Annotated in this window: 53 protein-coding genes (1 of these 53 running past the window's edge); 24 read left to right on the forward strand and 29 right to left on the reverse strand. The window is 72.2% G+C overall.

Annotation, left to right across the window (positions count from 1 at the left end; all coding sequences use genetic code 11):
* From FXF52_RS23760 to FXF52_RS23775, 4 genes are all read right to left on the reverse strand, one after another.
* A partial coding sequence (locus FXF52_RS23760; RefSeq protein ID WP_148800341.1) for an amino acid ABC transporter ATP-binding protein occupies positions 1–749 on the reverse strand: 749 nt, incomplete at its 3' end.
* Positions 750–778: 29 nt separating this feature from the next.
* On the reverse strand, positions 779–1687 hold the full coding sequence (locus FXF52_RS23765) for an amino acid ABC transporter permease (protein WP_222870624.1): 909 nt from the start codon (positions 1685–1687) through the stop codon (positions 779–781).
* A gap of 2 nt (positions 1688–1689) precedes the next feature.
* Positions 1690–2637 (reverse strand): ABC transporter substrate-binding protein, encoded by a 948-nt coding sequence (locus FXF52_RS23770; RefSeq protein WP_148800256.1) that lies wholly within the window; start codon positions 2635–2637, stop codon positions 1690–1692.
* Positions 2638–2649: 12 nt separating this feature from the next.
* On the reverse strand, positions 2650–4218 hold the full coding sequence (locus FXF52_RS23775) for an amidohydrolase (protein WP_148800257.1): 1569 nt from the start codon (positions 4216–4218) through the stop codon (positions 2650–2652).
* A 110-nt stretch (positions 4219–4328) separates the two neighbouring features.
* On the opposite strand from FXF52_RS23775, the gene FXF52_RS23780 reads away from it, so the two are divergent.
* Positions 4329–5207, forward strand: coding sequence for a LysR family transcriptional regulator (locus tag FXF52_RS23780; protein WP_148800258.1), 879 nt, complete (start codon positions 4329–4331; stop codon positions 5205–5207).
* A 160-nt stretch (positions 5208–5367) separates the two neighbouring features.
* A complete protein-coding gene (locus FXF52_RS23785) occupies positions 5368–6549 on the forward strand; it encodes an amidase (RefSeq protein ID WP_187413656.1) in 1182 nt (393 codons plus the stop codon).
* A 27-nt stretch (positions 6550–6576) separates the two neighbouring features.
* Here FXF52_RS23785 and FXF52_RS23790 read toward each other — a convergent pair whose 3' ends face one another.
* Entirely contained in the window at positions 6577–7617 is a 1041-nt protein-coding gene (locus tag FXF52_RS23790) for an Lrp/AsnC family transcriptional regulator (protein WP_148800260.1), read from the reverse strand.
* Between the two features lie 160 nt (positions 7618–7777).
* On the opposite strand from FXF52_RS23790, the gene FXF52_RS23795 reads away from it, so the two are divergent.
* Positions 7778–9271 carry an amidohydrolase family protein gene (locus FXF52_RS23795; RefSeq protein WP_148800261.1) on the forward strand — a complete coding sequence of 498 codons (1494 nt, stop codon included), beginning with the start codon at positions 7778–7780 and terminating at the stop codon, positions 9269–9271.
* Positions 9268–9957, forward strand: coding sequence for an aspartate/glutamate racemase family protein (locus FXF52_RS23800; protein WP_222870625.1), 690 nt, complete (start codon positions 9268–9270; stop codon positions 9955–9957). The genes FXF52_RS23795 and FXF52_RS23800 overlap by 4 nt, the downstream gene beginning before the upstream one ends.
* Before the next feature lie 16 nt (positions 9958–9973).
* Here the strand turns inward: FXF52_RS23800 and FXF52_RS23805 are convergent, their stop codons facing one another.
* Positions 9974–10729: a PIG-L deacetylase family protein gene (locus FXF52_RS23805; RefSeq protein ID WP_148800263.1), complete on the reverse strand. Its 756-nt coding sequence runs from the start codon at positions 10727–10729 to the stop codon at positions 9974–9976.
* A gap of 85 nt (positions 10730–10814) precedes the next feature.
* On the opposite strand from FXF52_RS23805, the gene FXF52_RS23810 reads away from it, so the two are divergent.
* Positions 10815–11714 (forward strand): alpha/beta hydrolase, encoded by a 900-nt coding sequence (locus tag FXF52_RS23810; RefSeq protein ID WP_255472268.1) that lies wholly within the window; start codon positions 10815–10817, stop codon positions 11712–11714.
* A gap of 137 nt (positions 11715–11851) precedes the next feature.
* On the opposite strand, the gene FXF52_RS23815 is transcribed toward FXF52_RS23810, so the two are convergent.
* Positions 11852–13750, reverse strand: a complete 1899-nt coding sequence (locus tag FXF52_RS23815) for a sialidase family protein (RefSeq protein WP_187413657.1) — start codon at positions 13748–13750, stop codon at positions 11852–11854.
* A gap of 383 nt (positions 13751–14133) precedes the next feature.
* Between FXF52_RS23815 and FXF52_RS42520 the strand changes: the two genes are divergently transcribed.
* Positions 14134–16491, forward strand: a complete 2358-nt coding sequence (locus FXF52_RS42520; protein WP_222870626.1) for an SGNH/GDSL hydrolase family protein — start codon at positions 14134–14136, stop codon at positions 16489–16491.
* A 100-nt stretch (positions 16492–16591) separates the two neighbouring features.
* Complete coding sequence (locus FXF52_RS23825; RefSeq protein ID WP_148800265.1) at positions 16592–17644, forward strand: FAD-dependent oxidoreductase; 1053 nt, start codon at positions 16592–16594, stop codon at positions 17642–17644.
* A gap of 37 nt (positions 17645–17681) precedes the next feature.
* On the opposite strand, the gene FXF52_RS23830 is transcribed toward FXF52_RS23825, so the two are convergent.
* A complete protein-coding gene (locus tag FXF52_RS23830) occupies positions 17682–18584 on the reverse strand; it encodes a LysR family transcriptional regulator (protein WP_148800267.1) in 903 nt (300 codons plus the stop codon).
* A 109-nt stretch (positions 18585–18693) separates the two neighbouring features.
* Here FXF52_RS23830 and FXF52_RS23835 point away from each other — a divergent pair, with 109 nt between their 5' ends.
* Positions 18694–19656, forward strand: a complete 963-nt coding sequence (locus FXF52_RS23835) for an FAD-dependent oxidoreductase (RefSeq protein ID WP_148800269.1) — start codon at positions 18694–18696, stop codon at positions 19654–19656.
* Between the two features lie 52 nt (positions 19657–19708).
* Here the strand turns inward: FXF52_RS23835 and FXF52_RS23840 are convergent, their stop codons facing one another.
* Genes FXF52_RS23840 through FXF52_RS23850 form a run of 3 tightly spaced genes read right to left on the reverse strand, consistent with a single transcriptional unit; the run spans position 19709 to position 22896 of the window.
* Complete coding sequence (locus tag FXF52_RS23840) at positions 19709–21448, reverse strand: multicopper oxidase family protein (RefSeq protein WP_148800271.1); 1740 nt, start codon at positions 21446–21448, stop codon at positions 19709–19711.
* Positions 21445–21897, reverse strand: a complete 453-nt coding sequence (locus FXF52_RS23845) for a DUF6220 domain-containing protein (protein ID WP_148800273.1) — start codon at positions 21895–21897, stop codon at positions 21445–21447. Before FXF52_RS23845 ends, FXF52_RS23840 begins: the two co-directional genes overlap by 4 nt.
* Before the next feature lie 9 nt (positions 21898–21906).
* Entirely contained in the window at positions 21907–22896 is a 990-nt protein-coding gene (locus FXF52_RS23850) for a carboxymuconolactone decarboxylase family protein (RefSeq protein ID WP_148800275.1), read from the reverse strand.
* A 142-nt stretch (positions 22897–23038) separates the two neighbouring features.
* Here FXF52_RS23850 and FXF52_RS23855 point away from each other — a divergent pair, with 142 nt between their 5' ends.
* Together FXF52_RS23855 and FXF52_RS23860 are read left to right on the forward strand one after the other, a co-directional pair.
* Positions 23039–24169, forward strand: a complete 1131-nt coding sequence (locus FXF52_RS23855; protein WP_148800277.1) for a sensor histidine kinase — start codon at positions 23039–23041, stop codon at positions 24167–24169.
* Positions 24166–24870 (forward strand): response regulator transcription factor, encoded by a 705-nt coding sequence (locus FXF52_RS23860; RefSeq protein WP_148800279.1) that lies wholly within the window; start codon positions 24166–24168, stop codon positions 24868–24870. The genes FXF52_RS23855 and FXF52_RS23860 overlap by 4 nt, the downstream gene beginning before the upstream one ends.
* A 112-nt stretch (positions 24871–24982) precedes the next feature.
* Here FXF52_RS23860 and FXF52_RS23865 read toward each other — a convergent pair whose 3' ends face one another.
* From FXF52_RS23865 to FXF52_RS23925, 13 genes are all read right to left on the reverse strand, one after another.
* Entirely contained in the window at positions 24983–25834 is an 852-nt protein-coding gene (locus tag FXF52_RS23865; RefSeq protein ID WP_148800281.1) for an SMP-30/gluconolactonase/LRE family protein, read from the reverse strand.
* Positions 25835–25946: 112 nt separating this feature from the next.
* Positions 25947–26885, reverse strand: a complete 939-nt coding sequence (locus FXF52_RS23870) for a GNAT family N-acetyltransferase (protein WP_148800283.1) — start codon at positions 26883–26885, stop codon at positions 25947–25949.
* Positions 26882–27721 (reverse strand): fumarylacetoacetate hydrolase family protein, encoded by an 840-nt coding sequence (locus FXF52_RS23875; protein WP_148800285.1) that lies wholly within the window; start codon positions 27719–27721, stop codon positions 26882–26884. The genes FXF52_RS23870 and FXF52_RS23875 overlap by 4 nt, the downstream gene beginning before the upstream one ends.
* 71 nt (positions 27722–27792) lie before the next feature.
* Complete coding sequence (locus tag FXF52_RS23880) at positions 27793–28818, reverse strand: hydroxyacid dehydrogenase (RefSeq protein ID WP_222870628.1); 1026 nt, start codon at positions 28816–28818, stop codon at positions 27793–27795.
* A 34-nt stretch (positions 28819–28852) separates the two neighbouring features.
* On the reverse strand, positions 28853–29860 hold the full coding sequence (locus FXF52_RS23885) for a dihydrodipicolinate synthase family protein (RefSeq protein WP_148800290.1): 1008 nt from the start codon (positions 29858–29860) through the stop codon (positions 28853–28855).
* A 1-nt stretch (position 29861) separates the two neighbouring features.
* Entirely contained in the window at positions 29862–30884 is a 1023-nt protein-coding gene (locus FXF52_RS23890; RefSeq protein WP_222870629.1) for an NAD(P)-dependent oxidoreductase, read from the reverse strand.
* 5 nt (positions 30885–30889) lie between these two features.
* On the reverse strand, positions 30890–31783 hold the full coding sequence (locus FXF52_RS23895; RefSeq protein WP_148800293.1) for a carbohydrate ABC transporter permease: 894 nt from the start codon (positions 31781–31783) through the stop codon (positions 30890–30892).
* Entirely contained in the window at positions 31780–32682 is a 903-nt protein-coding gene (locus FXF52_RS23900) for a carbohydrate ABC transporter permease (protein ID WP_148800295.1), read from the reverse strand. Before FXF52_RS23900 ends, FXF52_RS23895 begins: the two co-directional genes overlap by 4 nt.
* 94 nt (positions 32683–32776) lie before the next feature.
* Positions 32777–34015, reverse strand: coding sequence for an ABC transporter substrate-binding protein (locus tag FXF52_RS23905; RefSeq protein WP_148800297.1), 1239 nt, complete (start codon positions 34013–34015; stop codon positions 32777–32779).
* Between the two features lie 24 nt (positions 34016–34039).
* The gene (locus FXF52_RS23910; RefSeq protein WP_255472275.1) at positions 34040–35302 is read right to left on the reverse strand and encodes a Gfo/Idh/MocA family protein; all 1263 of its coding nucleotides are present in this window, start codon (positions 35300–35302) and stop codon (positions 34040–34042) included.
* Positions 35303–35340: 38 nt separating this feature from the next.
* Positions 35341–37518: a hypothetical protein gene (locus FXF52_RS23915; protein WP_222870630.1), complete on the reverse strand. Its 2178-nt coding sequence runs from the start codon at positions 37516–37518 to the stop codon at positions 35341–35343.
* Between the two features lie 32 nt (positions 37519–37550).
* Entirely contained in the window at positions 37551–39641 is a 2091-nt protein-coding gene (locus FXF52_RS23920; protein ID WP_222870631.1) for a hypothetical protein, read from the reverse strand.
* A 279-nt stretch (positions 39642–39920) separates the two neighbouring features.
* A complete protein-coding gene (locus FXF52_RS23925; protein WP_148800299.1) occupies positions 39921–40736 on the reverse strand; it encodes an IclR family transcriptional regulator in 816 nt (271 codons plus the stop codon).
* Between the two features lie 238 nt (positions 40737–40974).
* Between FXF52_RS23925 and FXF52_RS23930 the strand changes: the two genes are divergently transcribed.
* From FXF52_RS23930 to FXF52_RS23955, 6 genes are all read left to right on the forward strand, one after another.
* Positions 40975–42357, forward strand: a complete 1383-nt coding sequence (locus FXF52_RS23930; protein WP_222870632.1) for an aspartate aminotransferase family protein — start codon at positions 40975–40977, stop codon at positions 42355–42357.
* A complete protein-coding gene (locus FXF52_RS23935; protein WP_148800301.1) occupies positions 42357–43544 on the forward strand; it encodes a mandelate racemase/muconate lactonizing enzyme family protein in 1188 nt (395 codons plus the stop codon). Before FXF52_RS23930 ends, FXF52_RS23935 begins: the two co-directional genes overlap by 1 nt.
* Complete coding sequence (locus tag FXF52_RS23940) at positions 43541–44383, forward strand: amidohydrolase family protein (RefSeq protein WP_148800303.1); 843 nt, start codon at positions 43541–43543, stop codon at positions 44381–44383. The genes FXF52_RS23935 and FXF52_RS23940 overlap by 4 nt, the downstream gene beginning before the upstream one ends.
* Entirely contained in the window at positions 44380–45201 is an 822-nt protein-coding gene (locus FXF52_RS23945; RefSeq protein WP_148800305.1) for an SDR family NAD(P)-dependent oxidoreductase, read from the forward strand. The genes FXF52_RS23940 and FXF52_RS23945 overlap by 4 nt, the downstream gene beginning before the upstream one ends.
* 612 nt (positions 45202–45813) lie before the next feature.
* Entirely contained in the window at positions 45814–46647 is an 834-nt protein-coding gene (locus FXF52_RS23950; protein WP_148800307.1) for an RICIN domain-containing protein, read from the forward strand.
* 142 nt (positions 46648–46789) lie between these two features.
* Positions 46790–47113, forward strand: a complete 324-nt coding sequence (locus tag FXF52_RS23955) for an STAS domain-containing protein (protein WP_222870633.1) — start codon at positions 46790–46792, stop codon at positions 47111–47113.
* On the opposite strand, the gene FXF52_RS23960 is transcribed toward FXF52_RS23955, so the two are convergent.
* Positions 47024–48001 carry a sigma-70 family RNA polymerase sigma factor gene (locus FXF52_RS23960; protein ID WP_255472276.1) on the reverse strand — a complete coding sequence of 326 codons (978 nt, stop codon included), beginning with the start codon at positions 47999–48001 and terminating at the stop codon, positions 47024–47026. The two genes, FXF52_RS23955 and FXF52_RS23960, sit on opposite strands and share 90 nt — an antisense overlap.
* Positions 48002–48130: 129 nt before the next feature.
* On the opposite strand from FXF52_RS23960, the gene FXF52_RS23965 reads away from it, so the two are divergent.
* From FXF52_RS23965 to FXF52_RS23980, 4 genes are all read left to right on the forward strand, one after another.
* On the forward strand, positions 48131–48955 hold the full coding sequence (locus FXF52_RS23965; RefSeq protein ID WP_148800311.1) for an alpha/beta fold hydrolase: 825 nt from the start codon (positions 48131–48133) through the stop codon (positions 48953–48955).
* A gap of 126 nt (positions 48956–49081) precedes the next feature.
* Positions 49082–49738, forward strand: coding sequence for a maleylpyruvate isomerase N-terminal domain-containing protein (locus tag FXF52_RS23970; protein WP_148800313.1), 657 nt, complete (start codon positions 49082–49084; stop codon positions 49736–49738).
* A 136-nt stretch (positions 49739–49874) separates the two neighbouring features.
* The gene (locus tag FXF52_RS23975) at positions 49875–50024 is read left to right on the forward strand and encodes a hypothetical protein (protein WP_187413658.1); all 150 of its coding nucleotides are present in this window, start codon (positions 49875–49877) and stop codon (positions 50022–50024) included.
* Between the two features lie 183 nt (positions 50025–50207).
* On the forward strand, positions 50208–50585 hold the full coding sequence (locus FXF52_RS23980; RefSeq protein WP_148800315.1) for a hypothetical protein: 378 nt from the start codon (positions 50208–50210) through the stop codon (positions 50583–50585).
* 134 nt (positions 50586–50719) lie between these two features.
* On the opposite strand, the gene FXF52_RS23985 is transcribed toward FXF52_RS23980, so the two are convergent.
* From FXF52_RS23985 to FXF52_RS23995, 3 genes are all read right to left on the reverse strand, one after another.
* Complete coding sequence (locus FXF52_RS23985) at positions 50720–51916, reverse strand: NAD(P)/FAD-dependent oxidoreductase (RefSeq protein WP_148800317.1); 1197 nt, start codon at positions 51914–51916, stop codon at positions 50720–50722.
* Between the two features lie 95 nt (positions 51917–52011).
* A complete protein-coding gene (locus FXF52_RS23990; RefSeq protein ID WP_148800319.1) occupies positions 52012–52956 on the reverse strand; it encodes an RNA polymerase sigma-70 factor in 945 nt (314 codons plus the stop codon).
* 67 nt (positions 52957–53023) lie between these two features.
* Positions 53024–54475 (reverse strand): MFS transporter, encoded by a 1452-nt coding sequence (locus tag FXF52_RS23995; protein ID WP_255472277.1) that lies wholly within the window; start codon positions 54473–54475, stop codon positions 53024–53026.
* A 254-nt stretch (positions 54476–54729) separates the two neighbouring features.
* On the opposite strand from FXF52_RS23995, the gene FXF52_RS24000 reads away from it, so the two are divergent.
* From FXF52_RS24000 to FXF52_RS24015, 4 genes are all read left to right on the forward strand, one after another.
* On the forward strand, positions 54730–55101 hold the full coding sequence (locus FXF52_RS24000) for a YciI family protein (protein ID WP_148800323.1): 372 nt from the start codon (positions 54730–54732) through the stop codon (positions 55099–55101).
* A complete protein-coding gene (locus FXF52_RS24005; protein WP_148800325.1) occupies positions 55098–56309 on the forward strand; it encodes an RNA polymerase sigma factor in 1212 nt (403 codons plus the stop codon). The genes FXF52_RS24000 and FXF52_RS24005 overlap by 4 nt, the downstream gene beginning before the upstream one ends.
* Positions 56310–56414: 105 nt before the next feature.
* Positions 56415–56888, forward strand: coding sequence for a hypothetical protein (locus tag FXF52_RS24010; protein WP_148800327.1), 474 nt, complete (start codon positions 56415–56417; stop codon positions 56886–56888).
* Between the two features lie 11 nt (positions 56889–56899).
* Positions 56900–57469 carry a nucleotidyltransferase family protein gene (locus tag FXF52_RS24015; protein ID WP_148800329.1) on the forward strand — a complete coding sequence of 190 codons (570 nt, stop codon included), beginning with the start codon at positions 56900–56902 and terminating at the stop codon, positions 57467–57469.
* 99 nt (positions 57470–57568) lie between these two features.
* On the opposite strand, the gene FXF52_RS24020 is transcribed toward FXF52_RS24015, so the two are convergent.
* Positions 57569–57671: the 3' end of a DUF5317 family protein gene (locus FXF52_RS24020; protein WP_148800331.1), read on the reverse strand. The gene runs 479 nt beyond the window's last position; the window shows 103 of its 582 coding nt (coding positions 480–582); its start codon lies beyond the right edge, outside the window; its stop codon occupies positions 57569–57571.

Raw genomic sequence — 57671 nt, forward strand, 5'->3', positions numbered from 1 at the left:
AGTTCCTGGTGTTGCTGCTGGCTGAGCACGCTGGAGAGGAACGCCCTGGTCCGTTCGTGAGCCGGGGCGGCCAGGAGTTCGCCGGGCCGGCCCCGCTCGACGACCACGCCGTCGGCGAAGAAGGTCAGCCAGTCGCCGACCTCCCTGGCGAAGGCGATCTCGTGAGTGACCACGACCATCGTCATCCCCTCGGCGGCGAGGCCCTTCATGACCTCCAGCACCTCGTCGACCAGCTCGGGGTCCAGCGCGGAGGTCGGCTCGTCGAACAGCATCAGCGCCGGGTTCATCGCCAGCGCCCTGGCGATGGCCACCCGCTGCTGCTGGCCGCCGGAGAGCTGGTGGGGACGCTTGTGCGCGTGGTCGGCCAGGCCCACGCGATCCAGGTGCTCCATCGCCCTCGTCCGCGCCCGGTCCGGCGGGGTGCCCAGCACGTGGACGGGGCCGCAGGCGACGTTCTCCAGCGCGCTCTGGTGGGCGAACAGGTTGAAGCGCTGGAAAACCATGCCGATGTTCCGGCGGAACGCGGCGAACTCCTTGGGCGTCCAGGGGTGGTACCTGCCGTCGCGCAGGGTGTGGCCGACCTCCTCGTCGAGCACCCGCAGGCTGCCCCCGAGCACCGGTTCGAGGCCGTTGACACAGCGCAGGAACGTGGACTTGCCGGAGCCCGAGGGGCCGATGATGCAGCTCACCTCGCCGGAGGCCACGGTGAAGTCCACACCGTTGAGCACCTGCACGTCGCCGTAGCTCATCCGGACGCCCGAGGCCCGCACGACGGGGTTCACGCGGCCACCTTCGGCAGGATCCTCGCCGCGACACCGCCGCTGCGTACGAGCCGTACGGCCTCGGAGCCGAAGCGGCGTTCCAGCCTGCCCTGCAGGAAGGTCGCCACGGCGGTCATGAGCATGTACCACAGGCTCGCCACGATCAGCAGCTCCATGATCAGGTTGTTTGCCTTGTAGATCTGGCTGGCGTTGGTCATCAGGTCGTGCCCGGCGACCACGTAGACCAGTGAGGTGGTCTTCAGCATGGAGATGAACTCGTTGCCGGTCGGCGGGATGATGATTCGCAGCGCCTGCGGCAGCACGATGACCCGCATCCGCTTGCCCGGAGTCATGCCCAGCGCGTACGCCGCCTCGGTCTGGCCGTGGTCGACGGCCTGGATCCCGGCGCGCACCGTCTCGGCGAAGTAGGCCGCCAGGTTCAGCCCCAGCCCGAGCATGGCCGAGGTGAAGCCGGTCATCACCTGGTTGGTGTCCCACTTGAGGCCGATCATGGTGTACGGGATCTTGAGCACCAGTTCGGGGAACAGGAAGGCGAGGTTGTACCAGAAGATGAGCTGTACCAGCACCGGCGTGCCGCGGAAGAACCAGATGTAGAAGGTGGCCAGCCCGCCCAGCACCGGGTTGTGCGACAGCCGCATGATCGCGACCAGCACGCCGAGCACCAGTCCGAGGACCGTCGCCAGCACCGAGATCTCGATGGTGACCCAGACGCCGTCCAGGATTCGGTCGTTGAACAGGTACTCGACGACCTTGCCCCAGTCCAGGCGTGGGTTGACCACGACCAGGTACGCCAGCCGGCCGGCGACCGCCAACGCGACGGCCGCGGCCAGCCAGCGGCCCCAGTGCCAGGCGCGTGCGACGGGGACCGGCGTGCCCGACGCGTCGGCGATCGGTTCGGTCCGCACGGTCACTTACCGCCGTTGACCACAGCGGACTGGACGGCCAGCTTGTCCAGGTTCCACGCCGCCAGCAGCTTGCCGTACTCGCCGCTCTGGATGAGTGAGTCCAGCGCGCCCTTGATGGAGTCGATCAGCTCCTTGTTGTCCGGCTTCATTCCGATGCCCCACGGGCTCTCGGTGCCCTCGAGCGCGATCGCCTCCATCGCGAGCTTCGGGTCGGCGGACTTGTAGGCGGCCACCACGTAGTCGGTGATGGTGGCCTGCGCGCGACCGTTGCTGACCTGGAGCATGGCCTCCGAGTCGCCCGGGAACTTCAGGATGTTCACCGCGGCCTTGCCGCCCTTCTTGCAGTCGGCGTCGTAGCTCTCGGCCAGTTCCATCGATGAGCCGTTGTCGACGACGGACACCGTCTTGCCGCACAGATCCCCTGGTCCGGCGATGCCGGCCGAGTTGCCCTTCTTGACCAGCATCCCGGCGCCTGCCTGCACGTAGTCGACGAAGGTGACCTGGCCCTGCCGCTCGCGGTTGTCGGTCATCGAGGAGATGACGAAGTCGTAGCGGCCGGTGAGCACGCCGGGGATCTGCGAGTTGAACTCCTCGTCGGTGATGGTCACCTTGACGCCGAGCTTCCTGGCGATCGCCCTGGCCAGCGCGGGGTCGAAGCCGATCGGGGTCTTGCCGTCGCTCGCGAACAGCTCCATTGGCGGGTAACCGATGGAGGAGACGACCTTCAGGCCGCCGGACTTCAGGCTCGCCGGCACCTTGGCCGCGAGGTCCTTGTCGGGGGTGATGGCGTTGATGACGTCGGCCGCCTTCTCCTCGGCGGGAGCCTGGTCGAGGGTGACGGGGGACCCCGCGGCGGCCGCGTCGCCTCCGTCGAGGGACTGGGCGCCGCAGGCCGCGGTGGCGGCGACCAGCGCGCCGGCAGCGAGCATGGTGAGGATTCGGGTGTGCAACGGGGTGCTCCTTCAGGATTGCTGCCAGCGGATTTCGCCGCCGACGACGGTCGTCATGACCTTGGTACGCAGCACCGCGTCCGGTGACTCCCGGTAGGGGTCGGTGTCCACCGCGATGAAGTCGGCGAGCTTGCCGGGCGCGAGGACGCCCTTGCGGTCCTCCTCGCCGGCGGCGTAGGCCGCGCCCAGGGTGTGGGCGGTGACGGCCTCGGCCATGCTCAGCCGCTGCTCGGGCTGCCAGCCCCCGGCCGGGGCGCCGTCGGGGCGGGTACGGGTCACCGCGGCGTACAGCGCGGCGAACGGGTTGGGGTGCTCGACCGGGGCGTCGGAGCCGAAGGCCAGCGCGACGCCGGCGTCCAGCATCCCGCGCCAGGCGTAGGAGGCCAGATCGTGGCCGGTCAGCAGGGAGTCGACCAGATCGATGTCGCTGGTGCAGTGCACCGGCTGCATCGAGGCGACGATGCCCAGCCTGGCCATCCTGGCCAGGTCGGCGGGCTGCAGGTGCTGCGCGTGCTCGATGCGGTGCCGCAGCCCCGGCGTACGACCGACCGCCTCGTAGGCGTCGATGACCAGGTGGTTGGCCTGGTCGCCGATGGCGTGGGTGGCCACCGCGATGCCGGCTTCCGCGGCCTTGGCGAACAGCTTGACCAGGTCCTCGTACGGGGTGACCGCGATGCCCACGTTGCCCTGCTCACCGGCGAAGGACTTGCTCATGTGGCAGCTGTGGGAGCCGAGCGCGCCGTCGCTGAAGATCTTCACGGGCCCGGTGCGGAGCCAGTCGTCGCCCTGCCCGGTGCGGCGGCCCTCGGCGATGGCCGCCTCCAGGTGGAGCATCGGGATCGCCTTGTGGACGCGCAGCTTTAGCTCGCCGGCGTCGCGCAGAGCCAGGTAGGCGGCCCGGCAGTCCTCGCCGTCGATGTCGTGCACGCTGGTCAGGCCGAGCGCGAGCAGCTCCTCCTGCCCGGCGCGCAGCAGGTCGCGCAGGTCGGGGGAGATCATGAGGTCGCGCAGCGGGTACGAGGCCGCCTCGCGCAGGATGCCGGTCGGCTCTCCGCTCGCGTCCCTGACGATCTCCCCGCCCACCGGGTCGGGAGTGCTCGCGTCGATGCCGGCCAGCCGCAGGGCCGCGGAGTTGGCCCACACCGTGTGGCCGTCCACGCTGGGCAACGCGACCGGCAGCTCGGGACAGACCGAGTCCAGCGCGTACCGGTCCGGCTGCGCTGGCGGATCCCAGGTGTTGCTGTTCCACCGGCCGCCGAACAGCCAGGCGCCCGGCCGCAGCCGCGCCGCGTGCGCGGCGATCATGGCGAGGGCTTCGTCCAGGGAGCGCACCTCGCGCAGGTCCACGGCGCCCAGGCTCTGCGCGTACTGCGCGGTGTGGATGTGGGCGTCGTAGAGCCCGGGGAGCACCGCGGCGCCCTCCAGGTCGATCAGCTCTGCCGCTCGGCCTGCGGCCTCGCGCACCTCTGCCTCCCCGCCGACGGCCAGCAGGCGATCGCCGGCCACGGCCATGGCCTCGGCCAACGGGTTGCCGCTGTCTCCCGTGCGGATGGCGGCGTTGCGGTACACGCGGATGCTCATGTGACTCTCACGGTCTCGAGGGGCGGTGGTCCATCACTGTAGGAATGGAGGAAAGAAGAGGGAAGCGCTATAAACACGGTATTTAGCAGCCCTGAGAGCAAGGAAATCTGATGCTCAAGCCGGAACACTTGCGCACCCTCCGCGAGGTGATCCAGCTGGGATCCTTCGCCGCCGCCGCCAACCGGCTCGGCTACACGTCGTCCGCCGTCTCCCAGCAGATCGCGGCGCTGGAGCGGCAACTGGGCGTGAAGCTGTTCGACCGCTCGGCGCACAGCGTGCTGCCGACCAGCGCCGCCGAGGTGCTGGCCAGGCACGCGGAGACCGTGCTCACCGACATGGCGCGCATGGTCGCCACCGTCCAGGCCGTTCACCGCAACAGCGAGCGACAGTTCCACCTGGGCATCTTTCCCAGCTTTGCCGACGTGCTGACCGGCGTGCTGCGGCGGATGGAGCCTCGGGAACGCGCCGGCATCAGGGTCACCGTTGCCGAGTCCTCCCAGCTCATCCCGCGCCTGGGTGCCGGCGGCGAGATGGACGCGGCGATCGTCTACCAGGTGGGGAACTCCGGCCTGTCGTGGCCGTCCGCGTTGGGCCGGCGCTGGATCGCCGTGGACCGCTACAAGCTCGTCCTCCCGCGTGACTGGGCCGACGAACTGGCGCCCTACCGGGCCGAGCAGCTCGTCGACCTGCCGTGGATCATGCATCACCCGGGCAGCAGCGACGCTTCCTTCTTCGACGGAGTGTTCTCCCGCTGGAGCCTGCACCCCCGGGTGGCCGGACACTCCGACGACTTCAAGATCACGATGGCGATGGTCGAGGCGGGGGCCGGCGCGGCGCTCGTCCCCGACCTCGCGCTGCGCGGGCATGGTCCCGGCGTCGTGGTCGCCGACGTGCCGTGGCTGAATACCAGCCGCAACATCTTCACCCTCGTCCGGCCCGACCGTGAAACCACCCGCCTGCTCACCTTGCTGGATGCGCTGGCGGTCTGACCTCGGGCCGGTGCGCCCCTCCGCCTCGACGTCCTTCCGTCGTACTCGACGGCGGACAGCGGATCTGCCAGCATGTGCCGGATCGCGGCGCGGTCGGCGACCCGTCGGGTCACCATGGCCGGCTCGACCACCGCCCGGCAGGCGTCAGGAGGTCCCGATCATGGAACGCGAGGCGGCGATCGCCAGGTCCGCCGAGGCGATACGCCTCCACAGCGGGCACAACATTCTCATCGAGTCCGGCGCCGAGCCGGTCATCGATCGGCTCGCCGGCCGCGACCTGCTGCCGCCCGCCGCACCTGCCGAGCTGTCGGCTTGGACGTTCGTGGTCAAGGACATGATCGATGTCGCCGGGCTCCGCACGACCCGCGGCTCCGTCCTGTACGGAAGCGAGGAGGCGCTGACCACGGCGCCGTGCGTCGAGCGGCTGGAGCGCGCGGGAGCGCTCCTGGTCGGCAAGGCGAACCAGCACGAGTTCGCCTGGGGCGTCACGAGCGAGAACCCCCACTGGGGCGACGTGCGCAACCCGCGCCATGCGCAGCTGACTCCCGGCGGGTCGAGCGGCGGCACGGCCGCGGCGCTCGCCGCCGGGATCGCTCGGTTCGGCCTCGGCACGGACACCGGCGGCTCGGTGCGGATCCCGGCGGCCTGCTGCGGCGTGGTCGGACTGCGCCCGAGGGTCGGTGTCCTGCCGGTCGAGGGGGTCGCGCCCGTCGCCCCCATGTTCGATGTGGTCGGGCCGATGGCCACGTCGGTCGCCGACTGCGCGCGGGTGTGGCGGGCGCTCTCCGGGGCGGCCGTCCCGCCGCTGGACTCGCTGTCGGGGCTGGTGGTCGGCGTGGCCGAGGGGTGCGCGCAGGCCGGGGAGTTCGCCCATCTGGGCGCCGAGCTCCGGGAGATCGCCCTGCCGTACGACATCCTCCTGCCGTACTGGACGATCGTGGGCGCGCAGGCCCGGCGCACCCACGAGGCCACGTACCCGAGGAACGCCGCGAGCTACAGCGCGGGCGTGCGGCGGAAGCTGGACGACGCCGCCGGGATCGGCCATCGGGAGTACCGCCGGGCCGTCGAAGAGCTCGCCGCCGCCCGGGCCAGGTTCTCCGCGGAGATGGCCGGCATCGACATCCTGATCACGCCGACGCTCGGCGGCCCCGCGCCTCGGGTCGGCTGCGACGAGGCCGCCGTGCGCGGCGAGGTCGGCCGGATCACCGCCGTCGTTTCCGCGCTCGGCCTGCCCGCGCTGGCGATCGGCGACCTGCAGGCGGTGGGCCGCAGCGAGGCGGACGTACTGCGGGTCGGCCGGTGCTGGGAGGCCGCCGGCGGCGGGATCCCCGCGCCCTGCTGAACGCCGGACGCCGTCGGACACATGCCGTCAGGCGCGCGACGACAAGCTCCACGGGTCCACTGGGACGACGCCCGTGCAGCGGCCGAAGGGGTCGAGGACCCGCCCGTAGAGCTTCGCCTGCCGCAGCACGATCTGCCGGTCGGCGACGCTCACGTAGGGGAACCGCTCCTCGAGGCGCACCACCAGCGGATGCAGGTCGGAGACCCCGTGCAGGCCGACGGTGAGGAGCATGTTGCGGGCCCCCGCGAGCGCCGCGCACGTGCGCGTCTCCGGCCAGTCGAGCAGCGCCCGGCCCGTCTCCTCCAGGAGTCCGTCCGGCATCCGCAGCCACAGCACCGCAGAGGAGTGCCAGCCCGCGCGCGACCGTGCCAGGTCGCAGCGGAAGTCGATGTCGCCGGTCGCGACGAGGCGTGACAGCCTGCGCTGCACCGTGCGCTCGGACATGCCGATGACGCCCGCGAGCTCGGCGTAGCCGGCGCGGCCATCCGCGAGCAGGGCCTTGAACAGCAGCCGGTCGATCTCGTCCATGCCGCTGGTGGACGCCGGTGGCGTGGGCCGCCTGGCCAGCCCGCCGGCGGATCGAGGCGACAGGACGCGCAGCCGCCAGCGGCGGGAGGCCTCAAAGACGCGCGTGGCGACCTGGGTGCGCACCTTCGCCACGCCGGGCACCCGTGGCAGGTCCGTGAGCAGGTAGTCCGCCAGCGCCGGCATCGACGCGGCGACGGCGATCACGAACAGGTCGTGATCGGCGGCGACGTGCTGGACGGTGATGAGATGTCCCGCCGCCGCGAGCGCGCCCGCGACCTCGACCGCCGTCCCGGCCTCGCAGTCGATCTCCAGGAACGCCATGCTCATCGTGTGCATCTGGCGCTGGCCCAGGGCGACGGTGGTCCACGCCTCCCCGGTGCTGGTCAGCCGCTGCCAGCGCCGCGCCGCCGTCACCGGGTCCGCGCCGATCGCCGCCCCGACGTCCACCCAGCTTGCTCGCGGGTTGATCTGAAGGGCGTCGATGAGTTCGAGGTCGGTCTCCGGCAGCAGCCGCGGAGGCGCGATGTCGGAATCCTGCAAGCTAAGCCTATCAGTGTCGTATTGCTGCGTCTGAAGACGCAGATGACCTTATACCTCGATCCTTTTCTGGGCGGCCGCCCGCGGCGCTGCGTCGGTCAGCCGCCCTTGGCTCGCCGATTGCCCGTCTCCGGCTCGCCGCAGGGGGAGAGGACGCTTCTCGATGACCCGGTTCCGCGACTGCGACCTGGTGCTGGCCGGGGGACGGGTCGTCGACCCCGAATCCGGCCTGGACACGGTCACGGACGTCGCGGTCAGCGGCGGCACGGTCGTGGCGGTCGGCGACTCGTCGGACCTCCGCCCGGCACAGACGCTCGACGTGTCCGGTCACGTCGTCACCGCCGGATTCATCGACCTGCACAGCCACGCGCAGACCATCCCCTCCCTGCGGCTCCAGGCCCTGGACGGGGTCACCACCGCCCTCGAGTTGGAGTCCGGCGCGGGCGATGTGACCCGCGCGCTCGCGAGCGCGGCGGCGGAGGGCCGCCCCGTCAACTACGGCTACTCGACCTCATGGGCACAGGCGAGGATGAGTGTCCTGGACGGCATGACCCCGGGCCACGGACCCCTCGGCTTCGCGGCGGGCATCGGGGAGCGCACCGGCTGGCAGCGGCCCGCGAATCCCGCCGAGCTTGCGCGGATCATCGGCCGCTTGGAGGAGGAGATCGGCGCGGGCGCGCTCGGCGTCGGCGTACTGCTCGGATACGCCCCACGGACCGGACGGCGCGAATACCTGGGGGTGGCGAGCACCGCCGCACGCCTTGGCGTGCCGACCTTCACGCACGCCCGCTTCAAGAACCGAGACGACCCGGAGTCCGCGCTGGAAGGCGTGGCCGAGATCGTCGCGGCGGCAGCCGGGACCGGCGCGCACATGCACCTGTGCCACCTGAACTCCACGGCACTGCGGGCCATCGACGAGGTGGCTGACCTGATCAGCGGCGCACGCGCGCGTGGACTCGCCATCACGACCGAGGCCTATCCGTACGGCGCGGGGATGACCGCCGTCGGGGCACCTTTCCTGAGCCCGGACCACCTTCCCCGCCTCGGCCTCCGCCCTTCGGACCTGGTCGTCGTGGCCACGGGCGAACGTCCCGCCGGCGAGGACCGGCTCCGGCGGATCCGGCGCGACACCCCCGGCGCGTTGGTCCTCGTCCACTATCTCGACGAGGGGTCGGCACCCGACCTGGCCCTGATCCGGCGGGCGTTGCTGCTCGACGACACCGCGGTCGCCTCGGACGCCGTCCCCTTCACCGACGTGGACGGCACGCCCATCGAGGGCGACCGTCCCATGCCGCCCGGCGCTCTCTCACATCCCCGCAGCTCCGGCACCTTCTCGCGGTTCCTGCGCACGATGGTGCGGGAGACCGCGACGTTGTCGCTGAGCGAGGCGCTGCGCCGCTGCTCGCTGCTGCCCGCCACGTTCCTCCAGGCCACCAGCCCGGCCATGGCGCGCAAGGGCCGCGTACGAGCGGGCCACGACGCCGACCTCGTGGTCTTCGACCTCGCCGAGGTCGAAGACCGGTCGACGTACCGGGTCCCGGCGGCGGCGTCGATCGGGTTCAAGCACGTGTTCGTCGGTGGGGAAGCCGTGGTGCGCGACGGCGCCCTGGTGCCCTCCGCGCTGCCCGGCCGCGCCATCGTCGGCGGTGCCCGGTGAGCGCGCCCCGGATGGTCGGCGTCCTCGGCGGCATGGGCCCGGCAGCCACCGTCGACTTCTACGGCAAGCTCGTGGAGGAGACGGCCGCCACCTGCGACCAGGAGCATGTGCCCGTGGTCATCTGGGGCAACCCGCGCGTCCCGGACCGTTCCCTGAGCCTGCTCGGCGGCGAGGACCCGACCCCGTACCTGCGGCGCGGCATTGAGGCGCTGAAGCAGGCGGGGTGCGACCTGCTTGCCGTGCCCTGCAACACCGCCCACGCCTTCGTCCCGCGCCTGGCAGACGAGGCCGGGCTGGAGCTGGTGAGCATCATCGAGGTCACGGCCGACGCCCTCGCCGCCGACGGCGTACGCGCGGCCGGTGTGCTTGCCACCACCGGCACCCTGCGGGCGGGCCTGTACACGGACGCCCTGCTGAAGCGGGACGTGACGGTGATCGAGCCGGACGAGCCCGGTCAGCGGCAGGTCATGGCGGCCATTCGCGCCGTCAAAAGTGGCGTTGTCCGACCAGCGCACAGGCGTGCGCTGGCGGAGGTCGCCCGTTCCCTGGCCGAGCGCGGCGCGCAGCGGGTCGTCACCGCGTGTACCGAGATCGTCCTCGCCCTGGACGGCTCCCGCGTCCCCGTCCCGCTGCTCGACCCCGCCCGCCTGCTGGCCCGCCGGGTCGCCGCCGTGGCGCTTGGCTGAGGGAGACGACGAGGCCTCAGAGCCAGGGTGGTGGGCCCTCGAAGGTGAGGGCGTGCACGTCGAACAGGACCGCCGCCGCCACGCCGAGCGCCGGCCCGCCCTGGCGGGCCGCCCAGGTGAGGAACGGTCCGGGTTCGGGTCCGGCCACGCCCAGGCCCTGGGTGTACTCGGCGTGCGCGGCCAGCGAGGCGATGCCGCGCTGCAACGGCTCACCGGTGACGTCCACGCCGTGCGTGGGGCGCTCGGCGCCGGCGAAGCAGACGTAGCGCACGCCGCCCCAGGCCGGTAGTCCCTCGCCCACCAGTTCGGGGAAGATCCACCGGTTGCCCGCGTCGCGAGCGGCGTCCAGCGTTGCCAGCCCCACCGCCCGGTGGTCGGCCTGGTTGGTGATACCGCCCGTCATGCGGACGGTGAACGCGCCCGAGACGATGACGTCGGGTCGGTGCCGGCGGATCGCCCGCACGATGTCGCGGCGCAGGTCCGGACCGTACTCGACGACCCCGTCGCGGTGGTCGAGGAACTCCACGACGTCCACGCCGACCTCCCGGGCCGCGGCGCGCTGTTCCCGCTCGCGCAACGGCCCGGCCTGCTCCGGGTGCATGGCGTCGATTCCTGCCTCGCCCCGGGTGGCCAGCAGGTAGGTGACGTGCTTGCCCTGGGCGGTCCAGCGGGCGATCGCCGAGGCCGCTCCATATTCGAGGTCGTCAGGGTGCGCGGCCACCGCAAGGCAGCGCTCCCAGTCCTCCGGCAGTGCCGGCAGCAGCCCATCCACGCTCCACACGGTAACCGCCTCGCCGCCGATCCGTCACCGCCGTGTCGGCAACATTGGCCTCCGTTGACCAGGCGATAATGAGCGGGTGGACCCCAGCCGGCTACACCCGCAGGCGCGGGCGGCGATGCAGGTCCAGCAGCGTGTCCCGCTCACCCGGGCGAACCTGCCGGCGGCACGGCTCAGCATGGTCCAGGCGACTCCGGAAGAGGTGGGCAGCGGGCCGGTGATCCGGTCCGTGGTGACCGTCGACGCCGGCGGCGTGCCCGCCCGCCTCTACCGGGACGACGATCACGACGCGATGCCGGTGGTCCTCTACGCGCACGGCGGGGGCTGGGTGATGGGCAGCGTGGACACCCACGACGGGCTGTGCCGGCACCTCGCGGCCGCGTCCGGCTGGGCCGTGCTCTCCGTGGACTACCGGCTCGCCCCCGAGCATCCGTACCCGGCCGCGGTGGACGACATGGCGCGGGCGCTCAGCTGGCTGCGCGGGCCTGGGGCGGCCCGGCACGGCCTCGACCCGGGCCGGATGGCGGTGGCCGGTGACTCGGTAGGAGGGCACCTCGCGGCGGTGACCGCTCGGCGCGCCCGGGACGCGGGGATCCGGCTTGCGGGACAGATCCTCATCTGCCCGGTCATCGACCCCGCGGCCGACTATCCGGCCCTGGACGACTACGGCCTGGACCGGGAGGAGATGCGGTTCTTCTGGGACGCGTTCGCCCCACCCGGCGTGGACCGTACCCAGCCGGATCTGGACCCACTGCGGGCCGACCTCACCGGCCTGCCCCATGCCGTGGTCATCACCGCCGAGCTCGACCTGTTGTCGGCCGAGGCTGAACGGTACGCGGCCCGGCTGCTGGCGGCCGGCGTCCCGGTCACCGCAACCCGGTACCAGGGGCTCATCCACAACTTCCCGCGAAAACTGGCCCTGTTCGACGCGGCCCACGTCGCCCTGGCCCAGGTGGCCGCCGCGCTGAACCGCTGGTGAGAGGGCGTCGTCCCGCCCGGGTGCCGGTCGGACCACACCTTCCTCGCGCCGACGCGGACCCGTCGGATCCGGAGGCCGGCTCTGACGACAGCTCCGGTGCCCCGCCGGACGACGCCGGCGGGGCACCGAAGCTGCGGCTACTGCTGGGGGTTGATGGTGGTGAACGGGAGGCGGAGCCGGAGTTGGCCGGCGATCGGGACGTTGTGCTCCCGGACGTCCCGCAACTCCTCGGCGGTGAGGGCACGGCCGTAGATGCGGAACTCGTCGAGGGCACCGCGGAACCGGTTGACGCCGTCGATCCGCTGGCCGAGGTAGATGCTGCGGATGCCGAAATCCTTGCCGTTGGTCACCGAGCCGCGGGGAGCGGCCAGGTCGGCGACGGTGGCGCCGTCGATGAGGACCGTGACCCGGGTCGCCGTGCGTTGCATGGCGACGTGGTGCCAGAGCCCGTCGTTGTACGCGCCCGCGATGGTGATGTTCGCGTCGCCCTGACCGGTGCCGACGACACCCCGGATACGGTTGCTCGCCGGTTCGGCCCGCAGCCAGATCTGCGCCGCTCCCGTACCCCACTGGTAGAACCACCAGATCACGTGGCTGCCGCTGGTTTCGCTGTACCGGAACCAGGTCATGATCGTGAAATCGTCGCTCCCGAGGTCGACGTCCGGGTTGTACGGCACCTCCACGTGGTCGTCGACGCCGTCGAGCGCGATTGCGTCGCCGTATCGCCCGGCGGTCAGCGTCGCGCCGCCGCGCACGTAGGCGGTGTTGTCGTAGCGCGGTGACGCGTCCTCGGTCGTCGGTCCCGGCTGCGGTGGCGGCGGCAGGTTCGGCGGCGAACCGTTCGGGGTGTCGAGGTACGCCTCGTTGAACCTGACGAACTGGATCACCTCGTACAGGGCGGCCACGCCGCCCTCGTACAGCAGTCCGGCGACGGGGCCCGCGACCGGGTCGGTCTCGATCTTGACCAGGTCGGAGTACCCGCCCGGACCCCAACTGATGACCTTGCCCTCCTGCCAGGGCTGCCAGGTCCTGGCCTCGTCGTACGAGGACCGGATCGTCAGGGCCTCGCGCTTGCCCGGGTTCGCGGGTCCGGAGAACAGGATGCGGTCCCGCGCGTCGCCTTCGTCGGTGGCGGTGAGGCGCAGCAACGCTCCCTGTACGACAGGCATCGTCAAGTCGGGCACCATCTGGAACGGCGCGTCGAAGCGTTCGCCGCCGTCGCTGGAGATCGCGTACGCCCGGGTGCCCTCAGCCGTGCCGGCTTCCCGCACGTTGACGTAGATCCGCCCGTCGGTCAGCTCCACCAGCGTCGACTCGTTGACGAAGATGTCGGCGGCGGCGCCACCGGCGCTGGCGCCGAGGTGCCACGTGTCGCCGCCGTCGTCGCTGTACGCCAGGTGGATGCCGGCGATGGGCCGCCCGTCGGGGCCGACGGACTCATGGTTGGCGCTGATCACCAGCCGCCCGGCGTGCGGGCCGCGGTGGAGCTGGATGGCGTGCACCGGGCCGGTGGCGTACCAGTGGGTCCACTCCGGCAGGATCAGCTCGGTCATTTCCCGGGGCGCGCTCCAGGTCGCTCCGTGGTCGTCGCTGACCTGCAGGTACGGCATGCGGCCACCGCTTCCGGTGCCCGGGTTGTGGGTCGTGAACAGCACGACCCGGCCGGTCCGTTCGTCCACGACCGGCATGGGGTTGCCGTGCGTGTCGCCGTTGCCGCGCGACACGACCTGCAGCGGCCCCCACGTACGGCCGCCGTCGTGGGACCGCTTCAACACCAGGTCGATGTCGCCCCGGTCGTCGCAGTTTTTGATCCGGCCTTCGGCGAACGCCAGCAGGTCCCCGTTGGTGGCCTTCACGATCGCCGGGATGCGGAAGCAGAAATACCCGTCCGTGTTCGCCGTGTAGACCGCCCGCTCCTCGTGGTACGGCTCGGCGGCCTGCGCGGGACCACTGGTGAGCAGGGTGGCGGCCAGCGCCGCGATCACCGCGGCGGACAGCAGTCGACGGTGTCTCCGGCCGGGTCTCTGTCTCGTCATGAAATGCGATACCTCCACTGGCCCGCCCACCTCTCGTCACAGGTACGAAACATTGCCGGACATCCTACGTCCGACGTCGTACATCGCAAGCCCTCCGGGCGGCTTGCCGCCCAGCTTGGTCGATACGTCCCTCCCGAGGCCCGCCCACCAACACGGCAGCAGACGGTTCGCGCAGGACGATGCCGAAGGGGAGTAACCCCGCTGTTTCCTGCACGGCGCCCGGCAAGGCATCTACCTGCATCGACCATTTCCGCGCCCCGGGCGTAGCGAGGAGCAAGCTGAGTCGCGACCGGACCGAAAGCCGGACAACGGTTGACCGCGACGGGAGGGGGGAGCAAACTCTTTCGCGACCGTGAGGAGATCCCATGTCTTCCATCCGGAAAATGACGCAAACCGCCGGCACCGTGCTCGCGCTGCTGCTCGGCCTGACCTCCCCGGCCGCCGCGGCCGGTCCGGACGCCCAGCCGGCGGCACCGCCGGATGACTGGGTCGGCACCTGGTCGGCCTCGGCTTCCGGCACCGTGCCCAACCTCCCCACCGGCTACGCGGACCGGACCGTCCGCAACGTCGTGCACACCAGCGTTGGTGGTTCCGGCGTGCGGGTCTCGCTGACCAACGTCCTCGGCACGGTGGCGGTGCGGATGGACGCGGTGACGGTCGCGGTCGCCGATGCGCCCGACGCGCCGGACGCGGTCGCGGGCACGATGCGAGCGCTCACCTTCGGCGGCGCGCCGTCGGTGACCATCCCGGCCGGCGGCGAGGTGCTGAGCGATCCGATCTCCCTCGCCGTGCCGGAAGATGGCGACCTCCTGGTCAGCGTCTACACCCCGGTGCCGTCCGGGCCGGTGACCTATCACCAGGTGGCCAACCAAACCTCGTACCTGTCGCAGAACGGTGATCACGCGGCCGACGAGTCCGGCGCGGCCTTCACCCAGACGGTCACCTTCTGGCCGTACGTGAGCGGCGTGGACGTCCTGGGACAGGCCGAGGGCGCGGTGGTCACCCTCGGTGACTCGATCACCGATGGAAACAACTCGACCCGGAACGCGAATCACCGCTGGCCGGACTACCTGGCCGACCGGCTGATCGCCGAGCCCGGGCCGACGCGGCTCGGTGTGCTCAACGCCGGCATCAGCTCGAACCGGTTGCTCACCAACACCTGGAACCCCAACGCCTTGTCCAGGTTGGACCGCGACGTGCTGACCGCGACCGGCGCGCGTTCCGTGATCGTCCTGCTGGGCATCAACGACATCGGCGGCCAGCCGCAACACCACGAGCCGTCGCAGATCATCGCGGCGCTGGGCCAGATAGCGGCCCAGGTCAAGGCGAAAGGGCTGCGGGTAACCGGAGGCACGCTCACGCCGTTCGGCGGGTCGAGCAACTACACCGAGGAACTGGAAGGCGTCCGGCAGGCGGTCAACGACTTCATCCGCCACGGCGACGCGTTCGACGCGGTGGCCGACTTCGACGTCGCGCTGCGGAACCCCGCGGTGCCGAACCGGCTGCGCGTGGAGTACGACTCCGGCGACCACCTGCACCCGAAGGACGCCGGTTACCAGGCGATGGCGGCGGTCGTCGACCTGGCCAAGCTCGACACCCGCCCGCCCGGCCACTGGGTCGGCACCTGGCAGACGGCCATGGCGCGGACGACGCCCGGCGCCGACCAGGGCATGCCGAACCACTCGATCCGCAACGTGGTGCACACCAGCGTGGGTGGCGACGCGGCTCGGGTGCGCCTGTCCAACGCGCTCGGCACGGCGCCGGTCCTGATGGGACGAGTGACGCTGGCGGTGGCGGCCAGGCCCGACGCACCGGACGCGGTCGCCGGCACGATGCGCGAGCTGACCTTCGGCGGCGCGCCGTCGGTGACCATCCCGGCCGGCGGCGAAGTGCTCAGCGACCCGATCTCCCTTGCCGTGCCGGCAGACGGGGACCTGCTGGTGACCGTCTACACCCCGGCGCCGTCCGGCCCGGTGACCGAGCACCCGCGCTCGTACCAGACGTCGTTCATCACCGCCGACGGCGACCACGCGGCGGACGAGCAGGGCACGGCGTTCACCCAGCCGACCACGGCGTGGTACTACGCGACGGCCGTGGATGTCCGATCCGCCACCGCGCGCGGCGCGGTGGTGACCTTCGGCGACTCGATCACCGACGGGGACAGGTCGACCATCAGCGCGAACCTGCGGTGGCCCGACGTCCTCGCCGACCGGCTCGCCGCCGAGCCGGGACCGACCAAGCTCGGCGTGGTCAACAGCGGCATCAGCGGCAACCGGATCCTGGACAGCAGCACCGGGACCGGGATCGGTGGCCCGAACGCGTTCGCCCGCCTGTCCCGGGACATGCTGACCACCTCCGGGGCGCGCACGGTCATCGTGCTCGAGGGCGTCAACGACATCCTCAACCTCGAACACCCCGACCCGGAGACCCTGAAACTCGCCCTGCGGCAGATCGCCGCCCAGGCACACGCACAGGGCCTGCGGGTCGTCGTCGGCACCATCACGCCGATCAAGGGATGGCGCTCCTACACCGAGGAACGGGAGAACGTGCGGCAGGCCGTGAACGCGTTCATCCGCACGAGTGACGACTTCGACGCCGTCGTCGACTTCGACGCGGTGGTGCGTGACCCGGCCGACCCGCAGCGGATCAACCCGGCGTACGACTCGGGGGACCACCTGCACCCGTCGGACGCGGGCTACCGCGCGATGGCCGAGGCCATCGACCTCGGCACACTCCGCTGATTGTCGGCTGCGTGCCGCCCACCCCGGTCGGCACGCAGCCGGCGGTGTGAGATCCATCGCCCGTGGGAAGGCCCGGTGATCCTGAGGTGTTGTCCGGCACGTGCCGGAGACGGATGTGGTGGTTGTCGGGGCCGGACAGGCGGGCCTGTCCAGCGCGTTTCACCTGCGCTCTTCCGGGCTTGACTTCGCCGTCCTGGACGCGAACCCGGCGCCCGGCGGGGCCTGGCAGCACCGGTGGCCGACGCTGCGCATGGCGACCGTGCACGGGATCTTCGACCTGCCTGGCATGCATTTCACGCCGCCGTCGCCGGACGAACCAGCCGCCGACGCGGTGGCGGCCTATTTCGCCGCCTATGAGAGGGAATTCGGCATCGACGTGCGGCGTCCGGTTGCCGTCACGGCCGTCCGGAACGACCGCGACGGACGACTCCTCGTCGAATCCGACAACGGCACCTGGACCACCCGGGCGCTGATCAACGCCACTGGAACGTGGACCCGGCCGTTCGTGCCGTACTACCCCGGACAGGAGACGTTCCGCGGGCGGCAGCTGCACACCGCCCACTACCGGGGGCCGGCGGAATTCGCCGGGAAGCGGGTGGTTGTCGTCGGGGGCGGAACGTCGGCCGTGCAGCTCCTGGTCGAGATCGCCGACGTCGCGGCGGCAACGACCTGGGTCACCCGCCGGCCGCCGGTCTTCCGGGACGGGCCGTTCACGCCGGAGCACGGACGCGAGGTGGTCGCCAAGGTGGCGGCCCGGGTACGGGCCGGCCTGCCGCCGGGAAGCATCGCCAGCGCGACCGAGCTGTCGTGGACCCCGCAGCTGCTCGCAGCCCGGGAACGCGGCCTCCTGCTGCGCCGGCCGATGTTCGACCGGATCGTCCCCGACGGTGTCCGGTGGCGCGACGGCACGACACAGGACGTGGACGTCATCCTCTGGTGCACCGGCTTCCGGCCGGCGCTCGACCACCTCGCGCCGCTGCGGCTGCGGGGGCCCCGCGGCGGCATCGTCGTGGACGGCACCCGGGTGGTCGCCGACCCCCGGATCCACCTGGTCGGCTACGGGCCGTCCGCGAGCACCGTCGGCGCGAACCGCGCCGGGCGGGCAGCGGTCCGCGAGCTGCGCGCGCTCCTGGCGGCGCCCGCCCCGGCATGACGCACGCCCGCCGCGTCGCCGGCACGGCTGCCCAACCTCACTCGAGCAGAGCGAGGAAGCGGCGCAGGGCCGGGTTCGTGCTGTCGCGCGGCCAGGCCAGGGCGACGTCCACGGTGGGCATCGGGGCGGTGAACCGGCGCAGCCGTACCTCGCGCAGCCGCAGCGCGCGGGCACGGCCGGCCGGGACGGCCGCGACCACGTCTCCCTGCGCCACCGCCCGCAGCAGCTGCTCGTCGTCCGGCTCCTGCCGGACCAGGTTGAAGCCGCCGTGCGGCCAGACCTGGGCGATCGTGCGATCGAACATGCCCGGGCCGTTCTCGCGCGGCCACATCACGGCCGGCAGGTCGACCACCTCGGCCCGGCTGATCCGACGGCGGCCCGCGGCGAGGGGGTGGCCCGCCGGCAGGGCCAGCAGCAGTTCCTCGGTGTCGACGATCCGGCAGGCCAGCGCCGGCTCGTCGACCGGCGGGCGGACGAACGCCGCGTCGAGCCGGCCGGCGAGCAGGCCGGCCACGTTCGGCGCCGTCCAGGCCGTCTCCGGCACCACCTCGACGTCCGGGTGGGCGGCCCGGAACCGGGCCACCAGCGCGTCGACCCGGCCGCCACGCGCCGACCGGGTGTACGCCAGCCGGAGCCGGTAGCCCCGCCCGCGTACCAGGTCCCGGATGCGGGCGGTCCCCGCGTCCACCTCGGCGAGCAGCCGGGCGGCCTCGCCGGCGACCCGCGCCCCCACCTCGGTCAGCGTGCAGCCCCGGCTGGTGCGCTGCACGAGCGGCACGCCGAGTTGGCGTTCCAGGGCGCGGATCTGCTGGCTGAGCGCAGGCTGTGCGATGTGCAGCCGGGCGGCGGCCCGGGTGAAGTGCAGTTCCTCGGCGAGCACCGCGAAGTAACGCAGCCGCCGCAGATCCGACCAGGCGTCCAGGGTCGGCGGGGCGGACATGGGCCAATCATAAGCGCCGCTTATCGCCGGCTGCCCGATTCGTCTTGGACGGCGGTCCGTCGGGACGGTGAGGATCCGAAACCAACGGCACCAGCGAGGGGAGCGGACGATGACGGCAGCGACAGACGTGGTGGTGGTCGGGGGCGGGGTCATCGGGATGACGGTGGCGGTCACCCTCCAGCAGCGGGGGGCGCGAGTGACCGTGCTCGCCGCCGACGAGCCGGCGGACACGGTGTCCACGGTGGCCGCCGCGGTGTGGTATCCGAGCCACACCGACCAGGACCCGCGAGTGCTGCGCTGGGCGCGGGAGACGTACACGGAGCTGGGCCGCCAGGCGGCGGACGGCGTGCCGGGGGTGGTCGACCGGCCGACCCGGATGCTGCTGCGCCACCCGTACGCCGGACCGCCGTGGTGGGCGGAGGTGTGCGAGGACCTGGCGGCCGACGCGGCGCGGCCGCCGTACACGGCGCTGCTGCGGTTCACCGCGCCGACGGTGGAGATGACTCCGTACCTGACCTGGCTGCGGCAGCGGCTGGAGGCCGGCGGCGGGCGGGTGCTGCGCCGCCGGGTGCGAAGGCTCGCCGACGCGTTCGAGACCGCGCCGACGGTCGTCAACGCGACGGGGCTGGCCGCCGGCCAGCTCGCCGCCGACCCGGCCGTGCACCCGGTGCGCGGGCATCTGGTGCTGGTGGCGAACCCGGGCCTGACCGCCTCGGTGCGCGACGAGGACGACCCGGCCGGGCTCACGTACGTGCACCCGCGCCGGCACGACGTGGTGCTCGGCGGCACGTACCAGCCGGGGGTGGGGCACACCGCGCCCGATCCGGCCACCGCGGCCGCGATCCGGCGGCGTTGCGTTGCGTTGGTGCCGGCGCTGGCCGACGCGCCGGTGCTCGGCGAGCGGATCGGGCTGCGCCCGGGCCGGCACGGCGGCCCTCGGGTCGAGGTGGACCCGGACCCGGCCGGCCCATCCGGGAGCCGGCTCGTGCACGCGTACGGCCACGGCGGGGCGGGAGTCACCCTGTCCTGGGGGTGCGCCGCCGAGGGGGCGGACCTCGCCCTGGGTGGCTGACCGGGCCTGCCCGCAACCGCGGGGTCGGCGGCCGGCCCACCGCAGCGGAGAGTCACGAGTACATGAGGTGCAGCGTCATCCCGGCGTCGGCGTGCGCCAGGTTGTGGCAGTGGTTGGCCCACATTCCGGGGTTGTCGGCCCGGAACGCCACCACCCAGACGTCGCCGGGGCGTACGTCGAAGGAGTCGAGCCACAAGGGGCTCCCGGTCGCCGGCTCTCCGTTGCGGGACAGCACCAGGACGTGATGGCCGTGCAGATGCCACGGGTGCACCACCAGCGATCGGTTCACGATCGTGAACCTGACGATGTCGCCGGGGCGTACGACCTGGGGCGGGATGTCCGGGTCGGCCGCGCCGTTGACGGTGTGGGCGTATCGCGGAAGCAGTCCGTGCAGGTCGAGGCCGCGGTCGAGGACGAGGGTGAACTCCCGGTCGAATCGGGACCACGGCGCCGGGGAAGCGGCGCCGTAGGTGAGCGGATCCAGCACTGGCCACGCGCCGGTCGCCGTCGCCACCGGTCCGGTCGAGTAGACCGCCCGTCCGTCGACGAACAGCGCCACCGGTGTGGCGGGCGCGGTGAACACCAGGTCGTAGCGTCCCCCGGCCGGGATCAGCACGGCGGTGTCCACGAGCGAGGTCGGGCCCTGCAGGTCGGATCCGTCGATCGCGGCGACCTGGAACGGGGCTCCGGCCAGGGCGTACCGGTGCGTCGTGCTGTCGGTGTTGACCAGCCGCAGCCGCACGGGCGTCCCCGCCTCGACCGGCTCCGTTCTCGGTGCGGGCAGTGGAAGGCCGGAAAGGGTGTGCACCGGCACCGTGACGTCGACGCCGGTCACCGGCGCCGGGCGCACCACCAGCACACCGTAGAGCCCCTTCCGCACGCCGACGTCGGACACCGCATGCGTGTGGTACCAGTACGTCCCGGCCTGGTCGGCGCGGAACCGGTAGACGAACTCCTGGCCGGGCAGCACCGCCGCCTGCGTCACGCCGGGCACCCCGTCCTGGCTGTTCGGCACGTCGTACCCGTGCCAGTGCAGCGTGACGCCGCGCGCGATGTCCCGGTTGCGCAGCGTCACCTCCAGGACGTCGCCGACAGTGGCGGTCAGTTCCGGCCCGGGGACCTGCCCGTTGAACGCCCACGCCGCGACGTCACGGCCGCTCACGCTCACCGTGGCGGTCCCGGCCGTCAGGGTGAACCGCCTGGTCGGTTCGCCGACGGTCCGCGCCTCCCGATATTCATGATCATGCGGTACGGCGGGAGCAGCGGCCGGGGTGGCGGCCAGCCCGGTGCCGGTCACCAGCGCCGCGACCGCCACCACGAGGGCCGCCCGGGACACCGCCCGGGACGGGCGCGCGTTCAGGGCCCGCCACGAGACCGCGGTCGCCGTGACGACCCCGGCGACCGCGAGCAGTCCCGCGCCCGCCGACGCCGGATAGCCGTGCAGGACCGTCACGAGCAGGGCGGCGCTGTTGGCGTACCCGGCGAAGAGAAGCGGGACCGCGACGGACCGGGGGTCGCCCGGGGTCCGCAGCAGCCGCGGCCCGGCGACAAGCACCGCCGCGAGCGACAGTGGGGCGGCGATGAGGACCTTCTCCGCCGCGAACCACCAGCCGGCGCGGGCGAGGGCGGTGATCGTGATCGCGCGGACGACCGTGGCGAGCAACGCGACGGCGGCCAGTCCCCGCGCGAGCGGACGGCGCCGGGCGGCCGAGGCGGCGCCGCCGCCCAGCCACCCGGCGGCCGCGAGGACCGCGATCACCAGGTCGGCCGCGAGCAGCGAGCCGACGGTCATGCCGGCTCGCCTTCCCGGACGGTCACCGGGGTGGTGTCGGCCGGCACCGGGTGGGCCAGCTTTCGCGCCGCCTGGTGAACGCTGACCACGACGTGCACCGCGATGATTCCGTTGAGCGCGTGCAGCCCGGCGATGGTCAGGCCGAACGGGGTGCTGGCGCCCGCGGCGTCGGTGGACGCGTTCGCGAGCATCGCGATGAGCCCCTGCACGACGACGAGGCCGAGCGGCAGGATCGCCAGTCCGATGAGCCGGCCCGGTGCCTTGGCCAGCACGGCGAACAGGGTGGTGAGCAGGGTGAGAGCGGGGATGACCGCCATCCCGGTGACGCTGTGCAGGGCGTACGCGCCGTCGCCTGCGGGTCTGGTGAACGCGCCGACGGCGGCGAAGACGAACTGCAGGACGAACGCGACCAGCAGCACAGTGGTGACGATGACGAGGGCCTTGCGCATGGTGACCTCCTAGAGATGAGCCGGGGACAGGGCCTGGGCGACGTGATCGGTGGCCGTGATCGCGCCGTACGCGACCAGCCGCACGAGGTCGGCGTCGTCCGGATGGGACAGCCGCCACAGGGCGACGTCGCCGGCGCGGATCGCGCTGGGCGCGAACGCCGCCAGCAGCGCGATCCGCGTCCCGACCCGGTCCGCGCCGGGCAGGTCCCGGATCAGATCGGCGGCCCACTGCGCGGGCTGGGCCGGGTGCCGCCCGTCCTCCCAGCACACGGTGGCCGTGACGATCCGGTGCGCCACGTCGCCCAGGAGGTCTGCGCCCTGCATGGCGGCCGTCCTCAACGACGCGTACGCGACGCCGACCGGGCTGTCCCCGGCCCACGCCGGCGGCGCCGTCGGGCCGGCGTCGAGGAGTGGCAGGCTGCGGCCGGGCTCCTTTGGCTCCCGGGCCGTCCTGGCGTAGAGCCGGCCCCCGACGGACCGCACCACCGGGGAGCGCTGCAGGCCGCCGGGCAGCAGATCCGGATCGAGCAGCGCCGAGACGATCCGGTTGATGAAGTGGAAGGCGAGCAGGGTGCCGGTGACCTCGGGCCGGTACGGGCTGGTCCACTCAGCGGCTCCGGGGCTGCGGCTGGCCTCGGCCCAGCGGACGAGCTCGGCGTGCCTCGGCTCCGGTGGGGTCCCGCCCCGGGCGACGACCTCGGCCAGCTCGTGCTCGCCTAGTGCGTGCAGCAGCATCACGTGGGCGTCGACGCAGAACCGGCAGCGGTTGGCCCGGGACACCGCCGCCGCGACGAGCTCGCGGTCGACCCGGGACGTGTCCCCGGCGAGCAGGGCCTCGCGCATCAGCGCCCAGGTCGCGGCCAGCACCTGCGGCACGGCCGAGAGCGCCTGGAAGGTGGGCGCCGGCCCGAGGAACTCGTCCCGCAGCTGCCGGTAGACCTCCGCGGTGAGACCGGTCGCCGCCGACGCCTTCGCGGGAGTGAAGAAGCGGTATGTCATGGCTCGATGCTCGCCGCGGCGGGCCGGGAAAACGTCGTGCCGCCGCAGGCACTCGCCCGGCCACCGATACCGCGTCCGCAGTACGCCTCAACTACCGCAGGCGCGGGACGCTCCCCGATGGCGGCCGTTCTACAGTTCGCTCATGCGCCGCGATCTGCCGTACGCCCTCAGCGGCCTCGCCCTCGGCGTCCTCCTGCTCGGCAACGCCGCGCTCGCGCCGGACGCTGGAACGGTGCGGGCGATCGACGTGGCCCTGGTCCTGGTCATGGCGGTGGCCGTGGCGGCGTGCCGGCGGTACCCGGTGGTGGCGTTGGGCGTGGTGACCGCCGCCATGCTGGCCGTCCACGTCCGGGTGCACCCCGGGGTGTCCGCCGCGTTCCCCGTCCTCGGCGTGGTCTACGTCGCCGCGTGGCGGGGGCGCCGATCGGTCGCCGCCCTGGCCAGCCTCGTCTTCCTCGGTGCCTTCCTGGCCCGCGACATCTCGGTCGCGCCCGCCGGCCGGCCCGGCCAGCTGATCGCCGAACGGACCGCCCTGCTGCTGGGCTGGTTCGTGGCGGCCAACGTCGCCGGGCTCGTCGCCGGGCAGCGCCGGGCTTACCTGGCACAGGTCGAGCAGCGGGCGATCGACGCCGAACGCACCCGCGAGGAGATGGCGTTGCGCCGCGCCGGGGAGGAGCGCCTGCGCATCGCCCGGGATCTGCACGACTCGCTGACCCACAGCATCTCGGTGATCAAGGTGCAGGCGGGGATCGCCGTGCACCTGGCCCGCAAGCACGGCGAGGAACCGTCGGCCGCGCTGCTGGCGATCCAGGAGGCCAGCGGCGCCGCGATGCGGGAACTGCGGGCCACGCTGGACGTCCTGCGCTCACCCTCCGACGGGGACCGGGTCGGGCTGGCCCGGGTGGGCGAGCTCGCCGAGCGGACCCGGGCGGCCGGCGTACCGGTGCACGTGACCGTCACCGGTCAGCCCCGGGACCTGCCCGCCGAGGTCGACCAGGCCGGGTATCGCGTCGTCCAGGAGGCCCTGACCAACGTCGCCCGCCACGCCGGCCCCGCCACCGCCCAGATCCACGTCGCGTACGCCCCGGCACAGCTGACCGTCTCGGTGACCGACGACGGCCGGGCGTCGCCGGTCCGGCCGGTGATCCCGGGTGTGGGCCTGCGCGGCATGCGGGAACGGGTCACCGGACTGGGTGGCGCGCTGCACGCCGACGCCCGCGACGGCGGCGGGTTCGCGGTACGGGCCACGTTCCCGCTGGACGGTCCGGCATGAGCGAGCGCTTGCCCGAGGTCCCACCAGCGCAGTCCGCCGCGATCCGGGTCCTGCTCGCCGACGACCAGGCCCTGATGCGGGCCGGCTTCCGGGCGTTGCTCGACGCCGAGGACGACCTGGCGGTCGTCGGCGAAGCCGCCGACGGCGCTGCGGCCGTGCAGCTGTCGCGACGCCTGCGACCGGACGTCGTGCTGATGGACGTGCAGATGCCGGGACTCGACGGCATCGAAGCCACCCGGCGCATCGCCGCCGATCCCGACCTCGCCGCGGTCCGCGTCCTCATCCTCACCAACTACGGGCTCGACTCGCACGTCTTCGCCGCACTCCGCGCGGGCGCCAGCGGGTTCCTCCTCAAGGACGCCGACCCCGCCGACCTGCTGCAGGCCGTCGCCGTCGTGGCTCGCGGTGACGCGCTGCTCTCCCCGGCGGTCACCCGTACGCTCATCAGCGAGTTCGTCGCTGGCCCCCCGCCGGCCGACCCGGCGGCCGGCCGCGGCGTGCTGACCGCCCGCGAACAGGAGGTCGTCGAGCTCGTCGCCCGGGGGCTGAGCAACGACGAGATCGCCGAGAGCATGGTGATCAGCCCGTTGACCGCCAAGACACACGTCAACCGTGCGATGACCAAGCTGCACTGCCGCGACCGTGCCCAGCTGGTCGTGTGGGCGTACGAGTCGGGGCTGATCACGCCGCGCCGCCGGTGACACCACCTCGCCATGCGCGGCCGACAACGCCGCCACTGCCGGCGCGAACCCGCCGCAGGCAGGACACCCGACGGAGGCCATGCGCCGCCGTGAATGCCCACTGCAGGGGCGCTCAGCCCGCGAAGGTGTGATCGGGGAACCCGGGCACCTCCGGTCGGATCCGGAACAGTGCCCCCGCCGGGGAGCGGTCCTCGGCCGGCAGGCCCTGACGGGAGGTCGTGATGTAGAGGTCGGCGTGGTCCGGGCCGCCGAACGCGCATGCGGTGGGGCGCCGGACCGGCAGCTCCACGACGGCGGTGAGACGCCCGTCCGGCGCGTATCGGTGGACGGCGGCCCCGTTCCACAGCGCGACCCAGACGCCGCCCTCGACGTCGACGCACAGTCCGTCCGGCGTGCCCGCGTCGGGCGGCACCGCTACCCCTGGCCGTCGGTCCTGCAACTCGCCGGTGCTCAGGTCAAAGGCGAAGGTGTCGATCCGGTGGGTGGCCGAGTCGACGTACCAGGCGGTTCGGCCGTCCCGGGTCCAGGCCAACCCGTTGGAGACGGTGAGCCCGGTGAGCACCGTCTCGACCGCGCCGCCGGGGCTGAGCCGGTGCAGCGCGGCCCGGCCCGGCGCGGCGTCGTAGGCCATGGAGCCGCAGTAGAAGCGCCCGAGCGGGTCGCACCCGCCGTCGTTCATTCGGACCGACGGATCCGACCAGATCTCGGGCAGCAGCTCCACCGAGTCGCCCCTGAGCAGCGCGAAGCCCCGCTCGACGGCTGCGACCAGTCCACCGCCGGAGCGCGGGCGCACGGCCGCGACCACCGGAGCGACGTGCCGGCGGGTGATCGCCCCGGTGACCGGGTCCAGCGCCAGGATGTCGCCGACCAGCATGTCGACCCAGAGCACCTGCTGGTCTTCGGGGCACCACACCGGCCCTTCCCCGTGTCCGGCGATCGGCGGGGTGACCTGCTCCGCGAGCATCGAACCTCCTTCGGGTCGAGCGTGTGGTGGCCTGCTCGCCCCACCACATCGCACACCATCCGTGCTGCGGCCGGTCAGCCGGTGGTCGCCCTGGTCGACACCCGGACGCGCCTCACAGGTAGTCGGCCGGCCAGTGGAAGGCCCCGGGCGCCTCGGTGATCGCGGCCAGGTGGTCGGGCGCCGCGTGGATCGGCCGGACCATGCCGGTGGCGTCGGTCTCCGCCACCGGGTCGGTCAGGAGGCTCGGCAGCGCTGCCTCGATCGCCGGGTCGGCGGGCAGCCGGGCCGCACAGTGCCGTACACCGCGGTCGGCGGCGGTGCGAGCCACGGCGCTGAACAGGGCGCGTAGGGCGTCCGGCCGGTCCGGCCAGGTGGCGACCTCGAGCACCCGGACGTGTCCCGGATCCCACTGCGCGACCAGGTAGCCCGCTGTCCGGCCGTCGTGCCGGGCAACCAGCACCTGGGCGGGCGGGGCGTACCACACCGGGACCCGCAGCCCCCAGTCGGCGGCGTCCCGGACCGTGCTGAGCGGCCGGTGGGCGTTGAACGCCGCGTGCACCGGGGCGAGCTCCGCCCAGTCCACCTCGGATTCCGGCTGGACGGTCCAGCCCCGCGGCGGCGGGGTGGCTGCCGCCGGTCGACCGCTCGGGTAGTGGAGGGTGAACGGGCGGTAGCCGCTGGACAGGTAGACGCCGGGTGTGCCGGTGAACAGCAACGACCAGGCGCAGCCGTCCGCGGCCATCGCCGTGCCGGCCAGGTCGAGCAGGCGGCGGATGTGACCCCGGCCCCGCGCCCGGACCCGGGTGGCCACGTTGGCGACGCCGCCGACCAGGTCGACGCCGCCGGCGGCGTTACGTACCCGGCGGGGCAGGTAGTAGACGGCGGCGACGACCGCCCCGGCCTCCACCGCCACGAAGGTGCGCGGGAAGCGGCCGGGGTCGCGGGCGTAGAGCTCGGTCACGTGCGCGTCGGGGAACGCCTCGTGCCACGTGGCGTAGAGCGACGGTACGTCCGCCGGCGTGGCCGGCCGGTACTCGACCGGGGCGGTCACGCCGGCGCGAGCAGGTTGCGCTGCCGGCCGAGCCCGTCGATCTCCACCTCCATCACGTCGCCGGCCGCCAGGTAGGGGAACCGGCCGGACAGCGCCACGCCCTGCGGGGTGCCGGTGTTGAGGACGTCACCCGGGTCCAGCACGGTGAACTGGGACAGGTGCCAGATCAGGTACGCCACGTCGAAGATCATGTCGGCGGTGCGGGAGTCCTGCCGCGGCTCGCCATTGACCCACGAGCGCAGCCGGAGCGCCTGCGGGTCGCCCGCCTCGTCCGGCGTGACCAGCCACGGGCCGAGGGGGTTGAAGGTCTCGCACGACTTGCCCTTGGACCACTGGCCGCCGGGGTCGGCGAACTGGTAGTCCCGTTCGGACACGTCGTTGGTGACCGCGTACCCCGCCACATGGGCGAGGGCCTCAGCGGGGGAGTCGAGGTAGCGGGCCCGCTTCCCGATCACCACGGCCAGCTCGACCTCCCAGTCGGTCTTCGTCGAACCGCGCGGGATCAGCACCTGGTCGTACGGGCCGACCACGGTGTTCGGCGACTTGTGGAACAGGATCGGCCGCTCGGGCGGGGCGACCCCGGACTCGGCGGCGTGCGCGCTGTAGTTCTGCCCGATGCACAGCACCGCGCCGGGCCGGGCGATCGGGGCGCCGATCCGCTCTCCGGTCACGTCGAGTTCGGGCAGCGGCCCGGCGGCCCGGACCCGTTCGACGGGATCCGCGGCGAGGAACGCCGCGTCGATGTCGGCGGTGACTCCGCTCAGGTCGAAGTAGCTGGTGCCGTCGAACAGCACCGGCCGTTCGGCACCGACCGGGCCGATCCGCATGAACTTCATGGTGTCCTCTCCAGGGGTGGGTGGGGCCCGTCGGTGGGCCCCGAGTCGATTACGGACGAGGGTTGGCGGCGTCAGCCCGTCCGGGTGAGCAGCTCCGGGGTCACCGCGTGCGCGAGGGGCCGACCGGCCACGTACCGGGCGATCTCGTCGACGACGATCTCGCCCTGCCGCCGGCGGCCCTGCACGGTGCCGGCGGCCTGGTGCGGGGTGAGCAGCACGTTGGGCAGCGCCCGCAGCGGGTGGCCGGTGGGTAGCGGCTCCTCGTCGTAGACGTCCAGCGCGGCGTCGATCCGGCCGCCGGACAGCTCCGCGACCAGCGCCGCCTCGTCGACCAGCCAGGACCGGGCGGTGTTGACCAGCCCGGCGCCGTCGGGTAGCAGCGCCAGCTCGCGGGCGCCGAGCAGGTGCCGGGTTTCCGGCAGGGTCGGCGCGTGCAGCGCGACGATGCGGCTGCCGGCGAGCAGCTCGTCCAGGCTGACCAGCCGGGCGCCGAGCGCGGCGGCGTCCGCGGCGGCGAGGGTCGGGTCGTACACGCTGACCTCCGCGCCCAGGGCGCGGACCAGCTCCAGGTACGCCCGCCCGGTGCGGGACGCGCCGACGACGCCGACCGGGCAGCCGAGGATCTCGTGCCGAGGTGGCGCCTGTTCCGCCTGGCGCCAGCTCGTGCCGGTGTGGAGCGCGTGGTCGAAGCGGGGCGTCTGGTGCAGCAGGGCCAGGGTGAACGCGAGGGCGACCTCGGCCACCGACCGGGCCATGCCCTGCCCCGCCTGGGTGACCGTGATGCCACGGGCGAACAGCTCGGGGGTCACGAACGGTTTGACCGAGGCGCCGGTGTGCGCGACCAGCCGGAGCGCCGGGGCGCGGTCCAGCAGGGCCGCGTCGAGGCGAGGGACACCCCAGGAGGTCACCAGCACCTCGGCCCGGGCCAGCAGCGGTGCCAGGCCGTCACGGGTGAGTGCCGCGTGATCGTCGATCAGCGTGGCGTCGGTGAGCGTGGTCAGCCGGTCGCCGATTCGGTCCGGAAAGAACTGGGCGCGCAGCGCGGCGGATACGGACACCACGGTGACCGGACGGTACCCGCCGGGGAGCGTGGTCATCGGCGGACCGGGTTCGCCGGCCCCGGGTGGCGGCTCACCGGAGCCAGTCATCGCGATGCTCCGCGACGAAGTCGTCGTCGGTCAGCCACGGGTAGGCGGTGGTCACCCGGGTCAGCTCCTCGGCCTGGCCGGGCGACAGCCCTTCGGCCGGGTCGAGGCACCACACCCCGTCGAGCAGCCCCTGCCGGCGCAGCACCTCGTGCACCCCGGCGATGCAGCCGTGAAACCCGTTCGCGGCGTCGAACACCGCGGCGTTCGCGTCCGTGACCGCCTCTGCCCGGTCGGTCAGCTCCGCCAGCGCCGCCGGATCGCCGGCCCGGGCCGCCCGGGCCCGGTCGAACAGCGCCACCGCCGCGCGGGTCCACACCGCCCACTGGCCGAGCAGCCCGCCGACGAAGCGGCGGCCGGTGAACTCGCCGAGCAGGTCGCCGAGGATGTGGTCGTCGTTGCCGGTGTACAGCGCCACCTCGGCGGCCCGGTCGGCGGCGGCGATGCCGCGCACCGCCTCGAGAGTGCGGTACCGGTCGAACGGGGCGAGCTTCACCGCGACCACCGATGGCAGGTCGGCGAACGCCCGCCAGAACGCGGTCGACAGGCGTGGGCCTCCGATGGCCGGCTGGAGGTAGAAGCCGATCACCGGCAGCACCTCGCCGACCGCCCGCGCCCGGTCCAGCAGGTACGCCTCGTCGGCGCCGGGCACGACGGGGGACAGCAGCACGGCGTGGTAGCCCAGCGAGGCGGCCAGTTCGGCCTCGGCGACGGCCTGGGCGGTGTCGCCGCAGGCCCCGGCGACCTTCACCACCGGTCGGCGGGCCTCGGCGTCGACGGTCTCCGCAGCCAGGGCGAGCACCGGCCGCAGCAGGCCCGCCTCGCGGATGGCGAACTGGGTGGTGTGCACGCCGACGGCGAGCCCGCCGGCCCCGGCGGCCAGGTAGTAGCGGGTCAGCGCCCGCTGCCGCCGCTCGTCGAGGCGCCGGTCGGCGGACAGCGCGAGCGGGTGCGCGGGGATGACGGTCCCGTCGCGTAGCAGGTCCAGGGACATCTCAGAACCTCCCGTCGCGGACGGCGAACCTGGTGGGCTTGCCGGCGGTGGGCAGGCCGGCGGCCAGCCAGTCGGCCTGCCAGTCGATCAGCGTGCCCAGTGGCACGTCCGGGTAGCCGAACAGCGCGTGGCAGCGGGTCGCGTCGTTGAGCAGTGCCGTCGGCGCCTCGGTGCCGGCGTACGTGACGGGCTTGCCGAGGCGTTCGCCGATCCGGGCGGCGATCCGGCGCACCGGGGCGGTCTCCGGGCCGGTCAGGTTCAGGGTGAACACGCCGGCGCAGGCGTGCCCCAGCGAGCGCAGCGCCACCTCGTTGGCGTATCCCTGCCAGACCACGTTGACGTGGCCGGTGGTGACGTCGACCGGCTCGCCGGCCAGCACCGCCTGACCGATGTCGGCGAGCACCCCGTAGCGCAGGTCGACCGCGTAGTTGAGCCGGAGCACCGCGACCGGGGTGCCTCGGGTGGCGGCGGCGTGCGCGAAGACCTGTTCCCGGCCGAGGCAGCTCATCGCGTAGTCGCCGACCGGGCCGGGCGGGTCGGTCTCCACGCAGCCGCCGGAGGCCACCGGCACCATCGGGTACACGTTGCCGGTGGAGAACACGGCGGTCCGAGCGGCCGGGTAGCGGCGGGCCACCGCGGCGGGCAGCACCGCGTTGACCATCCAGGCCAGGTACGGGGCGCTGGAGGTGCCGAACTTCGCGCCCACCATGAACACCACGTCGGCGGCGTCGGGCAGCCCGGCCAGGTCGCCGTCGCCGAGCAGGTCGAACGGCACCGGTTCCACCCCGTCGGCGGCCAGCGCGTCGGCCGCCGACCGGTCCGACCAGCGCGACACGGCGTACACCCGGTCACCGGAGCGGCCGGCGGCGTCGAGCCCCCGGCGGGCCAGCCGGCACAGCGACGGGCCCATCTTGCCTCCGGCGCCGAGTACCACCAGGTCGCCGGAGCCGTCGGCCAGGTCGCCGACGAGCGCCGCGGACGGCCGGGCGAGGCGATCCGCCAACTCGGACTCACTGTTGAACACTGAACTCATCCCTTGATTCCGGACATGGTGACGCCCTCGGTGAAGTACCGCTGGCCCACGAGATAGGCGGCGAAGATCGGCACGAACGCGACGACCGAGCCGGCGAGCATGACGTTGAGCGGCACCTGCTCCTTCTGTAGGGAGGCGATGCCGACGGTGAGGGTGCGCATGTCCCCGCTCTGCCCGATGATCAGCGGCCAGAGCAGGTCGTTCCAGTGCCACAGGAAGACGAACACGCCGAGGGTGGCCAGGATCGGCTTGCATAGCGGCAGCACGATCCGCACGAACATCCGCCACTCCGACGCGCCGTCGATCTTCGCCGCCTCGAACAGTTCGTCGGGCAGGCCCTGGATGAACTGCCGCATCAGGAATACGGCCTGCGCGTTGGCGAGCGTCGGCAGGATCAGCCCCCAGTACGTGTCGACCCCGCCAACCTTCGCGATGAGGATGAAGGTCGGGATGAGGGTGACGTGGTACGGCACCATCACCATGGCCAGGAACGACCAGAACATCGCCTCCCGGCCGGGGAAGCGCTTCTTCGCGAACGCGTACCCGGCCATCGCGGCGAGCAGCAGCACCGCGACGACGCTGACCACCGAGTAGATGGTGGTGTTCAGCAGCCAGCGCAGGATGTCCCGCGAGTCGAGCACCGTCGCGTACGCGTCGAACTTGATCGGCCAGGGCAGCAGGCTGCCGGGGAACTCGACGGCGGCGGTGGGCTTCAGGCTCAGCACCACCATCGCGTAGAACGGGAACAGCGTGACCACGCTGGCCACGGCGAGCAGCACGTACCGCAGCACGGTGCCGGCCGGCCCGGGCTGCAACGCCCGGTACGAGCGCCGCCGGCGGGCCGGGGGTGCCGTGGTGGTGGGTGCGGGGGTGGTGGTCGTGGCGGTCACTTGTCCCTCCCGAGGGCCAGCCGCTGGATCAGCGCGACGACCAGGGTCATCGCGAACAGGGCCACCCCGATCGCGCTGGCGTAGCCGAGATCGAAGTACTTGAAGCCCTGGTCGTACAGGGCCATGACGAGGGTGTAGCTGGCGCGGGCCGGACCGCCGCCGGTCATCGCGTACACCAGGTCGAAGACCTGGAACGAGGCGGTCGTCTCGATTACCAGCAGGAAGAACAGCACCGGCTTGAGCTGGGGCAGCACGATCCAGCGGAACCGCGGCCATGGGCCGGCGCCGTCGGTGAGCGCGGCCTCCTCCTGCTCCCGCGGCAGGTCCTGCAGGCGGGCCAGCACGATCAGCATGCCGTACCCGAAGTGCGACCACACGCCGACCAGGGCGAGCGCCGGCAGCACCAGGGTGCTGGAGGCCAGCCAGGAGTCGGCGGGCAGGCCGACCCAGCTGAGGATCCGCGACCACGGGCCGCCGGAGGAGAACACCCAGGAGAAGATCGTGGCGACCAGCACCAGGCTGGTGACCACCGGCAGGAAGAACACCGACCGGAAGAAGCCGACGCCGCGGAAGGCGCGCCGGACCAGCAGCGCCAGCCCGACCGAGGCGGCCACGGTCAGCGGCACGTACAGCAGGGTGTAGACGACGGTGATCCGCAGCGACTGCCAGAACACCGGGTCGTCGGCCAGCCGCCGGGCGTTCTCCAGCCCGGTCCACTCGGCGTCGCCGCCGATCGTGTAGTCCATGAACCCGAGCAACAGCCCGGCGATCGCCGGGCCGAAGCGGAACGCCAGGAAGAGCAGGAACGCGGGGAGGACGAAGAGCAGACCCCATCGTGCCTCGCGCCGGGCGATCACCCGCCGGACCCCCGGGGCCGGCAGCTGAGCAGGTACGGCCATCTCGCCATCCTCTTCGCAGATTCGACATCGGCCGATGCGGCCGGTGTGGTGGTGCCCGGCCCGCCGCCGCGGTGCGGCGGCGGGCCGGTAGGGGTCAGAGCAGCGCCTGGGCGGCCTTGGCCGCGTCGGCGAGCGCCTGCTCGGGGGTCTTCTTGCCGATCAGCGCGGCCTGGATCTCGGGGGCGAGCACGCCCATCACCTCGCGGCTCTTCTCGTTGAGTGCGCCGACGGTGGTGCTGCTGAGGGTCTTCTCCATTTCGGTGTTCACCGGGTCCTGTGGGTACAGCGACCCGGCGGACGTCTTGGCCGAGAAGTAGCCGCCCGCGGTGTCGTACGCGGAGGCGACCGCCGGGGCGGTGACGAAGGAGACCCACTCGCCGGCGGCCTTCTTGGCCTTGCTGCCCTTGAGGATGGAGAGGCTGCCCACGGTGCCGTAGCCGACGCTCCTGGCGTCGCTCAACGGCGGGAAGATCTTGATGTTCTCCTTGCCCCAGAACTTCTCGACGTCGGCCGGGACGTGCTGCCAGGTGCAGGCGACCTTGTTCTTGGCGACGTTGGTCTGCTCGAACGCGGGGATGCTGGTGATCAGGTCCTTCTCGACGTAACCGCCGTCGACGAGCTGCTTGAGGAAGGTCAGCGCCTTGACGCCCGCGGGGCCGTTGAACGTCACGGACTTGCCGTCGGCGCTGAACACGTCCCCGCCGGCCTGCCACAGCAGCGGGTAGAAGGACTGGTTCAGCGTGGCGTTCGGGTCGGCGTAGTAGTTGGTGACGTCGAAGCCCTTGGCCTTGAACCTCGGTGCGAGGGCCAGCAGGTCCGCCCACGTCTTCGGGTACTCGGTGACCCCGGTGGCGGTGAACACCTTCGCGTTGCACATCAGCGGGTTGCTGCTGGTCAGGATCGGCGCGCCGAGCATCTTGCCGTCGAGGGTGACGGCGGCCCGGACGTTCTCCCGGTAGTCGGCCTTCGCGTCGGCGGGCAGGTAGTCGTCCACCGGTTCGATCATCTTGTTGAACTTGCCGAGCTGGTCCGGGATCAGGTAGACGACGTCGGGGCCCTTGCCGCCGGCGATCGCGGTGGTCAGCGACTCCTCCCGCTTGGCCCACGGGAAGATCTCGACCTTGACGTCGATGTCGGGGTGGTCGGCCTTAAACGCGGCGACCTGCTTGTCCCAGAATCCCCGGTGGGTGGCCTCGTCGGGGATCACCGGGTAGATCCACATGGTGATGCTCTGTTTGCCGCCGCCGCCGGCGTCGGAGCCGCCGCCGCAGGCGGTGAGCAGCCCGGCCACCAGCGCGGCGACCGCGACCGGTGCGAACCTGCGAAGTCGCATCTATCCGTTCCTCTCTGGGTGGGTTCAGTGCGCGGGCACGGTCACGACCGTGCCGGTGTGCCGGGCCGTCTCGGCGGCGAAGACCGCGAGGTGGCTGGCGAGGGTCTCGTCCAGCCCGGACCGGATGTGGTGGCCGTCGCCGGTGGCGACGGCGCGGACGAAGGCGTCCATCAGCCCGGTGTCGCCGCCGCCGTGGTCGTCGGCGGCGGTGGACCCGCCGACCGCGCCGGCGTCGAGGACCTCGATCCGGTCGGTGCGGAAGTCGTGCACCCGGACCCGCTCGCCGTCGCCGGAGAGGAAGCCGTGGGTGCCGAACAGTTGGGTCTGCCGGTGGGTCTGTTCGGTGAAGGCGGCCATGGTGAAGGTGGCGGTGACCCCGCCGGTCAGCTCCATCGCCACGACCTGGTGGTCGACGACGTCGTTGTCGCCGGAGTACACGCACCGCCCGTACGGGCCGGTGCGCAGCGCCTCGACCAGCGCGGCCTCGTCGGTGCCGTCGGTGACCACGCTGACCGGCCAGATCGGCCCGCGCTCGCGCAGCACCGGCAGGTACAGCTTCGGCGCCGAGTACGGGCAGTCCGGCTCGACCGCGCAGTCCAGGCAGCGCGCGGCAGCGCCGGCCGGAGCCTGGTCGGGCCGGAAGTGGCGTAGCCCGCCGAAGCTGGCGACCCGCTCGATGCGCCGGCCGGTGACGTAGCTGAGCCAGTCCAGGTCGTGGCTGGACTTGGCCAGCAGCATCGGGGTGGCCAGGTCCTCCCGCCGCCACGGGCCCCGCACGTAGGAGTGGGCGTAGTGCCACCAGCCGACGGGTTCGAGGTGCTGGGCGGTGACGATCTCGCCCAGCACCCCGCTGTCCACCACCCGCTTCACCACGTCGGTGTACGGGGTGTAGCGCAGCACGTGGCAGACGGCGAACAGCACGCCGGTGGCGCGGACCGCCTCGACGATCTCGCGGCACTGGTCCGCGGTCGGCGCGAGCGGCTTCTCCACCAGCAGGTGCCGGCCGGCCTTGGCGAACGCGACGGCGGGCTCCACGTGCATCCGGTCCTGGGTGGCCACGACGACCGCGTCCGCCGGCGGGTCCGCCGTGAGCAGGTCCCGCCAGTCGACGAACTCCGCCGCGCCCGGGTGGGCGGCGGTGATCAACCCTCGTTGGTGGGGCCGCGGGTCGGCGACCGCGACCAGCCGCGCCCGCCCCGGGTTGGCGGCCATCCACCGGGCGTACGTCTGACCCCGGTTGCCCGCGCCCACCAGCGCCACCCGCACCGGCCGGTCCTGCTGTTCCACCTGCTCCTCGCTTCCTCTCGTTGTTCGCCGTCGGGCGGTCAGACCGTCAGGTTCCCGGCGTCGCGGACCCGGGACGAGGCGGCGGGCAGCTCCCGGGTCACGCCCTCCTCGACGCACCCGGTGTGGTGCAGGTAGGAGCCCTCGCCGAAGCCGGCGTCGGCCAGCCGCAGCTTCCCGCCGGTGAACTGCGCCCCCACGGCCGAGTACCGGTTGGTGCCGGCGTCGACGCTGACGTGCGCGGTGCCCGCGTCGCCGGTGGTGCTGAGGTAGCCGCCCAGCTCCCACCGCACGACGCCGGTGGCCGCGGCGCGGGACAGCAGCGCCTTCGCCGCGTTCGTTCCGCTGATCACCGCCCCACCGCCGACGCTGATCCGCTGGTCGGCGGCGCCGGCGAGGCGGATGCCGGTATCGGTGAAGGTCCCGCCGGACACGCGCACGTCGGCGGACTTCACGGTGGCCGGGGCGGCGTCCGGGGCGCCGACGAACGTCACGTCGGTCAGGTGCAGCCGTCCGGTGCCGCTGAAGGTGTGCCCGTTGACCCCGCGGATCGTGGTGCGGACCAGGTGCACCGGGGTCGTGACGCTGGCCTGCACCACGTCGGTGCCGGCGGCGGCCAGGGTGAACGCGCAGTCCTCGATGACGTTGGGTCGCTGCGACCGGGTGGACTGCTGGGAGATGATCAGCGTGTCGTCGGCGGCGCAGCCACGCAGCTGCACGCCGTCGGCGTTGACCCAGATCATTCCGGAGCCGGCCAGCCCGTCCTTGCGGATGACCTGGACGTCCTCCAGGGTCAGGTCGGTCACCTTCACCCGGGCCACGAACCAGGAGCAGACGTGCTTGCGCACGGTGATCCGCTTCGCCGCCGAGCCCCAGGCCGCCCCGGAGTTGGCGAACGTCATCAGCCCGGAGTTGCCGGTGTAGACCAGGTCGTGCTCGTACTGGCCGTGCGTGACGAACGGGCCCTGGTCGTCGCCGTCGCCGTGGCAGTTCGTGACGTACCCGTACGCCGAGGCGGTCCAGTCGTTGAGGTGCCGGGCGTTGGAGGTGCGGCAGTCCTCGACGTGCCCGTAGAGGCAGTAGATCTGCTGGGTGAGGTAGCCGGCGCCGCCCCAGGTGACCGAGGTCGGGTTCTTCAGGGTGCACCGGGCGGTGTGGAAGTACGTGCACCAGCGCCGCATGATCACCGGCCAGAAGGTGCCGGTGGCGTCGACGTCGGCGACGTCGCAGTGCACCGCGTACTCGTAGGCGATCGGGTGCGAGCCGGTGTACTGGTCGGCGCCGTTGCCGGTGAAGACGAGGTTGCGCACGTGCACCCGGCTGACCGGCTCGACCCGGGTCCAGGTGAGGGTGCGGCCGGCGGCCAGCTCCCAGCCGTTCTTGTAGTTGACCCGGATGTGGGTGCCGTCGATGACCTGGGTGACCTGGACGAGCTTCTGCAGCTCCCGCTCCCAGGTGCCGGCGAGCTGGTTGACCTCGACGGCGTACCACTGGCCGACGGCGAAGGCGGAGGAGTCGGCGACCTGGAAGGAGTCCCAGCCCTCCCGGACGGCCTCGGTCAGCCTGTGGGTGCGTACCTCGTCGGTGACCTTCCCGCGGAAGAACAGCACGGCGGCGAACGGGTCGTCGCGGCCGGCGTCCTCGATGCCGGTCGTGGACATGGTGTGCCCGCCGAAGTCGAGCACCAGGTCGCTGCGGGTGAACCGGTGCCGCTTGACGAAGTGCAGGTCGGAGTGGGCCTCGATGCGGTGCACGGTGGGGTCGTTGACCATGGCGTCGAGGGCGGCGTCGGCGGGGGTCTTCGCGTCGAAGATGCCGAAGTGCCGGAACTCGACGACGCCGTCGTGCAGCTGGCGCCAGCGGCCCGGCGTGTCGCCGTTCGGTGCGAGGACGGTGCCGCCGTTGCCGGCGGCGGTGCTGGCCGCGTCCCAGCGGACCAGCCGGGCGCCGCCGTCACCGGCGGCGAAGTGCCCGTCGACGTGCACGACCTGACCGTCGCGCAGGGTGTCGGGCTTCAGGCCGAGCAGGGCGGCGACGGTGCCGACATGCAGGACCGCGTCGCGGCCCGGGACCAGCGGGGTCGCCGCGCTGTCCGGCTCAGGGGCGGCGGACGCGGCGGTGGCGGTGGAGAGGGCGAGGGCGGTGCCGGCGAGGGCGAGCCCGCCGAGCCCGGAGGCGCGCAGCAGCGTGCGGCGGGAGGTCGGTTCGGAGCGGTCCATGGGGGTGTCTCCTCTTCCAGGGGCCGGGGTGATCAGAGAGTGAGGTTGTCGCCGGTGGCGACGCGGGCGGAGTCGGCGGGCAGCTCGCGGGCGACCCCCTCCTCGACGCAGCCGGTGTGCAGCAGCGTGGAGGCGGCGCCGAAGGCGGCGTCGGCGAGCACCAGCCGGCCGCCGGTGAACCGCGCGCCGACGGCCCGGTAGCGGTTGACGCCGGTGTCCAGGCGTACGTGGGCGGTGCCCGCGTCGGCGGCGGTGCTGGTGCAGTCGCCCAGCTCGATGCGGACCGCCCCGGACCCGGTGGCCCGGGCCAGCAGCGCCCGGCGGGCGTTGGTGCCGGCGAGCACCGCGCCGCCGTCGACGACGAGGCGCTGGTCGCGCACGGCCGACAGCTCGATGCCGGTGTCGGTGAGGGTGCCGCCGTCGATCACCACCTCCGCCGCGCCGACCAGCAGCGGGGCGGCCCCCGGCGACCCGGTGAGCGTGCAGTCGGTGAAGTGCACCGGACCGGAGCCGCGCAGGATCGCCCCGTCCAGGCCCCGGAAGGTGGTGCGCACGAAGTGCACCGGGTTGCTGACCGGGGTCTGCACGACGACGGTGCCGGCGGGCTGATCGAAGTCGCAGTCGGTGATGACGGTGGGCCGGCGGGAGCGCGCCGAGCGCTGGGCGATGCTCAGCGTCTTCGCCGAGCAGCCGCGCAGCTGCGCGCCGTCGGCGTTGATCTGAAGCGTGCCGGCCGGGTCGAAGGTCGAGCGGGCGATGACCCGCACGTCCTCCAGGGTCAGGTCGGTGATCTTGGTGCCGGCGACGAACCAGGAGCAGACGTGGCGGCGGACGGTGATCCGCTTGGCGCTGATGCCCCACTGGCCACCGCTGTTGGCGATGTCCATCAGGCCGGAGTTGCCGGTGAAGACGAGGTCGTGTTCGTACTGGCCGTGGGTGGTGAACGGGTTGCCCCCGGCGTCGTCGCCGTCGCCGTGGCAGTTCTCCACCGTGCAGTACGCCGAGGCGGTCAGGTCGTTGAGGTGCCGGGCGTTGGCGCTGCGGCAGTCCGCGACGTGCCCGTACAGGCAGTAGATCTGCTGGGTGAGGTAGCCCGCCCCGCCGTACATGACGGTGGGCGGGTTCTTCAGGCTGCAGTTGGCGGTGGTGAAGTGGGTGCACCAGCGGCGCATGATCACCGGCCACCAGGTGCCGGTGGCGTCGATGCCGGAGACGTCGCAGCGCACCGCGTACTCGTAGGCGACCGGGTGGGAGCCGCTGTACTCGCGGTCGTCCGGGCCGGAGCCGGGGTATTCGCCGGTGAAGGCGACGTGGCCCAGGAAGACCATGTTGCGTACGTGGGCGCGCTGGACCGGTTCGACCCGCCGCCAGGTGATCGTGCGGCCGGGCTCCAGGGTCCAGCCGTTGAGGTAGCCCACCCGGATGTGGGTGCCGTCGACGAGCTGGGTGACCTGGACCATCTTCTGCAGTTCGCGCTCGTCGGCGCCGGTGAGGGAGTTGCTGGTGGCCGTCCACCACTGCCCGACGGCGAACCGCCCGGAGTCGGGCACCTGGAACACGTCGGTCAGTTCGGGGACGGTCTCGGTGAGGGTGTGGGTGATCACCGTGTCGGTCACCGCGCCGCGGAAGTAGAGCACGGCGCCGAACGGATTGTCGTGGGTGTTGCGCTCGATGCCGTCGGTGTGCACGGTGTGCCCGCCGAAGTCCAGCTCGATGTCGCTGCGGCCGAACGTGTGCCGTTTGACGAAGCGCAGGTCGGTGTGGGCCTCGATCCGATGGATCGCCGGGTCGGCGACCATCGCGTCCAGCGCGGCGTCGGCGGGGGTGTCCCGGCCGAAGATCCCGAACCGCCGGAAGTCGCCGACCCCGTCGGGCACGGCCAGCCATCGGCCGCGCCCGGTCTGGTACGGGTCGTGCACGGTGCCGCCGTTGGCGGGGGCGGTGCTGGTGGGGTCCCAGCGCAGCAGTCCGCCGCCGCCGTCGCCGGCGGTGCGGTAGCCGGCGACCCGCACCAGGGTGCGGACCACCAGCACGGCGGGGGCGAGGGTGGCCAGGTCGGCGACGGTGTCGACGCGTAGGACCTGGTCCTGGGGGGTGAGTGTGGACGTGCCAAGTAGACCCATGGCGAGCCTCAACCTTCGCGGTCCAGCCGGCCGGCGCGACGCCGGACGGCGGGGCTGGGGGTCTGCGGGCGCCACGGTGGGCGCCGCAGGACGGGGGAAGGTCGGGCAAACGCGCGAGGCGCGCAGGCGGCGGAGCTGCTGACCGAAACGCCCGGCGCCGGGGCTGCGGCGCGACGGGAGTCAGCTGTTCGCCCGAGACGGCCGCGACCAGGGGCCGCGGCCCGTCGCGACCTGGGCCGCGACGTTGGCGGGAACGTTAAACAGCAGGTGAACCGGCTGTCAAGAGGTCACGTCCGCCGGGACGTGACCGAGCCGGACGGAGATGGCCTCGGCGGCCTGGCGCACCTGGCGCCCCAGCTCCTGGTACCGCCAGCTGGGCAGACCCAGCTTCAGCCCGGTCACGCTGATCGCGCCGCAGCACTGCCCGGTGTGGTCGCGCAGGGCGCTGCCGATGCAGAACACCCCCTCGGCGTCCTCCTCGTCGTCGAGGGCGTACCCGGCCTTGCGGACGTCGTCGAGGTGGGCCAGGAGTGAGTCCAGGTCGGTGATGGTGTGGTCGGTGCGTCGGGGCAGCCCGACGCGGCCGATCAGTTCGGCGACCTGCGGCGGGGTCATCTCGGCCAGCAGGGCCTTGCCCAGCCCGGTGCAGTGCGGCAGCTCGCGGGTGCCCATCCGCAGCTCGATCTGGATGCGCTCGCCGTTGCTGACCTGGTCGATGACGACCGCGTGGGCCCCCTCGGGGACGGCCAGCCGGGAGCTGAGCCCGGTCTCACGGGTCAGCCCAGCCAGCACCGGGCGGGCGATGTCACGCAGCGACAGTTGCTCCTGGGCGCGGACGCCGAGGCGGGCCAGCGCCATCCCGAGGCGGTAGCGGCGGTTCATCCCCTCGCCGTCGTCGGCGGCCAGGCCGTGGTGGCAGAGGGTGTGCAGGGTGGCGAACGCGGCGCTTTTGGACAGTCCGCAGGCGCGGGCGATGTCGGTGACGCTCAGCCCCTCGCCGGGGGCGGCGGCGGACAGCGCCTCCAGCACCTCGGCCGCGCGGCTGACGCTGCGCACCAGGTAGCGGGAGCTGTCCCCGTCTTCGGTGGTGGTCATGGTCCTTCTTTCGGTCAGGGAAGCCGAAGGTGTTCGCCAAGGCCGAACAGCGTAACAAAGCCGTTCGGAAAATGGTGTGCCGGCGTGTTGACCGTCGCGATCAAGCGTGCTTAGTATGCCGAACATCGTTTGGTAATACCGAACAGCGTTCTGAAACTCGAATGGTTCCTCCTGCGGCGGACAAACCGCGGCGCCGCGACCGGGCTGGGTCGCCGCGCCGCACCGATGAGGAGAAGGTGTGATTTCACGATCGGCCCCGTCCGGTGCCACCATCGCCGAGCGGGCACGCCGGGTCATCCCCGGCGGCGTCAACAGCGGGCAGCGCAGCATCCCGGGCCTCACCGACCTGGTGATCGCCCGCGCCTCCGGCGCGCGCTTCTGGGACGCCGACGGACGCCAGTACACCGACTACCACGCGGCCTTCGGGCCGCCCCTGCTCGGCCACAACGACCCAGACGTCAACGCCGCCGTCACCGAGGCCGGCAAGCGGCTGGACCTGTGCGGCGTGGCCGTCACCGACGGCGAGGTCCAACTCGCCGAGACCCTCGCCGAGCTGGTCCCGAGCATCGAGAAGGTGCTGCTGACCAGCACCGGCAGCGAGGCAACCTTCCACGCCCTGCGGGTCGCCCGCGCCGCCACCGGCCGGCGCCTGGTGGTCAAGTTCCAGGGCTGCTACCACGGCTGGCACGACTCGGTCAGCCTCAACGTCATCTCCGCCCCCGACCGGGTGGGCGTGCCCGACCCGATCTCCACCGGCATCCTGCCCGAGGTCCTCGACGCCACCCTCGTGCTGCGCTTCAACGACGTGGCCGCCGTCCGGGCCGCCTTCGCCGCCCACGGCGACGACATCGCCGCGGTCATCGTCGAGCCGGTGCCGCACAACGTCGGCTGCCTCCTGCCCGACCAGGAGTTCCTTCAGGCCCTGCGCGACGAGTGCACCCGCGCCGGCAGCGTGCTGGTCTTCGACGAGGTGATCACCGGCTTCCGGCACGACCTCGGCGGCTGGCAGAAGATCAGCGGGATCACCCCCGACCTGACCACCCTGGGCAAGGCCATCGCCAACGGCTACCCGATCGGCGCCCTCGGCGGCCGGGCCGACCTGATGGACCTGTTCAGCACCCACCCCGGCGCGCCCGCCTTCTTCGCCGGCACCTACAACGGGCACCCCGCCGTGGTCGCCGCCGCCATCGCCACCCTCGGCAAGCTGCGTACCGAGCCGGTGCACGAGCACGTCTACCGGCTCGGCGACCGGGCCCGCGCCGGCATCACCGAGGTCCTCGCCGACCTCGGCGTCCCCGCCGTGGTCACCGGCCACGGCTCCGTCTTCGTGACCTACTTCATGCCCGGGCCGGTGCCGCGCAGCTACGACGACCTGCTCCGCAACGATGCCGGCATGTTCATCGGCTACCGTCGGCGGATGCCCGAGCACGGCATCTTCGAGCTGCCGCTGAACCTCAAGCGCAACCACGTCTCGTACGCCCACACCGACGCCGACATCGACCACCTCGTTGAGGCCACCCGGGCAGCCGTCCGCGACACCCTCGCCGCCGGCGGCGTCACCGAACTGGCCGGCAGCGCCACGATGGGCGGCGCGACCGCCGGCGGGGGAGGACGGTCCTGATGCTGACCGTCGACAAGACGCGTCCCGTCGGCCCCGCCGGGCGGATCAGCCGGGTGGAGACCCTCACGCTCGGCACCGCCTGGCGCGACTTCTCCTACGTGCGGGTGCACACCGACGCCGGGCTGACCGGCGTCGGCGAGATCACCCACCCGTACCGGGCGCGGGAAACCTGCCAGCTCGCCGAGGCGATGGCCGGGCGGCACCTGATCGGCGCCGACCCGTTCGACGTCGAGGAGATCTGGCTGCGCATGTACCAGGGCGACTTCCTGCGCGGCGGCGACATCGGCGGGATCGTCGTCTCCGGCGTCGACCAGGCCCTCTACGACCTCATGGGCAAGGCCCTCGGCGTGCCCGCGTACCGCCTCACCGGCGGGGCCTGCCGCGATCGCGTCCGGGTGTACGCCAACGGCTGGTACACCGGTGACCGCGAGCCCGCCGCGTTCGCCGAGCGGGCTGTCGCCACCGTCGCCAAGGGGTACACGGCACTGAAGTTCGACCCGTTCGGCGCGGGCCTCGGCGAGCTGTCCCGCGCCGAGCTGCGCCGCTCGATCGACATCGTCGCCGCCGTCCGCGACGCCGTCGGGCCCGAGATCGAGCTGTTCGTCGAGGGGCACGCCCGCTTCGCCATGCACACCGCCGCCCGGCTGGTACGCGAGCTGGAGCCGTTCGACCTCGGCTGGTTCGAGGAGCCGCTGCCGTGGACGCACATCGAGCGGTACGCCGAGCTGCGTGCCCGCGCCACCATGCCGATCTCCGGCGGCGAGCACTTCCACAACCGCTACGAATACGCCCGGCTGTTCGCCACCGACGCCGTCGACATCATCCAGCCCGACCTGTCCATGGCCGGCGGGTTCACCGAGGTGCGCAAGCTCGCCGCCATCGCCGACCAGCACGCCATGGTCGTCGCCCCGCACAACTCCAACTCACCGCTGTGCACCACCGCGTCGGTGCACGCCGTCCTCGGGATGCCCAACTTCAAGATCCTGGAGACGTTCGACGGCCTGCTGGAGGACTACGTCTTCGACGCCGTGCGCGGCGCCCTGCCGGTGGTCGACGGGCACATCGACCTGCCCACCGCCCCCGGACTCGGCGTCGAACTGGTTGACGAGGTGTTCGCCGAGCACCCGCCGAGCCACGGCTTCTGGAACATGTTCGCCGAGGGGTGGGAGAAGCGGGACCGCCGATGATCGTCGACGTGCACTCGCACCTGTTCGACTGCCCGGAGCACGTCGGCGACCCGTTCGCCGCCGAGGCATCCCGGGCGCACGGCGGCGAGGTCGACCTGACGGTGCGGTGGTCGCAGTACGCGGCCACCGCACCGCCGGACACCCGCACCATCGTCGTCGGCGGCAAGGCCCGCCGCTCCGGCCTCTGGGTCGACGATGCCGCCGTGGCGGCGTACGTCGCGGACCACCCCGACCGGCTGGTCGGCTACCTCGCCCTGGACCCCACCCAGCCTGGTTGGCGCGACGAACTGGAGCACGGGCACCGCGATCTCGGCCTGCGCGGCATCAAGCTGATGCCGATGTACGCCGGGTTCGACCCCGCCGACCCCGCCTACGACGACCTTTACGCCTACGCCGAACGGCACGGCCTGCCGCTGCTGGTGCACACCGGCACCACCTTCGTCTCCGCCGCGCCGCTGCGCTACGCCCTGCCGGTGCACCTCGACGAGGTGGCCATCCGCCATCCCGAGCTGCGGATGGTGCTCGCCCACCTCGGCCACCCGTACGAGGGGGAGTGCATCGCGGTCATCCGTAAGCACCAGCACGTCTACGCCGATGTCTCCGCGCTGCACTACCGCCCCTTCCAGCTCTGGCTCAGCCTCCGGCTGGTGCAGGACTACGGGGTGTGGGGCAAGTTGCTGTTCGGCAGCGACTATCCCTTCACCACCGTCGACGCCTCGATCGAGGGGCTGCGCAGGGTGGGCCGGGTCCCCGGCATCCCCGGCCTCGACCCGCTCGACACCGAGCAGATCGAGCAGCTGATCCACCGTCCATCGCTCGACCTGCTGGGGTTGGCATGACCGTCCCGCCCTCCTTCGACCTGTCCGGCCGGCTGGCCGTGGTGACCGGTGCCGCGCGGGGGCTCGGCGCCGCGTTCGCGGTCGGCCTCGCCTCGGCCGGCGCGGACCTGGTGCTGGTGGACCGGCCCGGTGCCGACCTCAGCCCGGTCGTGGCCGCGGTGACGCGGCATGGCCGAACCTGCCACCCGTACTCGTTCGACCTGTCCGACACGGCGGCGATCGCCCCGTGGGTCGACGAGGTACGCCGTGACCGGGGTCCGCTGCACATCCTGGTGAACAACGCCGGCGTGGCTCGGCTGGAGCACTTCAACGAGATCACGGTTGCCGCCTGGCGGGAGGTGATGCGGGTGAACGTGGACGCCGTCTTCTTTCTCGCGCAACGCGTCGCCGAGCACATGATCGCCGACGGGGTGCCCGGCCGCATCGTCAACATCTCCTCCAAGAACGGGCTGATGGCCGAAGCCGGGCTGGCCCACTACAACGCCTCCAAGGGGGCCGTCGAGCTACTCACCCGGTCGCTCGCCGCCGAGTTGGGGCCGCACGGCATCACCGCCAACACGATCGCCCCCGGCATGATCGCCACCCCGATCGACGGCGACTTCTCCCTGGACCGGCAGGCGTTCGAGGCCGCCTGGGAGGAGCGGATCCCGTTGCGCGGTGGCTACGGCACGCCGGACGACTGCGTCGGCGCGCTCCTGTTGCTGGCCTCCGACGCCGGCCGCTACATCAACGGCACCCACCTGGTCGTCGACGGGGGAGTGCTCGCCGACCAGATGCCCCGCCTCCGGTTCATGCCCCCGTACCGCAGCACCCTCTGACGCGCCGGCACGGTCGTGGTCGACGACGCCCCTGGCCAGGGCCGTCGGGCCGGCACTGCCCGCGCCTCCCGTTCTCCGCCGGCCGCCCGGACGGCCGGCGACGCGCGGCGACAGATGCACATGTTGGGGCAGCAACTGGCGGAGCAGGCCCGTCAGGGTCGGGTAGCTGGATCAACAGCGCGATGGTGTGATGCCGCCACGCCCGCGACCCGTGGCGACCCTTCACCACCCTCGGCGTCCCCTCGCGGAAACGGACAAGCCGCGACGTTGCCGCGGTCGTGGGCCTGGCCGGAGCCGTAGCAGTCCTGAGACTCAAGCTCGACATAGCTAGACGTAAATATTCATGTTTAACATGGTGGCGGCAGTCGTTCGCGTCAGGAGTGCACAGCGGACAGCGTGAGTCCCCGGTGGATAAGCGCTCGACCTTGGGAGGCATGTGTGCGATCCGATTCCGAAGGCAGAAGGTGGCGGCGGGGTGCAGGCCGGATTCGGCCGACGCGACTGTTCGCCGTGGCGCTGGCCGCCGTATTGATGGTTCCGTCAGGGGCGACCCCGGCTTCGGCCGCCGGTACCGCCGGACAGGTGCCGGCATCGCTGAACGCGGGGGCTGGTGTGCCTACGGACACGATGGCCGCGGCGGCCTCCGCCGCCGCCACGGTCTGCGCCAAGGTGGCCGCCAAGGCCGGCTTCTCGTACACCGCGAACGTCAGCACCTCCGCGGGCAACGTCCGGCAGATCGTGGTTGCCGTGGCGGTCGCCATGGCCGAGTCAAGCTGCAACCCGTCGGCGACCGGCCAGAACCCCGGCTCGATCGACCGGGGCCTGTGGCAGATCAACAACTATTACCACCCCGAGGTCAGTGACGCCTGCGCCTACCAGGTCCAGTGCAACGCCAACGCGGCGTGGAACATCTCCAATCACGGCAGTAGCTGGACCCCGTGGTCGACCTACAACAACGGGGCGTGGCGGAACTACCTGGACACGGCGCGCAGCGCCATCACCGGGTTTTCGTTCCAGCTGAAGAGCCGAGGCGCCGGTACCTGCCTGGACGCCATCTCGTCCGACGTTCGCAACGGCGGGCGGATCGCCCAGTGGACCTGCAACAGCAGCGACAGCTACCAGCAGTGGCGCGTGGTGGTCGGGGCGAACAACTACAATCCGGTGCTCCAGAACGTCGGCACCGGCACGTGCCTGGACGCCATCTCGTCCGACGTCCGCAACGGCGGGCGGATCGCCCAGTGGGCCTGCAACACCACCGGCGACCCCTACCAGCGGTGGTGGTTCGCGGGCAGCGGGCAGCTCAACACCAACGGCAACGCCAATGCCGGACTGCACAACGTCGGGTCCGGGACTTGCCTGGACGCCGACGCATCGGACGTCGGCCAGAACGGGACCATCTTCCAGTGGGCTTGCTCCGCCAGCGACCTTTTCCAACTCTGGAACTGACCGCGTGATCTGTCCAAGCGTCATGCCCGGCAGACCCGTGGGCCGTGCCGAACTATCGGCCGGGGGCGCGATGAGTTTCGCGGCGGCGGGCGGTCCTATCCAGGTGACGGCCGCCGGGATCTCCTTCACTGTCCGCGCGGCGGTGACCCGCGCGGACATCCCCGTCCTGTGCGCCGACCTCGCCGAGCTGCTGCGTGGCCGTGGCCCCGGCATCGTCACCTGTGACGTGGGCGGCGTGGCCCGGCCCGATGTGGTGACGGTCGAGGCGCTGGCCCGGCTGCGGTTGACCGCGCGGCGGCACGGCTGGCAGCTGGTCGTCAGGGGAGCCGGCCCCGATCTGCTGGGGCTCGTCGGCCTGCTCGGCCTGACCGACGCGTTACCCGAGTCGGGCCGGCAGACCGAACAACGGGAAGAGACGGGCGGTGTCGAGGAAGTTGGTGATCGCCGCGATCCGCCCGGCGGATAGCTGCAGCACGATCAGGGCCCACGGGTCGTGCCCCGAGCCGGTGGAGCTGGGCCGGTACTGCCCGAACGCCGGCATCCCGTTGGCCACGACGGGCACCAGACGCGATCCACGGCAACCGCTGCCCGTGCCGGCCATCCAGGCGTGGATGTCGCCGTGGCCGCGCAGCCACAGCGGCAGCGGCGGCATCGACAGGGTCACGTCCTCGTGCAGCAGCGTCGTGAGCGCCTCGAGGTCGTACGCCTCGAAGGCCTTCACATAGCGCGCGAGCAGCGCCTTCTGCTCGTCGTCCAGCGGCTTGTACACGTCCGCGGCGGTGTCGGCGGCCGCGAGCGTGGCCCGGGCCCGCTGGAGGGCGCTGTTGACGCTCGCCACCGAGGTGTCGAGCAGTTCGGCCACCTCCTGCGCCGACCACGCCAGCACCTCGCGCAGGATCAGCACGGCGCGCTGCCGCGGCGGCAGGTGCTGCAGCGCCGCGACGAACGCCAGCCGGACGGATTCGCGCTCGGCGACCACGGTGGCCGGGTCGCTGTGCTCCGGCAGCACCCGGCTGTCCGGCGCCGGGCCCACCCAGATCTCGTCGGGGCGCGGCTCTCCCGGCTCGGTGGCGCGGCCGGACCCGGCCGGGCCGAGATCCATCGGCAGGACCCGTCGCTGGGCGCTGGCCAGCATGGTCAGGCACACGTTGGTCGCGATGCGGTACAGCCAGGACCGCAGCGTGGAGCGCCCCTCGAACCGGTCGAGGCCGCGCCAGGCCCGCACGAAGGTGTCCTGCACGGCGTCCTCGGCCTCGAAGACGGACCCCAGCATCCGGTAGCAGTAGCCGGTCAGCTCCGACCGGTACGCCTCGAGCTGCGCCTCGATGGAAACACTGGTCACCACATCACTCACCCGGCCCAACCTAGTCGAGCATCCTCCGGTACGGGCGTCGCAGAACTCGCCTCGCCGGCAGCGATGAGTTTCCGCGGCCCGGCTGGTCATTACCGGCGTCAGTTCGAGAAGAACCCAGAGGAGCACGCCATGACCGCCACGCAGTGGAGCGCCGCCGGCTCGGGGCAGTACGCCGACGTCAACGGCATCAACCTGTACTACGAGACGCACGGCACTGGATGCCCGATGATCCTGCTGCACGGAGGTCTCTGCTCGGGCGAGATGTTCGCGCCCATTCTGCCTGCGCTGACCGACCACCACCAGGTCATCGTGGTCGACCTGCAGGGGCACGGCCGCACCGCCGACATCGACCGGCCGCTCGACGTGGCGCTGATGGCCGACGACGTCGCCGCACTCATCGACCACCTCGGGCTGGAGCGGCCCGACGTCGTCGGATACTCCCTCGGCGGCGGGGTCGCACTCCAGGTCGCGATCAGGTATCCGCACCGGGCGGGCCGCCTGGTCGCGGCCTCGGCCAACATCCGCCGCGACGCTATCTACCCCGAGATGCTCCAGCAGCAGGGCCAGGTCAGCGGGGCGGCCGCCGAGTTCATGAAAGACACCCCGATGTACGAGCTCTACCAGCGGGTCGCCCCGCGTCCCGAGGACTTTCCCCGGCTGCTGGACAAGATCGGTGAGGCGATGGCGAAGGACTTCGACTACACCGAGGAGGTCCGCGGCCTGCAGGTGCCGACACTGATCGTCGCCGCCGACGCGGACATGGCGCCCCCGAGCCACTACGTCGAGGTCTTCAAGCTGCTCGACGGCGGGCTGCGCGACGGCGGCTGGGCGGGCGAGAACCGGCCGAAGGGTGGCCACGCGCTGGCCATCCTGCCCGGGCTGACCCACTACGACATCGCCGACTCGCCGCTCTTCGCCGCCGTCACGCTCGCCTTCCTCGACAAGCAGGAGTGAGTCGCTGCTGCGCCGCCCGGCGGCCCGGACTGCCGGGCGGCGAGCCGGCTGTCGCCGGCCAGCGCCTGCTCGCGCCCCGACGGAGTCGGCTCGACACCGTCCCCGGTCCGGCAATACCGTGCCGCAGTGGATCTTTTCTCACGCTCCTGGGCAGCGTTGCGCACGGCGGTCGCCGAACTCCCCGACCGGGACTTCGAACGGCCGTCCGGCTGTACCGGCTGGCTCGTGCGGGACCTGGTGTGTCACCTGATCATCGACGCGCAGGACGTCCTGATCACCCTCGTGACGCCCGCCGACCCGGAACCGACCCGGAACGCGGTGTCCTACTGGAACGTCGCCGAAACGCCGCCGACCGGCGACGACCCGCTCGACGCGCTGATCGTCCGGCTGGCCGCCGCCTACGAGGAGCCGCGGCTGCTGAAGTTCCACTTGGACGACGTCGGGTCCGCCGCGGGGCGCGCCGCCGAACTCGCCGACCCGACGGTCCGGGTCGGCACGCGCGGCGAGGTCCTCACCGTGGGCGACTACCTTTCCGCGTACGTCCTGGAGTGGACGCTGCACCACCTCGACCTGATCGCGCACCTCCCGGGCGCGGCGGACCCGCCCGCCGAGGGACTCGCCCGGTCACGCGACATGCTGGAGACGATCGCCGGTGCCCCGTTCCCCGCGTCGTTCACCGACAAGGACACGCTGCTCGTCGGCACCGGCCGCCGCGCGCCGACCGACCCGGAAAAGGTCGAGCTGGGCGAGCTGGCTGCCAAGCTCCCGCTCATCCTCGGCTGATGCCCCTGTCGGGGATCCGGTGCCACGCTCGTGGACCCCTCAGGCTGACGGGGTGTGATCTTCAGCAATCATCGCCGCCGGCCAGGCGGTCGGCATCACCTCCGAGGCCACCGCCAACCAGAACGCCAGGCCCGGGGTGGCGTACCGCGCCGTCCGCGACGCCCAGCCGATACCGGTCTGGCTGGCCTGGTGGAAGGACGACCCACCCGCCCACCTCACCGAACTCGTCAACCTGGCCTGCGAAACCTACCGGGCGGTCCAACCCTGGCAGGACCGCCGCGCGTAGGCGCCGCTGCCCGTGCCCGAAGGACCCAACTGGTGGGTACGTCTGGATTCATGATCCTGGGCGAACCGCCCTGGTCTGACAGCTCTGGCGCCTGACCGGTCCCGCAGCCACCGGTCCTCTCCTTGCGCCCCGGTCCCTCATCACCGGCGAAGGCCGGCCGGATACGAACGAGCAGGTTGCCGCATGACCACGGATGGCCGCCGGTCGCAGTGGCCCACCGACAAGCTGAGCGCCCTGCGCCTGGGCCGGCGCTTGGTGACCGAAGTAACCGCCACCGGACCCGGCCGGCGAGCGTTCGTCGACATCCGACCCGTCACGACCGCCGCCGACGCCGACGCCCGGCGGCAGGGCTGGACCCGATCCGACCCTGACCGCATATTCACCCTTGAGCACTGGGAATACGACGCCGGCCAGATCACCGGCTTCGACCACGACCTCGGCGCGACCCTCGTGCGAGCCACCACCGTCACCGGCGAGGCCCGGCTCGGCGCGGCTCTCGAGGCATGGAACCTGCGGCCCGAGCAGTTCCTTTATCCCTGGCAGACCGACGATCCGAAGTAGCAGTCAACCTCCCTGCGGAAATTCACCGATCCACAGGGACGATTCCTCCAGGAACCTGCCCGGCGATCGTCGCCGGGTAGACCGACGGCGAAGCGGACGTCCTCGCACGGAGGGCGCCCGCTTCGCTTCCTGCGCTAAGCCAGTGCCTTGACGGCCGAGCCCGCCGCGGCCCGCTCCGGCGTGACGCGGCGGCGCCGGGTCGGCAGCCCGAGCGTCGGGTTGGCGACGCCCCAGGCGGCGCCCTTGCAGACCAACTCCTTGTAGACGGCGGCGAGCCGTCCGGTCAGAACCGCCGGCACGGCGCGGTCGTCGGCGGTGACGTACTGGATCAAGCCCTCCTTGCGGCCCAGGGAGATGCACTGGTTGAAGTAGCGGATCGGCGCGTTCGGGAGCTTCCCGCCGGTCAGGCGCGCCGCGATCGCGTCGGCGGCCTGCCACGCGGCCGGGGTGCCCGACGCGCACGACATCCGGAGCGGCTTGTTGCCCGGTCCCATCGCGTAGGCCGCGTCGCCGACGGCGTACACGTCGGGGTGCGAGACCGAGCGCATGGTCCCGTCGACGACGATCTGGCCGGTGCCGGTGACCTCCAGGGCGGTCGCCTTCGCGATCGGGTGGACCGCGAAGCCGGCGGTCCACACGGTGACCGCGGCCGGGATGGTCTTGCCGTCGGCGGTGGTGACGCGGTCGGCTTCGACGCCGGTGACGGCGGCGTGCTCGTACCCGGTGATGCCGAGCTTGGCGAAGACCTTCCGCAGGTGCTCGCGGCCCTTGGGCGAGAGCCAGTCGCCGAGGCCGCCGCGGGCGGCGAGGGCGACGTCGAGGTCCGGGCGGGCTTCGGCGATCTCGGTCGCGGCCTCCACGCCGGTGAGGCCGCCGCCGACGACGACCACGGTCTGCCCGGCCTCCAGGCGGGCCAGGCGCTCGCGCAGCCGGAGTGCTCCGGGGCGGCTGGCGATCTCGTAGGCGTGCTCGGCGGTTCCGGGGACGCCTTGGGCGTTCCAGCCGCTGCCGAGGGCGTAGACGAGCGTGTCGTAGGTGAGTTTTTTGGCGCCGTTCGCGTCAATGACGGCGACGGTCTTGCGGTCGACGTCGACGCCGGTGACCTTCGCGAGCTTCAGTTCGACGCCGGTGCCCGCGAACATCTCGCTGAAGGGCCGGGGCTTGAGGTCCTGGCCGACCGCCAGTTGGTGCATGCGGACGCGTTCGACGAAGTCGGCTTCGGCGTTGACGAGGGTGATGGCGACGTCCTCGCGGCGGAGCCGCTTGGCGAGGCGGCCGGCGGCGATGGCACCGGTGTATCCGGCTCCGAGGACGATGATGCGGTGCTGCATTTCGGTGCTCCTGTCGTGCGCGCGGGCTTGCCACTTGAACCGGGCGGCCCGCCGTTTGCTGACAGGAACGTGATGTGATGCAGCTCACACGAGGGTCAGAAGGCGTTGAACAGCGGTTCCCCGTGGTCGGAGGCCGCGAACCGCTCGGTCGCGCGTTCGAGCTTGTCGGGGTTGACCTGGTTGCGGAACGCGGCGATGCCCTCGGCGGTGACCTCCAGGCACATGACGCCGACGACCCGGCCGCCTACGACGGCCACGACGGCGGGGTCGCCGTTGGCGGTCCAGGCGTAGACCTCGGGCGTGCCGCCGACGATGGCGCGCTTGGCCTCGGCGGGTTTGAACAGGCCGCGCAGGAACTTCGCGACCGCGATGACGCCCTCGAACGCCTTGGCGCGGGCCGGGACCTTCCCGCCGCCGTCGCCGATCGAGATGGCGTCCGCGGTGAGCAGGCGCACGAGCGGCTCGGTCTGGCCGCTCCTGGCGGCCGTCAGGAACTCCTCGACGATCCGCCGGGCGGCGGCCTCGTCGATCTCGGTGCGGGCCTTGCCGTCCGCGACGTGTTTCCTGGCGCGGTGGAAGATCTGCTGGCTGGCGGCTTCGGTGATGTCGAGGATCTCGGCGATCTCCCGGTGCGGGTAGTCGAAGGCTTCCCGCAGCACGTACACCGCCCGCTCGTTGGGGGAGAGGCGCTCCATGAGGGTGAGGACCGCGTACGACACCGACTCGCGCTGCTCGGCGGTGTCGGCCGGGCCGAGCATCGGGTCCCCGGCGAGCAGCGGCTCGGGAAGCCATTGACCCACATAGGTCTCGCGGCGCGCCCGCGCGGAGGTGAGCTGGTTGAGGCACAGATTGGTGAGCACCTTGGTCAGCCAGGCCTCGAGTACCTCGATGCGGTCGACGTCGGCGGCCTGCCAGCGCAGGAAGGTCTCCTGCACGGCGTCCTCGGCCTCCCCAGCGGAGCCGAGGAGGCGGTAGGCGATGGCCTCCAGGCGCGGCCTGAAGGCCTCGAACCGGTCGACGTCGTTCGCGGTCAAGGGCACGGCCCGATCCTAGGCGCGCGGCGATGCTGCCAGTTTTCCGGTCGCGCCGTCGATCAACCGCAGCGTTCTATGAGCGCGCCGCCTCGTAGTCGGGGAGTGCGGCCGGGGTGGTCCGGGGTGCCGGGCGCATGGTCAGGGTCAGCACGGCCAGCCCGGCGAAGATGATCGCGGCGACGACGCCGGTGACGTGCAGGCTGGTGGTGAACGCCTCCCGCGCGGTGTGCAGCAGTTCCGCGCCCTGGCTGGCGGGAAGGTGCTGGCTGGCGGCGACCGCGTCGGCCAGCGAGTCGGACGTGCCGTCCATCCGGCTGCGATAGACCACCGCGGCCACCACGCCGAGTAGCGCGAAGCCGAGCGAACCGCCGACGTAGTTGCCGGTCTCCGACATCGACGCCGCCGAACCGGCGCGCTCCGGCGGTACGGACCCGACGACCAAACCGGTGCCCAGCGCGAACAGCGGGCCGGTGCCCAGCGCCAGTACGGCGATGCCGATCATCACCATCGGCAGGGCGCTCGCACCGTGGACTCCGACCAGCAGCAGGCTGCCCAGTGCCGACCCCACCAGCCCGCCGGCGATCGCGGTCGGCTGCCTCATCCGCCGGGTCAGTGCCGGCGCGGCCATGGTGCCGACCGCCACGCCCAGGCCCATTGGTGCGAACAGCACCGCCGATGCGACCGGCGAGAAGCCCAGCACGCTCTGCAGGAATTGAGTCACCATCAGTCCGGTGCCCGCCATGGCGATCCCGGCGAAGACCAGCGCGACGATCACGGCCGTGAACGGACGGTTGTGGAACAGCCGTAGGTCCAGCAGCGGCGCCTCCAGCCGCAGTTGCCGGCGTACGAACAGCAGTCCGATGGCTGCGCCGACGACGAGGGCCACCGCCGGCACGACCGGTGCGCTCTCGACGGTCAGCTGCTTGATGCCGTAGACCATCAGCAGCACCGCCACGAGCGACAGCCCGACACTGCCCAGGTCCAACCGGCCGGCCTGGTCGCTGCGGAACTCCGGCAGCAGGGCCGGCCCGGCGAGCAGCAGCAACGCCATGGCCGGGACGGCGGCCAGGAACACCGATCCCCACCAGAAGTGCTGGAGCAGGAATCCGGCGAGTACGGGTCCGAGCGCGCCGCCGGTGAACTGGCAGGTCGCCCAGATGGCGATGGCCTGCCCACGCTGTCGTTCGTCGCGGAACATGTTGGTGATCAAGGCAAGTGTGGACGGCGTGAGGGTCGCGCCGGCGACGCCCAGCAGCGCCCGCACGACGATCAGCATCAGCGGGCTGGCCGCGAAGGCGGCCACGACCGACAGCACCATGAACGCCGCTGCGCCGATCATCAGCAGCCGCCGGCGGCCGATCCGATCGCCGAGCGTACCCATCGTGATGACCAGGCCGGCCACCATGAATCCGTAGCTGTCACTGATCCACAGCTGCTGGACGTTGGTGGCACCCAGGTCGGCGCTCAGCCGTGGGAGCGCGAGGAGCAACGCCGTCATGTCCATCGCGACGAGCAATGTCGGCATCATGAGGACGATCAGTCCCAGCCGTGCCCGGTTGACTCGCATATCCGAAACTTCCTTTTCTCTCGACCTTTCGCTGGTTGGTCGGAGCGGTGGAGAGCTTCTTGACATCGGTACGGGAGGAAAATCCGGTCCGGGCGAGGCGGCGGTGAAATTTCGTGCGAAGGTCCTGGCGGGGATGTCAAGACGACGGCGGTAGCTCCGACCAACTGGTCGAAGGGCCCAGCCGGGGCTCGCGAGCCACGAGGAGAAACGAGATGCAGTTCTTGATCAGCATGTACATCAACCCGGCTGTGTTGGACGCGCTGACCGACGAGGAGAGGGCGGCGATCGGTGCGGGGCACGGCAAGTTCATCGAGGCGCTGAAGGCCTCCGGCGAGTTGATCACCACGCAGGCGCTGGTCGACCCGTCACAGGCCGCCGTGGTGTCCGTACGCAACGGCCAGCCGGTGGTGACCGACGGACCTTTCCTGGAGTCCAAGGAGTATCTGGGCGGTTTCTACCTGATCGACTGCGAGAACAAGGAGCGGGCCATCGAATTGGCATCGCAGATCCCCGACACCGCGATCGAGGGTCTGGGGGTCGAAGTGCGGCAGGTGATGTTCGCCGACGGACAATTGGAGGCATGACAGCACCAGCCGTCGAGGACCTGCTGCGCGAACTCACGCCGCAGGTCCTCGGCGTGTTGGTACGCCGGCACGGCCAGTTCGAAGGGTGTGAGGACGCCGTACAGGAGGCCGTCCTCGCCGCGACCGTGCAGTGGCCGGCCGAGGGGGTGCCGGACAACCCGCGCGGCTGGCTGGTGACCGTCGCGTCCCGGCGGCTCATCGACGAGATGCGCAGCGACCACGCGCGCCGCGCGCGGGAGGCGGCGACGGCCACCGAGGTGCTGCCCGAGGAGGTACCGGACACCGACGACTCGCTCGTCCTGCTGTTCCTGTGCTGCCATCCGGCGCTGACCGCGGCCTCCCAGACCGCCCTGACGCTGCGGGCGGTCGGCGGCCTGACCACGGCCGAGATCGCCCGCGCGTTCCTGGTGCCGGAGGCCACGATGGCGGCCAGGATCAGCCGGGCCAAGCAGCGCATCAAGGCCGCCGGCAGCTCCTTCAGCCTGCCGGACGGCGCGGAGCGCGAGGAGCGGCTACGAGTCGTCCTGCACGTGCTCTACCTGATCTTCAACGAGGGCTACACCGCCTCCTCGGGCAGCCAGTTGCACCGTGCCGACCTCGCGCACGAGGCGATCCGGCTGGCCAGGATGGTGCACGCGCAGTTGCCCGAGGATGACGAGGTGACCGGGCTGCTCGCGCTGATGCTGCTGACCCACGCCCGCCGGGAGGCACGTACGACGGCGGCCGGTGACCTGGTGCCGCTGGACGAGCAGGACCGGACGAAGTGGGACCGCGGGCTGATCGACGAGGGCATCGAGCTGGCCAAGACATCGCTGGTCGGCCCGGCACTGGGGCCGTATCAGCTGCAGGCCGCCATCGCCGCCACGCACGCCGGCGCGGCCACCGCGGAGGAGACCAACTGGCCGCAGGTGTACGCCCTCTACCTGATCCTGGAACGGATCGCGCCCAACCCGATGGTCACCCTCAACCGGGCGATCGCGCTCGCCGAGACCGAGGGCCCGGCGGCCGGGCTGGCCCTGCTGTCCACGTTGGACAGCGACGAGCGGATGGCCGGGCATCACCGGCTGCTGTCCGTACGGGCGCACCTGCTGGAGAAGGCCGGCGACCCGGCCGGGGCGTACGAGCACTACCGGCGCGCCGCGAAGTCCACCGCCAGCATCGCCGAGCGACGCTACCTGGAGTCCCGGGCCAGCCGGGTGAAAACGTAGGCAAGATCCTCCGTCGAGCACCCTGACCCCGGGTTCGTTCACATGTGCGAATTGACGCCGTGTCGTGCTGGTGCCGACCCGCCCGGTTGCCTACCGTGTCGTGTCTTGGCCGAGGCGGCCGAGCTCGCGCACAGGGGAGGAGACCGCACGATGACGGACCCGGAACAGCGAGTGCCCGCGTCCCAGCGGCGGCCGGGGTCGACGGTGGAATTTGTCCTGGACGGCACCGAGGGCCGGCTCATCACCGCCGTCGCGCCCGACGGGCGGCTGACCCACGTCGACCTGCGCGTCGACAAGCACGGCTCGACCCTGGCCGGACTGACCGAGGCGCTGTCGATCGCAGTCACTACCGGCCTGCGCGCCGGCGCGCCGGTGTCCGCATTCGTGACAGAGTTGTGGCAGACCCGCTACACACCCGCCGGCCGCACGGATGACCCTGAGGTACCCGAGGCGACCTCGCTCGGCGACTACCTCGCACGGCGTCTGCACCACCTCGCCGTCGAGCGACCGCACGATGGCGCCCCACGTCGCCCGGCAGTCGGCGCCGCCGCTGACCGGGCCAGGACCGGGACGCGGTAAGGGAGAAGGCGGTGCGAGAGGATGAGGTTCGCGCACTCGTCCGGAAGAACCGGTGGCTGGTGCGTGCGCTGGGGGTCGTGCGCGACTCCGGCCTGCCCGACGCCTGGATCGGGGCGGGCGTCCTACGAGACCTCGTGTGGGGTGAGCGCTACGGCAGCGGGTTCGACCCCTCGGCAGTGCGCGACGTTGATGTCGCCTTCCTCGACCCGGCAGACCTGAGTCGCGACAACGACGACCGGGCCACCGAGCGGTTGGCAGCGGCCTGGCCGGAGCCTGCCTGGGAGGCGAAGAACCAGGCCGCCGTGCACACCTGGTATCCCGCCAAGTTCGGCAGTTGCCCCGTACCGCCGTTGCGGACCATCGCCGAGGCGGTCGCCACCTGGCCCGAGTACGCCACCGCCGTGGCGGTGCGTCTCGACACCGACAACCAGATCGTCGTCTGCGCGCCGCACGGCCTCGACGACCTGCTTGACGGTGTGTGGCGACGAAACCCGACCCGGGTCAGCCCGCAGATCTCCCGGCAACGGCTGGCCCGGCACCGTCCCGCCGACCGCTGGCCGGGCGTCCGTGTCATCACCTGACACGTCACCATCGGTGCCGGCGACAGACCGGAGTTTGCTTGGGCACCGAGGCGGGTTCGGTGCTGTCGCGCGAACCGTTCGCGCGGCGGAGAAACGGCGTCAGTCTCGGACCATTTCCACCGGCGTGATCCGGCGGTCGTTCCCGCGCATGAGGGCGGCGACGAGCAGGGCGACACCTGTCATCAGGACGACATCGCCGACG

Source organism: Micromonospora sp. MP36 (assembly GCF_008119785.1).
In the GTDB taxonomy this organism is placed as follows: domain Bacteria; phylum Actinomycetota; class Actinomycetes; order Mycobacteriales; family Micromonosporaceae; genus Micromonospora.

Excerpts from the sequence above, each read along its gene's own strand:
- FXF52_RS23925 (WP_148800299.1), bottom strand. The coding sequence starts at position 40,736 with ATGACCACCACCGAAGACGGGGACAGCTCCCGCTACCTGGTGCGCAGC.
- FXF52_RS23935 (WP_148800301.1), top strand. The coding sequence starts at position 42,357 with ATGCTGACCGTCGACAAGACGCGTCCCGTCGGCCCCGCCGGGCGGATC.
- FXF52_RS23875 (WP_148800285.1), bottom strand. The coding sequence starts at position 27,721 with ATGAAGTTCATGCGGATCGGCCCGGTCGGTGCCGAACGGCCGGTGCTG.
- FXF52_RS23885 (WP_148800290.1), bottom strand. The coding sequence starts at position 29,860 with ATGTCCCTGGACCTGCTACGCGACGGGACCGTCATCCCCGCGCACCCG.
- FXF52_RS23785 (WP_187413656.1), top strand. The coding sequence starts at position 5,368 with ATGGAACGCGAGGCGGCGATCGCCAGGTCCGCCGAGGCGATACGCCTC.
- FXF52_RS23780 (WP_148800258.1), top strand. The coding sequence starts at position 4,329 with ATGCTCAAGCCGGAACACTTGCGCACCCTCCGCGAGGTGATCCAGCTG.
- FXF52_RS23900 (WP_148800295.1), bottom strand. The coding sequence starts at position 32,682 with ATGGCCGTACCTGCTCAGCTGCCGGCCCCGGGGGTCCGGCGGGTGATC.
- FXF52_RS23795 (WP_148800261.1), top strand. The coding sequence starts at position 7,778 with ATGACCCGGTTCCGCGACTGCGACCTGGTGCTGGCCGGGGGACGGGTC.
- FXF52_RS23815 (WP_187413657.1), bottom strand. The coding sequence starts at position 13,750 with ATGACGAGACAGAGACCCGGCCGGAGACACCGTCGACTGCTGTCCGCC.
- FXF52_RS23915 (WP_222870630.1), bottom strand. The coding sequence starts at position 37,518 with ATGGACCGCTCCGAACCGACCTCCCGCCGCACGCTGCTGCGCGCCTCC.
- FXF52_RS23845 (WP_148800273.1), bottom strand. The coding sequence starts at position 21,897 with ATGCGCAAGGCCCTCGTCATCGTCACCACTGTGCTGCTGGTCGCGTTC.
- FXF52_RS23835 (WP_148800269.1), top strand. The coding sequence starts at position 18,694 with ATGACGGCAGCGACAGACGTGGTGGTGGTCGGGGGCGGGGTCATCGGG.
- FXF52_RS23905 (WP_148800297.1), bottom strand. The coding sequence starts at position 34,015 with ATGCGACTTCGCAGGTTCGCACCGGTCGCGGTCGCCGCGCTGGTGGCC.
- FXF52_RS23855 (WP_148800277.1), top strand. The coding sequence starts at position 23,039 with ATGCGCCGCGATCTGCCGTACGCCCTCAGCGGCCTCGCCCTCGGCGTC.
- FXF52_RS23860 (WP_148800279.1), top strand. The coding sequence starts at position 24,166 with ATGAGCGAGCGCTTGCCCGAGGTCCCACCAGCGCAGTCCGCCGCGATC.
- FXF52_RS23980 (WP_148800315.1), top strand. The coding sequence starts at position 50,208 with ATGACCACGGATGGCCGCCGGTCGCAGTGGCCCACCGACAAGCTGAGC.
- FXF52_RS23840 (WP_148800271.1), bottom strand. The coding sequence starts at position 21,448 with ATGACCGTCGGCTCGCTGCTCGCGGCCGACCTGGTGATCGCGGTCCTC.
- FXF52_RS23965 (WP_148800311.1), top strand. The coding sequence starts at position 48,131 with ATGACCGCCACGCAGTGGAGCGCCGCCGGCTCGGGGCAGTACGCCGAC.
- FXF52_RS23880 (WP_222870628.1), bottom strand. The coding sequence starts at position 28,818 with ATGACCACGCTCCCCGGCGGGTACCGTCCGGTCACCGTGGTGTCCGTA.
- FXF52_RS23775 (WP_148800257.1), bottom strand. The coding sequence starts at position 4,218 with ATGAGCATCCGCGTGTACCGCAACGCCGCCATCCGCACGGGAGACAGC.
- FXF52_RS23920 (WP_222870631.1), bottom strand. The coding sequence starts at position 39,641 with ATGGGTCTACTTGGCACGTCCACACTCACCCCCCAGGACCAGGTCCTA.
- FXF52_RS23865 (WP_148800281.1), bottom strand. The coding sequence starts at position 25,834 with ATGCTCGCGGAGCAGGTCACCCCGCCGATCGCCGGACACGGGGAAGGG.
- FXF52_RS23940 (WP_148800303.1), top strand. The coding sequence starts at position 43,541 with ATGATCGTCGACGTGCACTCGCACCTGTTCGACTGCCCGGAGCACGTC.
- FXF52_RS23945 (WP_148800305.1), top strand. The coding sequence starts at position 44,380 with ATGACCGTCCCGCCCTCCTTCGACCTGTCCGGCCGGCTGGCCGTGGTG.
- FXF52_RS23850 (WP_148800275.1), bottom strand. The coding sequence starts at position 22,896 with ATGACATACCGCTTCTTCACTCCCGCGAAGGCGTCGGCGGCGACCGGT.
- FXF52_RS42520 (WP_222870626.1), top strand. The coding sequence starts at position 14,134 with ATGACGCAAACCGCCGGCACCGTGCTCGCGCTGCTGCTCGGCCTGACC.
- FXF52_RS23995 (WP_255472277.1), bottom strand. The coding sequence starts at position 54,475 with ATGCCGACATTGCTCGTCGCGATGGACATGACGGCGTTGCTCCTCGCG.
- FXF52_RS23830 (WP_148800267.1), bottom strand. The coding sequence starts at position 18,584 with ATGTCCGCCCCGCCGACCCTGGACGCCTGGTCGGATCTGCGGCGGCTG.
- FXF52_RS23985 (WP_148800317.1), bottom strand. The coding sequence starts at position 51,916 with ATGCAGCACCGCATCATCGTCCTCGGAGCCGGATACACCGGTGCCATC.
- FXF52_RS24000 (WP_148800323.1), top strand. The coding sequence starts at position 54,730 with ATGCAGTTCTTGATCAGCATGTACATCAACCCGGCTGTGTTGGACGCG.
- FXF52_RS24005 (WP_148800325.1), top strand. The coding sequence starts at position 55,098 with ATGACAGCACCAGCCGTCGAGGACCTGCTGCGCGAACTCACGCCGCAG.